Below are 47712 nucleotides of genomic sequence, written 5' to 3'. Positions count from 1 at the left end.
GCAGGATGTGCTCGACGATTTGTGGCACCGACTGGTGCTGGTAGATACGGTATTGCTGGCCGCGGCCCAGCAGCGCCAGGCGCGGCTGCAGGGTCAGCTGATAGCGGGCTTCGTCCCGCGAGCTGGACAGGCGCTCAAAGCCGGTGACCACGCCATGCACGGTGCGCAGCGGTTTGATCTGGGGCGCGGGCAGGCCCAGCAGAGGCAGCTTGCTGGGCGGTGGGTGCAGGCTGAAGGTGGCGCGCTTGCCGAGCATGAGCTCGACGGCGATGTCCTGTTCTGCCGAGGTGAATTCCACGCGGTAGAGGAAGGGTTCGCTGAGCTGTTCCCTGCCTTCGAAGGACAACACGTCGAGTGCTGCGGCCAAACCCTCCACTGCCAGTTTGTGCTGGCTGTGATCAAAGACGCCTTGCGACATTTTTCGAAACTCCACTGCAGTGAAGTTCCGAACCCTGGCGCACATTCTTTGGTGGGGCCACCCTTCCAGGGAAATATAGACAGCTCCTACATCCGGCTGGAAATTGTCCTACATAAAGGTTACATCCTGCGCCGAAAACCAGGGCCCAGTTCTGGCCCTTCCCACACTTACTGCGCCAGGGCAACCACCACGTTTTGGGCCCGGAAAGCATTCAACAAAGCCAGCCCCTGCTGCTCGACCTGCGCCAGTTCAACGCCAGCCCTGTGCGCCAAGGCAGCAAGATGCTCACGCCCACTGCAGCGCTGCTGCTGCAACGACACCAGTAGCGCATGGGCCAACGGCGCCAAACGCGAGAAGTGCACCTGAAAGTCGGCGCCCCGGTACGCCAGCAGCAGTGTCGGCGCCTGTGGCACCTGCCGTGGAATGCTCCCAGGGCCGATCTGGCTGACCGGCCAGGCATAGGCCAGCGGCATGGCCAGCCCGGACAGCACCGGCACGTCATCGAGCAGGTCGGCACTGGCATCATCCTTAGGCTCGCAAACATCGCTCAGCAGCAACGCGGTCTCGACCCATTCGTAATGGGCCAACTCCGCCACCCACCCCGGTAGATCCGCGCGAGCTTGCAGATAGTCCAGCAACTCCCCCGCCACCTCCGTGAACAAGGGCGTGGTGCAACGATGGTCGGCGTAGAAGCCTTCAATCAGCGCTCGCCACCGCTCAGGCCCCAGGCTCGCCTGCAGCACCGGAAAACTCCCCGTCAGCAACGTCAGCACGTTGCCGAAGAACAGTCGCCGATACACCGCCAGGCGCCGGGCTTCGATCCCCGGCGGCGGCGGGTTGGCCTGGGGGTCGCGGATGTGGCGGCTCATGCACAGCTGCTGGGCTTGCAGGGTGTCAGCCATGGCGCCGCTCCCTTGCCGGAGCCTGCAAGGTGCGGATGTGCTGCACCTCGCCCAGCAATTCGGCTAGCGGCGGCAGGTTGAAGTCGCGCTCCAGCAACGTCGGCCGCGGGCCCAGGTATTGGTAGGCATCGCCGAGCAGTGCCCAGACATCGGCCTGGACGCTGGCGCCATGGGTGTCGATCTTCAGCCCCGGCGCTTCGTCGTAATGGCCTGCCACGTGCAGGCAGGCCACCCGCTCGGGCGGTAGGCGGGTGAGAAACTTCGTGGCGTCATAGCCGTGGTTGCAGGCATTGACCACCAGGTTGTTGATGTCCAGCAGCAGGTCGCAGTCGGCTTCGCCGAGCACGGCCTGAAGAAAGTCGATCTCGCTCATCGCCTGGTAGGGCGCGGCGTAGTAGGAAATGTTCTCCACGGCGATACGCCGGCCCAGGGCATCTTGCACCTCGAGGATGCGCCGGGCGGTGTGGCGCACGGCTTCGTCGGTGAATGGCAGCGGGATCAGGTCGTAGAGGTGGCCGTCATCGGCGCAGTAACTCAGGTGTTCGCTGAACAGCGGCACGCGATAGTGATCGAGAAACTGACGAATCCGGCGTAGGAAAACGTGGTCGAGCGGCGCCGGGCCACCGAGCGAAAGCGACAGGCCGTGGCAGGCCAGCGGGAAGCGTTCGGCCAGTTGCGCCAGGCCTTGGCCATAGGCGCCACCGACACCGATCCAGTTGTCTGGCGCACATTCGAGAAAGTCCACGGCCCCGGCGTCCAAGGTCAGCAGTTCGGGCAGCAGGGCACGACGCAAGCCGAGGCCTGCACCCTGCAAGGCAGAAGGTGTGTTCATGGGGCAAGCTCCTGGAGGGTGGAGTGCCCTCCCCGGCATGGGCCCGGGGAGGACGCCAGCGAAAGTCAGTCGCGGGCCTGGCTCAGCTTGCTGTAGAGGTCGCTGGGGAACGGCTTGCCGTTGGCGTCGAACTGATGCTTGCGAAACTGATAGACCTCGGCTTCGGACAAGTAGCCGTCGTGATTGGCGTCGATCGCGTCGAATTCGGCATTGGCGCCCGGGGCCTTGGCCAGCAGTTCGGCACGCGAGACGCGGCCATCGTGGTCAGTGTCGGTGCGTGCGAACGAGGCGTCGCCGCACTTGCCTTCGCCACACTTGCCCTCGGCCTGGGTGACTTTTGCCGAGGCGCCGCTGGCCCCGCATTTGCCCTCGCCGCATTTGCCCTCCCCGGCCTTTTCTGCGGCGGCCAGCTGATAGCCCTGGGGCAGTGGCTCGACGGCAAAGGCCGAGGGCGTGAGGTTGATGCCGCCAAGCAAGGCGATGCTCAGCAGGCCGAGGCGGGTCTTGGTGGGGCGTTGGATACGGGACATAGGCTGCTCCTGAATGGTTCGGTCATGCCGCAAGGGCGAAATGGGCCTGGCAACGCAGCCGTCTGGCTGGGCGTTGGGGCTGGCTCATTTGGCCTCAGGCCTGTGTCCGGGGCGTATCAGGATGCAGCGGGTTTTGTAAGCGAACGGCTCATGCACGGGGCGTGATACACGGTGATACACCGGCTCAGCCGAGGGTCACCGCCTGGCTCACTTCCATCAGCAGCGGCACCAGCTCCTGCTGCACCTTCTCAACCGGCCAGGCACTGAGCTGGGCGGTGATGTTGATGGCCGCCACCACCTGGAAGTGCACGTTGCGGATCGGCGCGGCGATGCCCACCTGGCCGACCAGCACCTGCTCACGGGTCATGGCATAGCCGTTGCGGCCGGCTTCCTGCACCCGTTCCAGCAGCACCTGGCGGTCGGTTTCGGTGTGGGCGGTGTAGGCCACCGGCGCCACCTCGGCCAGGCTCGCCTGCACCCGCGCGGGCGGCAGGTCGGCGAGCAGCACGCGCCCGGCCGACGTGCACCAGGCCGGCATGCGGCGGCCGGGCAGCATTTCTGCGTGGGTCTGGTTGGGGCCTGGAATGCGCATGACGTAGACGATGTCGTGGCCGCTGAGCACGGACAGGTTGACGGTCAGGTTGCAGCGCTCGCGGATCAGTTTCAGCGCCGGCAGTGCGCGGCTGATCAGCGGCGAGGCATTGAGGTACAGAAAGCCCAGCTCCAGCGCCTTGTGGGTGAGGCTGTAGCGCCGCGAGCGTTCGTCCTTGGCCAGGTAGCCCAGCTCGCACCAGGTGTGGGTGAACCGCTGGGCCGCGCTCTTGGTCATGTCGCAGGCCTCGGCCAGCTCGGTCAGGCCCAGCGAGGGCTGGCCGTCGCGGAAGATCTCCAGCACGCGAATGCCTTTTTCCAAGGTCTCGATGAACTGCGGGTGCTGCTGGCGCGGGTCTTTCTCGCTCACGTGGCGGTGCCTCCATTCGGGTGGCCAAGCATAGGCCATCTTGACCGCTGGGCGCGACCTGGCATATACATAGTATCACCAATCAATAATTAGTATTGCATAGCGATACTTTAAGGAGATTCGAATGCCTGGTCAACCCTCCTCCAACCTGGCCACCCGGCCCGCCTGGGAGCTGGCGGCGCAGATACGCGCAGGGCATTTGTCGGCGCGAGAGCTGACCGAGGCGTGCCTGGCGCAAGTCGAGCGGCACAACACGGCGCTCAATGCCCTGGTCACCGTCGATGCCGAAGGCGCCTTGGCCAAGGCCGCGGCTGCCGACGAGCACCAGGCCAAGGGCGGTGCGCTTGGCCCGTTGCACGGCCTGCCGGTGGCGCACAAGGATTCGTTCCTCACCGCCGGCATGCGCACTACCTGGGGTTCGCTGGTGTATGCCGAGCACGTGCCCAGCCAAGACTCGCTGATCGTCAGCCGCCAGGCCGCAGCCGGCTCTATCCTGGTGGGCAAGAGCAACCTGCCGGAGTTCGGCGCCGGCTCGCAGACGTTCAACCAGCTCTTCGGCGCCACCCGCAACCCCTACGCCCCGGCCCTGACCTGCGGCGGCAGCAGCGGCGGCGCGGCGGTGGCCCTGGCCACGGGCATGGTGGCCCTGGCCGACGGCAGCGACATGGGCGGCTCGCTGCGCAACCCGGCGAGCTTCTGCAACATCGTCGGCCTGCGCCCCTCCATCGGCCGTGTGCCGAACTGGCCGAACAACAACAGCTTCGGCCAATTGACGGTGGCCGGCCCCATGGGCCGCTGCGTGGCGGACGTGGCCCTGCTGCTGAGCGTGATTGCCGGCGAAGACCGCCGTGACCCGCTGTCCCTGCAATCAACAACGCTGCCCCTGGACGCGCAGCTGCAAGGCGACTGGCGCGGCGCACGCATCGCCTACAGCCCGGACCTCGGCGGCCTGCCCGTGGAGCCTGAAGTACGCGCCGTGACCGAAGCCGGCGTGCGCCGCCTGGCCGACCTGGGCTGCAGTGTGGAGCTGGCCGAGCCGGACTTCAGCGGCGGCGCCCGCGCCTTCCAGGTGCTGCGCGCGCTGACCTACGCCAGCGGCTACGGCCACCTGCTCGCCAGCCACCGCGCGCAGCTCAAGGACACCGTGGTGTGGAACATCGAGCAGGCCGGCCAGTTCACCGCCCAGGACGTGATCGATGCCGAAGCGGTGCGCGCGCGCCTGTTCCGCGACACCCAGGCGCTGCTGGAGCGGTACGATTTCCTGGTGGCGCCGGTCAGCCAGGTGTTGCCGTTCCCGGTGGAACAACCCTTCGTCCAGCAGATCGGCGAGCAGCCCATGCACACCTACATCGACTGGATGAACAGCTGCTCGCTGATCACCCTGAGCGGCCACCCCTGCCTTTCGCTGCCCTGCGGCTTCAGCGAGCAAGGCCTGCCGGTGGGGCTGCAGATCGTCGGCCGCTACCGCGACGAACAGCGCCTGCTGGCTTTTGCCCAGGCACTGGAAACGCTCAACCGCCCCTATGTAGACCGCCCGCTGGCGGGCTGACCCGCAACGCTGGCAAGGCGCGACAGACGCACACACAACGCCGGCTTGATGCCTTTTGAACAATGCCAATAACAGTCAAAGGAAGCCCCATGTCCACTTCACCCCACGCATCGCCCACCCGCGCGCGGCAACCCATCCGCGCCGCCGCCGGGTCGTTTCTCGGCACCCTGATCGAATGGTTCGACTTCTATATCTACGCCACCGCCTCGGCGCTGATCTTCAGCCATGTGTTCTTCCCCGGCAGCAGCCAGCTGGTGGGCACCTTGTCGTCGTTCGCCACCCTGGCGGTGGGCTTTCTCGCCCGGCCGCTGGGTGGGGTGATCTTCGGCCACCTGGGCGACCGCTTCGGGCGCAAGTATTCGCTGATTCTTACCCTGGTGCTGATGGGGGTTTCCACAGTGGGCATCGGCCTGCTGCCTTCATTCGAGCAGGTCGGCTTGCTGGCGCCGGTGCTGCTGGTGGCCCTGCGCATCCTGCAAGGCATCGCCGTGGGTGGCGAATGGGGCGGTGCGGTGCTGCTGGCCAGTGAGCATGCGCCCGAGGGCAAGAAGAGCTTCTACGCCTCGTTCGCCCAGCTGGGCAGCCCGGCGGGCCTGGTGCTGTCGCTGATGGTGTTTCGCCTGATCACCGAACTGCCCGATGCCGACCTCTACAGCTGGGGCTGGCGCCTGCCGTTCCTGGGCAGTGTGCTGCTATTGCTGCTGGCGTTCGTGATCCGCCGCGGCGTGCACGAATCGCCCGAGTTCGAAGCCCAGGCCAAGCAGGAAAAGCCCGAGCAGTCGCCGGTCAAGAGCGTGGTTCGCGATGCCTGGCCGTTGATCCTGCTGGTGATGGGTGCCTGCTCCATCGGCATTTCCTCGGCCTACTTCACCAACACCTTCATGATCGCCTACGCCACCCAGTACCTGGGCATCAAGAGCTCGGTGATCCTCGAGTGCCTGTCGGTGGTGGCCATCGTGCAGCTGATCAACCAGCCCATCGCCGCGTGGCTGGCGGACAAGGTCGGCGCCGGCCGCTTCCTGCTGCTGACCTCCGCCGCCAGCATGCTGGTGCCCTATGCCATGTTCAGCCTGGTGGCCAGCGGGCAGAACAGCATGATCATCCTCGGCATTTCGCTGGCCAAGGTGTTCTCCTCGGCGTTCTACGCGGTGATCGCCGGCTATATCGTCAACGTGTTCCCGGTGTACCAGCGCTATTCGGGGATCTCGCTGGCGTACCAGGCCTGCGGCGCACTGATCGGCGGCACCACGCCGATGGTCGGCACGCTGATCGCCGGCCAGGCCGCGGGCCAGTGGTGGCCGCTGGCGCTGTTCTACTCGCTGCTGGCGTTCATCTCGTTCGCCTGCGTGCTGCTGCTGATGCGCCGCCGCAGCCCGCTGCTGCAGCCCAGCTACGCCTGAGGCACGGCCTAGCGCCGGTCCAGCAGGCGCGCCAACAGGAAGGTCGCCGCCACCGCCAGCACCACGGCGGTGGCGATCGATGGCAGCGTGCCCCAGGTTTCGATCGAGGCCTTCACGGCCAGGTAGAAGCCCAGCACGCCCACCGCACCAATGGCATTGCCGCGCACGATCGCCCCCAGCTCCTGGTGCCCGCCCTGAACGTGGGCGAACACCGCCAGCGGCCAGGCAATCACCGGGATCGGCGCCAGCAAGCCGCTGGCCACCGGCCCCAGCCACTCGGCACTGGCCGTGATCGCCACCAGCAGCAAGGTGGCCGTGAGCATGCGCATGGGGATGACCCAACGCGGCAACGCCACCACCTTGGGCGGGGCACTGTCAGCCTTGGGCCGGGTGACCACGATGATCACGCTGAGCAGCGCCAGGGTCACTGCAACAGAAGCCGCCAGCACCCCCAGCCGGCTCATCAGCCAGGCGCTGACCGCGTACACCGCCAACGCCGCCAGGCAACCGATGAGCGCCGAAACCCGCCGCGTTACCAGGAAGTAGAACAGGTAGGTGGCCTGAACCGCAGCCAGCCCCGCCAAGGCCCCGGGCACAGCCTGCAAGGCGAACCCCGCGCCCTGCTCCAGGCTCAGAAACAGGATCACCAGCGCCGAGGTGACCGGCAGGCCCGAGAGCAGGCCGCCAATCTTGGTGCCCCAGCGCTTGGACGCCAAGGAGATGGCCAGCATGAGCGTGGGGGTGATGAGAAATTTCAGGTAGAAGGCAGTCATGAAAGGCACGGCAGGCTCTGGGACACGGACCGGCATCATACCTCAGCGAAGCAGCGGCACCGATGCCGACAGCCTGCTCAGCCATGCCACAAATGGCTGAGCGTCAGCCCGCCATCTGCGCCTGCAGAAACTCGCGCAGCGCCTGCGCGGCCGGCGACAGGCTGCGCCCCTTGCGTGTCAGCAGGCCGATCTGCCGTTCGACCTTGGGCGCCGCCAGGGGCAGGAAGGCAAGCTTCTCGTTCTCCTGGGGGAAGGCCAGGTAAGGCAAGGTGCTGATGCCCACGCCCTGCTCCAGCATGGCGATCAGCGAAATCATGTTGGACACGAACAAGCGGCTGTGCGCCAGCAGCGCCTCGGCCTCGCTGCCCTCCAGCAGCCGCGAGGTGCCGTTGCGCACCATCGCCAGCCCTTGCAGCTGCGACCAGTGCAAGGGCGCGCCGGCCTGCGCCAACGGGTGATCGGCGCGGCACACCACGCCCACTTGGTCGTGCAGCAGCGGCGCGAAGTCGAGCTGCTCGTCCTGCGCCCACAGGCTGCTGATGCCGAAATCCACCTGCCCCTGGGCCAGCAGCTGTTGCACCCGCTCGGCCGTGGCGTCCTGGATGCTCACCTGCACGTTCGGGTGCTCGGCCACGAAGCGCGCCAACGGCCCCGGCAGCAGGCGGCTGGCCACCGAGGGCACGGTGGCGATGCTGACCTGGCCGATTTCGTGGTGGGCCAGCAGGGTCACCTCGCGGGCGATGCGGTCGTGGTGTTCGAGCAGGCCGCGAAACAGTGGCAGGCAGTGTTCGCCGAAGGGCGTCAGCTCCACCCGGCCACCGCCCTTCTCGACCAGGGCCTGGTCGAGCTTCTGCTCGAGCTCACGCACCGCCAGCGAGATTGCCGGCTGAGTGCGGCAAGCCTGGCGGGCGGCGGCATGGAAGCTCTTGAGTTCGGCGACCAGCACGAAGTAGCGCAGCTGGGCGATCTTCAGCTCGGGCAACATGGTTAGCGTTCCTTATCAAAGCATTTTTTTTATTAATTTTTATTTGCCCCATATTGCTCGCAAGATGAACGCCAGGCAAACAGAGGCTTTCATCCATGTCACACAACACCTACAAGAACTACATCGATGGCCAGTGGTGCGAGGGCCAGGGCTGCATCGCCAACCACAGCCCCTCCGACACCGGCGACCTGATCGGCGAGTACCACCAGGCCACCACCGAGCAGGCCCTGCAAGCCATCCAGGCCGCCCGCGCCGCACAACCGCTGTGGGCCGCCAGCGGCCTGGAAGCCCGCCAGCAGGTGCTGATGGCCATCGGCGACGAGCTGATCGCGCGCAAGGCCGAGCTCGGCGAGCTGCTCTCGCGTGAAGAAGGCAAGCCGCTGGCCGAGGGCATCGGCGAAGTGCAGCGCAGCGGCCAGTTCTTCCACTACTACGCCGCCGAAGTGCTGCGCCAGATGGGCGAAACCGCCAGCTCCGTGCGCCCCGGCATCGACATCGAAGTGCACCGCGAGCCGGTGGGCGTGGTCGGCGTCATCACCCCGTGGAACTTCCCCATGGCCACCGCCGCCTGGAAGATCGCCCCGGCCCTGGCCTTCGGCAACGCCGTGGTGTTCAAGCCGGCCAACCTGGTGCCGGCCAGCGCCTGGGCGCTGAGCGAGATCATCAGCCGCCAGGGCCTGCCCCATGGCACCTTCAACCTGGTCATGGGCAGTGGCGCCAGCGTCGGCGAAACCCTGGTGCAATCGCCCGATATCGACGCCCTGACCTTCACCGGCTCGCTGCAGACCGGCCGCCGCGTGGCCGTCGCCACCGCCGCCAACCTGGTGCGTTGCCAGCTGGAAATGGGCAGCAAGAATGCCCTGGTGGTGATGGATGATGCCGACCTCGAGCTGGCGGTGGAATGCGCGCTCAATGGCGCGTTCTTCGGCACCGGGCAAAAGTGCACGGCCTCCTCGCGGCTGATCGTCTGCGACGCCATCCACGACCGCTTCGTCGACGCGCTGCGCCTGCGCATGCGCCAGCTCAAGGTCGGCCACGCCCTGCATGCCGGGGTGCAGATCGGCCCGGTGGCCGAGGCCCGGCAACTGGAGCAGAACCTGGAATACCTGCGCCTGGCCCAGGCCGAAGGCGCCACCTTGATCGAAGGCGGCGAACGCCTGCAGCTGGAGAGCGACGGCTACTACATGCGCCCGGCGTTGTTCGTCGATACCCGCAACGACATGCGCATCAACCGCGAAGAAGTGTTCGGCCCGATCGCCTGCGTGATCCGCGTCAGCGGCTTCGAACAAGCCCTGGCCACGCTCAACGACACCGCCTACGGCCTGACCGCCGGCATCATCACCCAGTCCCTGCGCCATGCCAGCGAGTTCAAGCGCCGCGCCCAGACCGGCTGCGTGATGGTCAACCTGCCCACTGCCGGCACCGACTACCACGTGCCGTTCGGCGGGCGCAAAGCCTCGAGCTTCGGCCCGCGCGAGCAGGGCCAGTACGCCCGCGACTTCTACACCGTGGTCAAGACCACCTACCTGCGGCCCTGAAGGATGACCAGCATGAACGACCTCCTGATGATCGACGGCCTGCAGTACTCCAACTGGAGCCCGGAAATATTCCAGCAGATGCAGGCCGGTGGCCTGAGCGCGGTGCACGCCACCATCGCCTACCACGAGAACGCCCGCGAAACCCTGTCACGCCTGGGCGAGTGGAACCGCCGCTTCGAGACCTGGCCCGAGCTGATTCGCCCGGTGCGCAGCGCCGGCGACATCCGCCTGGCCCAGCAAGAAGGCCGGGTGGGCATCTTCTTCGGCTTCCAGAACTGCTCGCCGATCGAGGACGACATTGCCCTGGTCGAGGTGTTTCGCCAGCTCGGCGTGTTCGTCATGCAGCTCACCTACAACAACCAGAGCCTGCTCGCCAGCGGCTGCTACGAAAGCGAAGACAACGGCATCAGCCGCTTTGGCCGCCAGGTGATCGCCGAGATGAACCGGGTCGGCATGCTCATCGACATGTCCCACAGCGCCGAACGCAGCACCCTGCAGGCCATCGAGCTGTCCAGCCGGCCGGTGATCGTGTCGCACGCCAACCCGGCAAGTTTCCATGCCGCCAAGCGCAACAAGTCTGACGCGGTGCTGCGCGGCATCGCCGAATCCGGCGGGCTGCTGGGCTTCAGCACCTACCCCTTCCACCTCAAGGACGCCTCGGCGTGCAGCCTGGAGAGCTTCTGCGACATGGTCGCGCGCACGGCCGACCTGATGGGCGTGGAGCACATCGGCATCGGCACCGACCTGTGCCAGGCGCAGCCGCTGGCGGTGCTGGAATGGATGCGCAACGGGCGCTGGAGCAAGGACAAGGACTACGGCGAGGGCTCCAAGGACAACGCCAACTGGCCGGCGCCGCTGCAGTGGTTCCGCGACAGCCGCGATTTCCCCAACATCGCCCGGGGCCTGCGCGCCCGGGGCTTTGCCGAAGACGATGTACGCAGGATCATGGGGCTCAACTGGCTGCGCCTGCTGGAAACCGCCAGCACGCCGCACGCCTGAGCCGCGCACGGACAGCATCGACAATAACAACAAAGCAGCTTCCGGAGGCTTCATGAAAAACCCCACCACCCTGCCGGCCGAAGGCCAGGCCCTGGGCCTGCCGCTGGCGCGGGACATCGACTGGCCGCTGTTTCTGATCAGCGGCGGTTTTTTGGCCGCGTTCCTGGTCGCGGCGCTGGTCGACATCGACGCGGTGTCGGCGCTGGTCAACACCCTGTTCGCCTGGTCGACGCGGTTCTTTGGCCTGTACTGGCAGGTGCTGATGCTGGCGACCTTCGCGGTCAGCCTGGTGATCGGCTTCTCGCGCTGCGGGCGGGTGCGCCTGGGCGGCGTCGACCAGCGCCCGGACATCAGCACCTTCAACTGGATCGCGGTGATCATGTGCGCCCTGCTCGCCGGTGGCGGCGCGTTCTGGGCGGCGGCCGAGCCGCTGATGCACTTTGCCAGCCCACCGCCGCTGTTCGCCGGCGTGCAGCCGCACAGCGAAGCAGCAGCCACCGCGGCGCTGGCGCAGTCGTTCGTGCACTGGGGCTTTCTTGCCTGGGCCGTGCTCGGCAGCCTGCTGGCGATCGTGCTGATGCACCTGCACTACGACAAGGGCCTGCCGCTGGCCCCGCGCACCCTGCTCTACCCGCTGTTCGGCGAGCGTGCGCTGAAAGGGCCGATCGGCACCCTGGCCGACGCCACCTCGATCATCGCCGTGGTCGCCGGCACCATCGGCCCGATCGGCTTTCTGGGCCTGCAGATCAGCAGCGCCATGCACGCGGTGTGGGGCGTGCCCAATGGCATCGTCACCCAGTCGCTGACCATCGTCCTGGTCACGGCGATGTACACCGTGTCGTGCCTGGTGGGGCTCAAGGGCATCCGTTTCGTCAGCGAGATCAACGTGTGGCTGATGATCGGCCTGGCGCTGTTCATGGTGCTGTGCGGGCCGACGCTGTTCATCCTCGGCGGCTTCCCGGCGGCCTTTGCCCTGCACGTCGAGCAGTTCATCCCGATGACGCTGTTTCGCGCCGACCCCAAGTGGCTGGACTGGTGGACGGTGTTCTACTGGGGCTGGTTCATCGGCTATGCCCCCATGGTGGCGCTGTACGTCGCGCGGATCTCGCGAGGCCGCACCATTCGCGAGATCATCATGACCTTGTCGATCATCGCCCCGCTGGTGACCATGTTCTGGTTCACCGTGGTCGGCGGCACCGGCATCGGCCTGGAACTGCAGACCCCCGGCATCGTCACCGCCCATGGCACCCAGGCCGAGGACCTGCTGCTGGGGGTGACCCAGAACCTGCCGTGGGGCGGCCTGATCAGCGCGCTGTTCCTGTTCCTGAGCTTCATTTCGGTGGCCACCAATGGTGATGCCATGGCCTTCACCGTGGCCCTGGCGATGTCCAGCAACGACAAACCGAAGAAATGGCTGTGCGGCTTCTGGGCCATCGGCATGGGCCTGGCGGCGGTGGTGCTGATCACCATCGGCGCAGGCGGTGTCACGGCCTTGCAATCCTTTATCGTCATCACCGCGGTGCCGGTGTCGCTGGTGATCCTGCCAGCGTTGTGGGATGCCGTGCGCATCGCCCGGCACATGGCCCGCGAACAAGGCGTCTGAACCATGATGCATGCAGGTACAACAACAATGAGCAACCCCGCGTTCGCACCCACAGGGCTGCGCCCGGCCAGCCAGGTCATGGACCTGGCCCGCCTGGGCAGCCACTTCCAGAGCCCCTTGAGCTTCGTGCGCAGCAGCCTGCGGCGGATGATGAACCAGCGCTGGCAGATCAGCCGCAGCCGCTTCGACCTCGACGGCAACGGCTTCGGCACCGCCATCTACCGCATCGACACGCCCAACGCGCACTACCACTGCGTGATCTTCTCAGCCTACCTGCCGCCGGAAAAGCGCAGCGACCGGGTGATCGCCGACCAGTGGGACGTCGCCTTCGTGCTGCTGGCAGGTGACGTCGACGCGGCGCAACTGGCCGACCTGCAGCGCAATGTGCCGCTGCAGGAAGCCGGCCGTTTCGATGCCCGGGTGCTGGTGCTGTCGCGGGCCAACCGCAGCCTGCGCAACTTCGACCGCTTCCTTGCGGCGCTGGCCGAAGGCAACCAGCCCGACCCGCGCCAGCTGGCCGAAGTCGGCTACCTGTACCGCACCACCGCGGTGTACGGCAATGGCAAGTTCGGCATCGCCGACTTCGCCTGCCTGCAGGGCAACCCGGACTTCGACCAGCCGTTCAGCGCGCAGATGTTCACGGTGTACCTGCTGCGCCATTTCAGCATCGAGCAGATCGAGCACATGGCCCGCGCCCTCGCCCCACAACGGGCGGTGCCGTTGGCGCCGGCGCTGCAGCGTTACCTGGGGGTCGGCAATGCCACGGGGTTGGGGATGGCGCCGTTTCTGATCAACCACCCGCAGCTCGTCGAGCGCTGGATCGCCACACGGGAACGCGCATTGGCCCTGGTGCTGGCACAAGCTCCGAGCCCTGAAAGGCTGGCCCGCCTGCACGCGCTGCTGGCCAGGGCCCAGGCGCACCTTGCGCAGACCTGCACCGAAGACCAGCGCCAGCACGAGCAAGACCAGCGCACCCTCGCCGAGCTCGCCCGCCTCGGCGACTGGCTCGACACCCAAGCCTGCAGCGCCGGCCTCTGGCAGCGCCTGCAGGGCTGGAGCGAAGCCCATGCCGGGGTCGGTTGCCAGGAGCTGCTGGTCAGCCTGCTGCTGGAGCTGTACCCCGAGCAGGTCACGCCGCTGGCCGAGCAGATGGGCGTGGTCGAAGGCTGCCAGCTGGATGCGCAGATGCCACTTGCGCAGCTGCGCGAGCTGATCGAACAGCACTATGCCTGGGCCTTGGCCTACGACTTCAGCGACGTGCAGGCCGAGCACTTCTTCTGGTACCGCTCTGCGGAAAAAGAAGAACCCCGCCTAGGCATGCGCCACCAGGAGCCGGGCGCCGAGAAGGAAATGCAGCTGGGCATCGCGCGCAATATCCAGCGCTGCCACAGCGCCCTGCTCGCCCACCTGGGCACCCAGCCCCAGGCGCTGACGGCGCATTTCCTGATCGCCCAACCCGGCTTCAAGGGCACGGTCCGCCGCCTGCAAGGCATGGCGCGCACCGCCTATGGCGAGATCCGCGCCAACCTGCTGGCCGAGGGCATGCTGCCGATCCACCTGCTGCGCTGCAAGCTGGCGTTCTTCGGCGCTGGCAAGTTCGACCCGAAATCCAGCCGCTGGGTGCGCATCACGCTGTTCCAGGGCGCGCCCCTGGTTGCCGACATCGGCCAGCCGTTCACCGATGACTGGAATTTCGCGGTCATGCCGCAGGAGGGTGTGTGACCATGCGCGTATCGCTCAACGAGATCCAGGTGATGTGCCGCAAGGCCTTCGAAGGCATGGGCTTTGCGCCCGGTGACTGCGAGGATGCCGCCGAGCTGGTCGGCTGGCTGCACCTGCAAGGGCTGGACGGCGTCGGCACGCTGGCCAAGGCGCTGGATTACCTGCACAGCGAAGCCGCACGGCCCTACAGCCTGTGCCATGAAGACAGCGCCCTGCTGGTGATCGACGCCCAGGGCCAGAGCGTGCTGCGCTGCGCCGCCACCGTGGTGGAGCTGGCACTGGGCAAGGCCCTGCGCGACGGCCAGGCCGTGCTGCGCATCCAGCAGTGCCACAACCGCCTGCTGTTGCTGGGCTACCTGAGCCGGGCCGCCGAACGCGGCCTTGCGGTGCGCGCCCAGTGGGGCGATGCACGCCAGCGGCATGTGGCGACGTTCGCCGCTGGCGCCAGCTGCCCCGCCCTGCACAGCGAAGCCGCCGAACCTTGCGCAGAACAAAGCATCACGGTGCTGTTCAGCCGGCCGACGCAAGCCGCTACAGCGGCGGTCACCCGCGTTGGCACGCTGAGCCAGGGCTTCGTGGTGAGCGAGCAGACCTGGCAGCGGCTGCAGCAGTTCGCCGAACAGATCCTGGTCGAGAGCACCGAAGCCTCGCGCCGTCATGGCGCTGGCGGTGGTAGCGATGCCGACTGATTGCCAACCTTCAGGAACCCTTCAATGAAACATGCGATCAAGACCGACCTGTATGCCTCCAAGGCGCCGCTGGAATGGGCGGTGGTGGGCAATGGCACGCTGTACACCGCACAGATCCCGATCGACGCCCAGGGCCAGGTGGTGCCCGGCGGCATCGAGGCCCAGACCCGCCAGACCCTGGACAACCTGCGCCACACCCTGGAGGCGGCGGGCGCCTCGCTGGACGATGTGACGCAGGTGCTGATCTATGTGACCGACCGCAGCTACCTGGCGACGGTCAACAGCCTCTATGGCCAGTACTTCCAGCCCCCCTACCCCAACCGCGCTGCTGTGGTAGTGGCTGGGCTCGCCCGCGAAGAAATGCTGGTGGAGTTGGTTGTCTATGCCTGTGTGCCGTAGCCCACAAGCCAAGGGTCGCGCACTTCTCCTGTGGGAGCCGGCTTGCCGGCGATGAGGCCAGGGCAGGCAACCCTGAGCGTCTGCTCCGGCCCTATCGCCGGCAAGCCGGCTCCCACAGGAAGAGCAACGCACACGCTTTTGGATAGTACTGCCAACCCGCCGCAGCGTTCTCGATCGGGAGCCCACAAGCCAAGGGTCGCGTACTTCTCCTGTGGGAGCCGGCTTGCCGGCGATGAGGCCAGGGCAGGCAACCCTGAGCGTCTGCTCGGGCCCCATCGCCGGCAAGCCGGCTCCCACAGGAGGAGCAGCGCACACGCTTTTGGATAGTACTGCCCCGCCCAGCTATCGTTACTGTCGCACTGCCAACCCGCCGCAGCGTTCCCTTTCGAGGAGCCCGACATGCCACTGGTACGCATCGACATCAGACGCCAGCCCAACCCCACCCACCTGCAGGCCCTTGGCAAGGTGGTCTACGCCGCCATGCGCCAGACCATCAACGTGCCGGAGCACGACAACTTCCAGGTGCTGACCGAACACGACAGCGACAACCTGGTGAACGACCCGCACTACCTGGGCATCCAGCGCACCGAGGCCCAGGTATTCATCCAGATCACCCTCAACGAGGGCCGCACCCTGGAGCAGAAGAAAGCGCTGTACCTGGCCATCGCGCAAGGGCTCGAGCGCGAAGCCGGCGTGCGCCCGGAGGATGTGTTCATCAACCTGGTCGAGGTGCGCAAGGAGAACTGGTCGTTCGGCAACGGCATCGCTCAGTACGCGAACTGACCGCCGCAGGCGTCACTCTTGAACGACAGCGTTGCCATCGAGGGCGGCCTGTTCGGCCATTTTCAGGCGCTCGGCCTTGCAGATGTACTTGGGCTTGCTGCGCGGGGCCAGCTTGGCACTGGCTTTCTTGGCGTGGGCTTGCATCAGCTGTTTGATTTTCTTGCGGCGGTTCATACGGAGCTCGGTAAAAAAGAGATACGCTTGCAGCCTACACTGTTAACGCTGGCTGTTGGAGCGCCCGCCGTGACTTATGCAAATGCCGCCCTGTTCCTGCAGGGCCTGGACGACGAATGGGCGCGCCACATCAGCGCCATCGGCCCCTGCCGCCATGAAACCAAACCGGCCCGCGAGCCCTACGAGGCGCTGATTCGCGCCATCGCCTACCAGCAACTGCACGTCAAGGCCGGCGATGCGATCCTGGGGCGGTTTCTTGCGCTCTATCCAGGCCAAGCATTCCCCGCTGCCGACGCCTTGCTGGCCACGGACGCCGAACAGCAAAGGGTCTGCGGTTTTTCCGCGAACAAGCTGGCGACTGTCCGCGCAATTGCCCAGGCGCGCCTGGATGGTGTGGTACCGACACTGGCCGAGGCCCAGGCGATGAGCGACGCCGAGCTGGTCGAGCGCCTGGTGTCGTTGCGTGGGGTCGGCCGCTGGACGGTGGAAATGTTCCTGATCTACAGCCTGGAGCGGGCCGACATCCTGCCGGTCGACGACTTTGGCGTGCGCGAGGGTTACCGGCGCCTCAAAGGCCTGGAAAAAGCCCCGACGCCGCGCCAGATGCGCGAAATCGGCGAACCCTGGAGCCCCCACCGCACCACCGCGGCCTGGTACCTGTGGCGCGTGCCCCAGGCCAGGTGAATTCAAGCGCAAGAACCGGAGTGCTTGCGCGGCGAGGGGTTCATAGACTGGCCCCACTCCCCCTTAGCGAGATTGCGCCATGAACCTGCCCAAGCCGTCGAGCGCCCCTTTCGGCACGGATGAACAACGCTGGGCCGCCGTGCAGGCCCGCGACCCCGCCGCGGACGAGCATTTCGTGTATGCCGTGCGCACCACCGGCGTGTACTGCCGGCCCAGCTCCAGCGCGCGCCGCCCCAAGCGCGAAAACGTCGTGTTCTTCAACGACGCAGCGCAGGCCGAGGCCGCCGGTTTTCGGCCAAGCCTGCGCGCCTCGCGCGACCAGACCGGCGCCCGCGAACAGCGCGCCGCGCTGGTGGCCAAGGCCTGCCGGCTGATGGACGCCTCGCCCACGCCACCCACGCTCGACGAACTGGCGGCGCAACTGGGCCTGAGTGCCTTTCACTTCCACCGCCTGTTCAAGGCCGAAACCGGCCTGACGCCAAAGGCGTATGCCTCGGCCACCCGCGCCCGCAAGCTGCGCGAAGAACTGGGCCAGGGCGAAACCTCGGTGACCGACGCCATCTACGGCGCCGGCTTCAATTCCAACAGCCGCTTCTACGCCACCTCCGAGCAACTGCTGGGCATGCGCGTGAAGGCCTACCGGGATGGCGGCGTGGGCACGGCAATTCGCTTTGCCATCGGTGCCTGTTCGCTTGGGGCGATCCTGGTCGCCCAGAGCCAGCGCGGCATCTGCGCGATCCTCCTGGGCGAAGACCCGGAGGCGCTGCTGACCGATCTGCAGGACCAGTTTCCCAAGGCCCAGCTGATTGGCGCCGACCCGCAGTTCGAAGCCCTGGTCGCCCAGGTGGTGGGCTTCATCGAAGCGCCCTCGCTGGGCCTGAACCTGCCCCTGGACATCCAGGGCACGGCGTTTCAGCAGCGCGTCTGGCAAGCGCTGCGCGAGATCCCGCCAGGTGCGACGGCCAGCTACAGCGACATCGCCGAACGCATCGGCGCGCCCAAGGCCGTGCGGGCGGTGGCCCAGGCCTGCGCGGCCAACCACATCGCGGTGGCGATCCCCTGCCACCGGGTGGTGCGCCGTGATGGCGACATCTCGGGGTATCGCTGGGGCGTGGAGCGCAAGCGCGAGCTGCTCGATCGTGAGTCCGGCCATTGACTGCGCCACGGCTGTGGCGGCTGCCGGGCAGTGACGGCAAGCCCCTCAATCCGCCGCCTGCAGTGCCTTGAACTGCTCCCCAAGCTCCAGCGCCACACGGCCGCTGGCCGGCGTGGGCATCAGGTGGGTGAACGGGATGTCGATCATGCGCTGCTCGCGCACGGCGCGCAGGCGCGACAGCACCGGGTCACGCAGCAGCAGTTGGCGCTTGCGGCTGGCGGGCGACCACACGGCGTCGGCCAGCAGGATCACGTCCGGGTCACTGAGCAACAAGGTCTCGCGGCTGGCGTTGACGCGATACAGGTCGATGTCGGCAAACACATTTCGTGCCCCGGCAGCCGCCAGCAACTGGGTGACGAAGCCGCGCTTGCCCTGGCTGTCGAGGCCTTTGATTTCGCTGTCCAGGTAGAACACCGACAGCGGTTTGCTGGCGCTGCCCAGCGCCCGGGCGCGGGCCAGGTCGCGGTCCATGGCGCCGATCAGTTCGCCGGCCTTCCGTTGCCGGCCCAGCAACGCCCCCAGGGTGGCCAGGTCGTGACGCACATGGCCGAAGTAATCCAGCGAATGGCCGTCGCATGCTGACTCCAGCAGGTAGGAGGCAATGCCATTGGCGCCCAGTGCGCTTCTCGAGGTGATGCCGGCGCCGAACGCCGAAGCGAAACCGCCCACCACCAAGTCGGGCCTTTGCGCGTACAGCACTTCGCTGGCGGGGTACTCGCGGGCGATCACCGGCACGCCGGCGTACTGCCCCTGGCGCCAACCCGCGCCATTGTCATCGAGGTAGGCCACGCCGACCAGCGCAGGGCCGGCGTCTAGTGCCAGCAGCAGATCGGCCGCATGCTGGTTGAGGGCGACGATGCGCGAAGGTGGCGACGGGGGCAGGCTCCATTGCTGCGCGCAGTTGCGGTAAGTGCCGGCCACGGCCGGCACGGTGAAAAGGGCTGCAAGCAACAGCCCCCCAACTTTACTGATCAAATGTGCAGCCACCGGCGCCCTCTGAAACGATGATCTGGCGATCGCTCATGCCCTGGGAAAGCCAGGAAACGAGCGGATGCCAAACCTACGCTAGTCCTCGGACGCCGTCCATGCTCAAGGCCCTGAGCCCTTGCAGCAGGCCAGCGCTCAACTGGGCCAGCACGACTGGCGGATCACGCTGCAGAAGTTGCCAGGCCGAAAGCCCGGCTCCTTGTCCGCGATCACATCGGCCTTGACGTTGCCGAAGGTGGTCTGCGGCTTGTGCCGAATGCCTTCGTAGAACGCCTGGATGATCGCTTCCTTGAACTGCTCGCCACGTGGGTGCGCCTGCACCACGGCCTCTCGCGCCGCACTGCCGAGCCCTTCGTGGTGCAGGCCGAGCACGTCGGTTTCGACACCTGCGGTCACCAGCGCAATCAGCGGGTGCATGTGTTCGGGGATGCCGGGCGTGGTGTGCAGGGCAATGGCCGTCCAGACCCGCTCGACATCGCGCTCGTCGACGCCGTGGCGCTGCAGGAAATCGCGCGCGGCGTTGGCCCCGTCGACCTCGAAGCGGCAGCAATCGCTGCTGTGCGAGTGGGTCAGGCCCATGTCATGGAACATGCAGCCGGCGTACAGCAGCTCGCTGTCGTATTTGAGCCCCAGGCGCTGGCCGGCCAGGGCGGCGAAATAGAAGACCCGGCTGGAGTGGTGGTAGAGCAGCGGCGATGCCGTGTCGCGCACCAGCTCGGTGATTTCTCGCGCCATGGCGCTGTCGGGGATGTGGATGCCGGCAATGGATGTGGACATGTGCGTACCTCGGAGGGGTGGATGACCCGTCCAGTCTGCTGGCCGCTGCCTATGCCCTCAATTGACTTGACCAGTCAGATACTGCCATTGTCGGCGCCATACAGCCTTGCCCGCGCCCCTTGAGAAACCGCCATGCCCAAACAGCCGATCACCCTTGCCATCCTGGCGTTGCCGGGCGTTCAACTGCTCGATGCCTGCGGCCCGCTCGATGTGTTCGCCGAGGCCAACCGGCAGCTCGGCCACCAGGCCTACCGCCTGCTGTTGCTGGCCTGCGAACCGGGGCCGCTGGTGAGTTCATCGGGCACGCGGCTGCTGGCCGATGGCTGGATAGGCGATGAACTGCCAGCGCTCGACACCTTGCTGGTGGCAGGCACGCCGCAGGCGGCCGAGCAGTACCTGCGCCCCGGCATTCTCGATTGGCTGCGCCAGCGCGCAGGCGCCTGCCGGCGCTACGGCTCGGTGTGCACCGGGGCCTTTGCCCTGGCGGCTGCGGGGCTGCTGGATGGGCGGCGGGTGACCACCCACTGGTCGGTGGCGGCGCCGCTGGCTGCGCGCTATCCCGCGGTACAGGTCGATGCCGATGCCATCCAGGTGCACGACGGCAAGCTGCGCACCGCAGCCGGGGTAACCGCCGGGCTTGACCTGGCCCTGGCCCTGGTCGAAGAAGACCTGGGCCACGAAATGGCCAAACAGGTTGCGGGGCATCTGGTGATGTACTTCAAGCGCCCGGGCGGGCAATTGCAGTTCAGCCGCCAAGGCGCCAGTTCGCCGGCCGGGCGTTCGGCGCTGCAGGGCCTGCAGCGCTATATCGCCGCCAACCCGGTCGAGGACCATGGCATTGCCGCCCTCGCCGCCCGTGTCGGCCTGAGCCCGCGGCATTTTGCCCGGGTGTTCCACAGCGAGGTGGGCATGACCCCGGCGGCCTGGGTCGAACTGGCCCGGGTCAACGCCGCGCGGGCGCGCCTGGAGGCAGGCCGCGAAGCGCCCAAGCAGGTGGCGGCCGCCTGCGGCTTTGCCAATGCCGACACCTTGCGCCGCGCGTTCGTCCGCCACGTGGGGGTAACGCCTGCGGAGTACCGCAAGCGCTACGGGCGCGTGGGCTGAACGTTCCCCGGCTACTGGCTTGGCGGGGTGCCTTCAGCGTTTGCCAGCACCACATCGACTTGTACCCGCGCGTTCTCGGGCAGCGCGGACACGCCAACCACCCTGCGTGCAGGCACGCCATCGGGGAAGAACGCCGTGTACACCTCGTCCACGGCGGCAAGGTCCTGGATATCGGCAAGGAAGACGTTGACCTTGACCACATCGCTCAGGGCGTGGCCGATGCTTTCGACAATCGCCTTGACGTTGATCAGGCATTGCTGCGCCTGCTCTTTCACACCCCCGCTCACCAACTTCCCGGTACTGGGGTTCAAAGGCAGTTGCGCAGAGAGGTGGTTGTAGTGCGAGAAGGCGACCGTTTGCGTGGACAGCGGGTGCAGGGGCGCATGGGGCGTGTTGTTTGCCTTGATGACAATCCCGTGGCGGTCTTCGACAACTTGCGGTGGCGTGCCATCGCCGTGGGAGATGACGGCTTCTATCTGCACCAGCGCATCCATGGGCAAACCTGAGGCCACCACGACCGTGCGCGCGGGGAAGTAACCGACTGCCCTGGCAATGGCCGAGTCGGGGAAGAAGGTTTTGTACACCTGGTCGACCTGCGCAAGGTCCGAGAGGTTTTTCACGAAGAGGGTGATCTTGACGATGTCATCGAAAGGCACGTCCATGCCTTCGAGGATCGCCTTGATGTTTTTCAGGCACTGCGCGGCCTGCTCCTTGGCACCGCCTGCCACCAACTTGCCGGTTTGCGGGTCGATCGGCAGTTGCGCAGACAAGTTGTTGTAGTGCGAAAAAGCCACGGCCTGCGCGGACAGTGCGCTTGCCGGCGCACGCTCGGTATTGCACACCGTCTTGACCAGGTCGCCGGCCTGGGGGGCGTTGGGGATCGTGCCTACGCCATTGGAAAGCAAGGCTTCCACTTGCACCAGGGCATCCATCGGCAATGCGGCAACCGCGACAGTCGTCACCACCGGCACATAGCCTGGGAAATAGGCCGAATAGACGCTGTTGACGACTTCGGCATCGGCCATGTTGCGCAGGAAGATGCTGAGCCTGACCACATCCTCCAGTGTGTGGTCGACGCTTTGCACCACGGCCTTGATGTTCTTGAAACACTGCTCCGCCTGCGCCTTCACACCCCCTGCCACCACGGCACCGGATGCGGGGTCGATGGGTAACTGGGCGCTAAGGTTGTTGTAGTGCGAGAACGCGACACTTTGCGAATAAGGGCCAATGCCTTCTGGAGCATTGCCGGTATTTCTTGCCAATACGGCGTTGTAGCCACTCATGCTAGTACTCCCATCTTTCTGGATTTCACAGATTGAGTGGCAAGCAGATAATCCATTGCGCGATCGAAGGCTGCCACTGTGGGGCCGGGCGACTGGTTCACTGCCTTGAGGGCGAATGAGCGAGTGTCAGGAGGGATGAAGCAGGGCAATTGTAGTGAGCGCTGGGTATCGCGCCATTGACCGGGCGCAATAATCGAAGCGAAGTGGCTGGCTGACAGATTGATTTGGAATAACTGCAATAGCGCGGGGGTGGGATTAGTTGGCAAAACTGCCCTGATTTGCCGGATAACGAAGGTTGCGATTAAGCTGCGCGCATGGCGCCATGAGGATGGAATCGATGTTGCGTATATCGCTAGGAATGGCTTTGTTACTTGCCGGCGCACTGGCCACGGCAGCCCCACTGAAGGTGCCCAGCCCGGCCCAGCTCAGGAGCCAGCTCGACAGCCTCAAGCCGGGCCAGTTTCTCTGGTACCCGCAGGTTTCGCCGGTGGGCCCGGTCACGGTGGTGATCAGCCTCACCGAGCAGCGTGCCTACGTCTATCGCAATGGCATCGCCATCGGCGTCAGTACCGTGAGCAGCGGCAAGGCCGGGCGCGAAACCCCCACCGGGGTGTTCAGCATTCTGCAGAAGAAGGTCGAGCACAAATCCAGCCTCTACAACAGCGCCCCCATGCCCTACATGGAGCGCCTGACCTGGGACGGCATTGCCCTGCACGCGGGCCATCTGCCGGGCTACCCCGCCTCCCATGGCTGCGTGCGGCTGCCGATGGAATTTGCCAAGAAGCTGTACGAGGTCACCGGGTTCAGCTCGACTACCGTGATCGTCTCCGACACCCACAGTGCCCCGGTGGAGGTCTACCACCCGGGCGTGCTGGCGCCGACGGTCAGCGATGGCAAGGCCCAGGGCCCGCTGGTGTTGAACAACCAGCAGTTCTGGAACGACCCCGACCCTGCCGCCGGGCCGCTGTCGATCCTGATCAGCCGCGCCGACCTTCGCGCCTACGTGTTTCGCGGCGGCCAGCTGATCGGCTCGGCGCCGGCCCTAACCCTGGAAAGCAGCCGCCATCGCAGCGGCATGGCGGTGTATTCGCTGCTGCAAAAACCTTCCGCCCTGGCACTCGACGGCGCGCTGCCGTTGCGCTGGTCGGTGGTGGGCCTGAGCAACCCGGAGTACGGGGACACGCCCTACGAGCAATTGGGGCAGTTGAACATGAGCCCGGAATTTCGCCATCACCTGCGTGCGGCGATGGACGTCGGCACCATGCTGGTGATCACCGACTGGGCCTCCACCCGCGATACCCGCAGCAACGGCCAATTCACCGTGATCAGCACCGACGACGGCGAGGATGCTAAGCCATTGGTCAAGAAATGATCGGCAAACCTGTGAATTTCAAGCAAAGTAGCGGCCTTTGGCCTTCAATCAAGCTGAATCTTCGCTTGATCTTGCTTGCGACCCCAGACAGGTCTTCAACAGGATAATCCATGTCGATGTTCGAACCTTTGCGGGGAGCCCTGCGGCTCTCAGCGGCCAGTATTGGCCTGTTTTTCCTCGGCGCCTGGCTGCCCGCCCAGGCGCAATCACTGCCCAGCGCCGCCGAACTGCAGCAACTGGCGCCGAACGCCAGCCTTGCGACCCTGGCCCTGGCACTCACCGCCTACACCTGCGCCAGCCACAACGACCCGGGCAAGCTGCTGACGGTGATCGACTACTCCAAGGCCTCGCGTGACAAACGCCTGTGGGTGTTCGACCTGAACGCCCGCAAGCTGTTGTTCGAAGAGTGGGTGGCCCACGGCAAGAACAGCGGCGCCGATGTGCCGAGCACGTTCTCCAACGCGCCGAACAGCTACCAATCCTCCATCGGCCTGTATGAAACCGGCCAGACCTACAGCGGCAAGCACGGCCGCTCGTTGCGCCTGCAGGGGCTGGAGCCTGGGTTCAACGACAACAGCATGTCGCGGGCGATCGTCATGCATGCCGCCGCCTATGCCGACCCCAAGGTGGTGCCCGGGCTCGGCCGCCTGGGCCGCAGCCAGGGCTGCCCTGCGGTGCGCCCGGCAATCGCCGGCAAGCTGATCGACACGCTGCAGCGTGGCAGCTACGTGTTCGCCTATTACCCGCAGCAGGACTGGCTGAAGAAATCGCACTTTCTCAACGATCAAAGCTGCCCGTTGCCGAACCAGTCGATTGCCAGCAAGTAGGCCCGCGCCCTTGTCCATCGCCTGGCAGATGGTCTAGGATGCCGCCCGCCGGTTTCCATCACGGAACTAATAGGGAATCCGTCGCTCGCCCGCATGCGAGCCAAACGGAACTGCCCCCGCAACTGTAGGTGCCGAGCCCGCTCCTGAAACGCCACTGGACACTGTCCGGGAAGGCAGGAGCCGGGCCATGACGCACCAGTCAGGAGACCTGCCGGCACACATTCACCAACCGGCGGGGTGTCCGGGATGGCCATCCTCTGCCCTGCCCTGGGCCTGCCCCGTGCCTGCACGGGGCAAGGTGATGCCTGTCCGTGCGCCTGTACCGCGCAACGTTCGACAGGAGATCGCCCCATGCTGCCCCGCATCGCTGCCTTGCTCGGCGCATTGAGCCTGCCAGGCCTGGCCCAGGCTGGCGCCACGCACTACCCCCTGACGATCGACAACTGCGCTGCGCCGCAGACCTTTGCCCAGGCCCCGGCACGCGCCGTCAGCATTGGCCAGGCCGGCACCGAGATGCTCTATGCCCTGGGCCTTGGCAGCAAGCTCGCAGGCTCCTCGCTGTGGTTCAACAACGTGCTGCCCGAGTTCCAGGCGCAGGACGCCAAGGTCGAGCGCCTGGCCAACAACGAACCGAGCTTCGAGGCCGTGGTCGGCAAGCGCCCGCAGCTGGTGACGGTGCAGTTCGAGTGGATGGTCGGCCCCCAGGGCGCAGTCGCCACCCGCGAGCAGTTCGCCGAGCTGAAGATCCCGACCTACCTGCTGCCTTCGGACTGCGAGGGCAAGGACAACCTGGTCGGCGCCGACGGCACCCGTACCCAGCCCTTCCGGATCGAGACCATCTACAAAAGTGTCAGCCAGCTGGCGGCGATCTTCGATGTGCAGGCCCGTGGCGAGGCGCTGAACCAACAGCTGCAGGGGCAGCTGGAACATGCCCGGCAACGGCTCGCCGGCAAGGACTTGTCGAACACCTCGGCGCTGTTCTGGTTCTCCAGCGCCGACCTTGCCCTCGACCCTTACGTGGCCGGCCGCCAAGGGGTGGCCGACTTCATGCTGCAGACCCTTGGCGTGCGCAATGTCGTGCAGTCCCACGAGGAATGGCCAACGGTCGGCTGGGAAACCCTGGCAAAAGCCAACCCCACGTGGATCATCATCGCCCGCATGGACCGCCGCCGCTTCCCGGCGGACGACCACCAGAAGAAGCTCGAATTCCTGCGCAACGACCCGGTGACCCGGCAGATGGAGGCAGTCAGGCAGGGGCGCATCATCATCCTCGACGCCGACGCCATGCAGGCGGGCATCCGCCTGTTCCGCGGCCTGGAAACCCTGTCGAACGCATTCGCAACCGGTGATGCCGGGCAATAAATACGTTTGCGCAGCGTGCGTCATGAACAGGGCTAAAGGTTTTGTGAATTCGTTTCAGTTCCACTCACTCAATACCTCAACCTAAAATGCGCCTCAATTAAGCGATTATAAATATTCGAGTGGGACCGCCAATCATGACGCAGGACATTTGCAACTTCGCGATCAACAGCATTCGTTTCGACGAACATTATCAGCCTGCTGAAAATACTCGCCTCACCACCAACTTTGCCAATTTGGCCAGGGGCGCGAGCCGCCAGCAGAACTTGCGCAATACCTTGCGCATGATCGATAACCGTTTCAATGCACTGGCCCATTGGGACAATCCCAAAGGCGACCGCTACAGCGTCGAGCTTGAAATCATTTCGGTGGCAATGACCCTGGATGCCGCACGCAGCGATAACGCCCTGCCGTTGATCGAAATACTGAAAACCTGCATCGTCGACCGACACACCGGCACGCGCATCGAAGGCGTGGTGGGCAACAATTTTTCGTCCTACGTGCGCGATTACGACTTCAGTGTCCTGCTGCTGGGGCACAACCAAGGCGCGTCGGCGTTCAGCACACCGGCACATTTTGGCGAGCTGCACGGCAAGCTGTTCAAGGCCTTCGTCAATTCCAGCGCCTATAAAGCGCATTTTGCCAAGCCGCCGGTCATCTGCCTGAGTGTGTCCAGCAGCAAGACCTACCAGCGCATTGAAAACCAGCACCCGGTGCTCGGCCAGGAATACCAGCAAGATGAATATTCCCTGACCGATGAGTACTTCCAGAAGATGGGCCTGAGCGTGCGTTACTTCATGCCGGCAAACAGCGTTGCGCCCCTGGCATTCTATTTTGCCGGTGATTTGCTCAGCGATTACACCGCCCTTGAATTGATCAGCACCATCAGCACCATGGATACCTTCCAGAAGATCTACCGCCCGGAGATCTACAACGCCAACTCTGCCGCCGGCACGTCTTATCAGCCGAGTTTGCAGCATGAGGATTATTCGCTGACGCGTATTGTTTATGACCGGGAAGAACGCAGCCGCTTGGCCATCGAACAAGGGCGGTTTGTCGAAGAACACTTCATCAAACCTTACGGCGCGGTACTTGAGCAGTGGTCCAGCCACTGCGCTGCCTGACTTTCAGATACTACAAGGTCTTTTCTCGTGAATAAGCTGTTACCTACTTCGACTGCCGGCAGCCTGCCCAAACCCTCCTGGCTCGCGGAGCCCGAAACCCTCTGGTCGCCCTGGAAACTGCAGGATCAGGCCTTGCTCGACGGCAAGCAGGACGCCCTGCGCCTGGCGTTGCAAGAACAGCAACAGGCAGGCATCGACATCGTCAGCGATGGCGAACAGACCCGCCAGCACTTCGTCACCACTTTCATCGAACACCTGGACGGCGTTGACTTCGAGCAACGTGAAACCGTCAGGATCCGCGACCGCTACGATGCCAGCGTGCCTACCGTGGTGGGTGCCGTCGCGCGGCGCAAGCCGGTGTTCGTCGAAGACGCCAAGTTCCTTCGCCAGCAGACCGGGCAACCCATCAAGTGGGCGCTGCCAGGCCCCATGACCATGATCGACACGCTGTACGACAGCCACTACAAGAGCCGCGAGAAACTGGCCTGGGAGTTTGCCAAGATCCTCAACCAGGAAGCCCGCGAGCTGGAAGCTGCCGGCGTCGACATCATCCAGTTCGATGAGCCTGCGTTCAACGTGTTCTTCGACGAGGTGAACGACTGGGGGGTGGCGACCCTGGAGCGGGCCATCGAAGGCCTCAAGTGCGAAACCGCCGTGCATATCTGCTACGGCTACGGCATCAAGGCCAACACCGACTGGAAGAAGACCTTGGGCTGCGAATGGCGCCAGTACGAAGAGGCCTTCCCCAAGCTTCAGCAATCGAGCATCGATATCGTCTCGCTGGAGTGCCACAACTCGCACGTGCCGATGGACCTGATCGAACTCATTCGCGGCAAGAAAGTGATGGTCGGCGCCATCGACGTGGCCAGCCACACCATCGAGACCCCCGAGGAAGTCGCCAACACCCTGCGCAAGGCGCTGCAATTCGTCGATGCCGACAAGCTCTACCCGTGCACCAACTGCGGCATGGCCCCGCTGCCGCGCCAGGTCGCGCGCGGCAAGCTCAATGCCCTGAGCGCCGGGGCAGCCATCGTTCGCAGCGAACTCTCGGGCCGTTGAAGGCCGCCAAACTTCAGGACTTGCCATGTCACGTTCCAGTACTGCCATCGAGCCATTGAGCTTTCGCAAGGCGCTCGGGCATTACGCCTCCGGCATCACGGTGATCACCTCACTGGTCGATGAGCAGCCGGTCGGCTTCACCTGCCAGTCGTTCCACAGCGTGTCGGTGAGCCCGCCGCTGGTGTCGTTCAGCGTGATGCGCGAATCGGCCAGCTACCCCGGCATGCGCAAGGCGGGCCGGTTCGCGGTGAACATCCTTGCCGGCGAACAGGTGGGCATTTGCAACCAGTTCGCCCGCAAGGGCAGCGACAAGTGGCAGGGCGTGCAATGGCAGCCCTCGCCGCTGGGCAACCCGCTGCTCGCCGGCAGCCTGCACTGGCTCGATTGTGAAATCCACGCCGAACACGCCGCCGGCGATCACCTGATCGTGATTGGCGAAGTCAAAGCGCTGAACCTGCACGACACGGGCGCCACTCAACCCTTGCTGTACTACAAAGGACAATATTGCAACCTCGCCGCGCCTGGCGCGGCCTGAGCGCTTGCCTTCGCCCATGATCGACTTGAGATACCTGCGCACCCTGCATGCCCTGCGCGAAACCGACAGCCTGCCCGAGGCCGCCGAACGCCTGCACCTGACCCAGTCGGCGCTGTCCCACCAGTTCCGCGAGCTGGAAAACCGCATCGGCATGCCGGTGTTCGTGCGCAAGTCCAAACCGGTGCGTTTCACCACCGCCGGCCTCAAGCTGCTGCAGCTGGCCGACCAGGTACTGCCATTGATCCGCAGCACGGAGCGCAACCTGACCCGGCTGGCGGGCGGCACGGCGGAGCGGCTGCACATCGCCATCGAGTGCCACAGCTGCTACCAGTGGCTGATGCCCTCGCTCGACGAATTTCGCGGCGCCTGGCCTGAAGTCGAACTGGACCTGGCCTCGGGCCTTGCCTTCGCGCCCCTGCCGGCCCTGGAGCGCGGCGACCTCGACCTGGTGGTGACCTCCGACCCGCTGCCCCTGCCCGGGATCACCTACGTGCCGCTGTTCGAGTACGAGGCGATGCTGGCCATCGACAAGCACCATGCCCTGCGCGAAAAGCCCTACCTGGAAGCTGCCGACATCGCCGGCCAGACCCTGATCACCTACCCGATCGAGCGAAACCGGCTGGACATCTTCACCCGCTTCTTCGACCCGGCCGACCTTGAACCGGCCCAGGTGCGCACCGCCGAAATGACCGTGATGATGATGCAGCTGGTGGCCAGCGGCCGGGGCGTGTGCTGCCTGCCGAACTGGGCGCTGCACGAATACACCACACGCGGCTATGTCATCGCCAAGCGCCTGGGCGCCAAAGGCTTGCAGGCCACGCTGTTCGCGGCGGTGCGCAGCGACATGCTCGAGGTGCCCTACATGAGTGATTTCTTGCTCACGGCAAAAGACATCTCCTTTGCAACGCTGGAGGGCGTCAACGCCGTTACCAGCAACCTGCACTGAGCGTCACGCGCTCAGAACCCCACCGAACGGCGAGGTTCGCAGGTGGCCACCACCCGGCCGCGCTTGAGCACCATCAGCCGCGCCGGCAGGTCGAGCACCACATCACTGACCGCACGGGTGTCCAGCAGCACCAGGTCGGCGTGCTTGCCCACGGCCAGCCCGTAGTCCTGTAGCCCCAGCGCCTTGGCCGGCGCCGTCGTCAGCATCGACAGCAAGGTGGCCTGGTCGTCCGCACCGCCCAGGTGGCAGGCCGGCAAGGCCAGTTGCGCGATGTTCAGCAGGTCGCCGGTGCCATAGGGGGTGAAGGCATTGCGGATGTTGTTGGTCGCCAGGCACACGTTCACCCCGCCATCGCGCAGTGCCCGCACGGGGGTCAAGGTGCGGCGCACGTTGTGGCTGTCGCCGCGGGCGCCCAGGTGCAAGTCGGTGGCGGGCAGGCACATGACACTGATGCCCGCCTCGCGCAGCAGCGCGATGATCGGTGCCTGGCGCTCGGGGGCGACCGCGCCGAGGCTGGTCAGGTGGCCCACGCTGACACGCCCTTGGTAGCCCTCGGCGATCGTCTTGCGGGCCACGTATTCGATGCTCATGCGCTCGGCGTCGTCGGCAAAGTCCTGGTGCAGGTCGATGCCCTTGCCAAAGCGCTTGGCCAGGTCGAAGACGAAGTCGATGTGCTCATGGGGCGAGCTGTCGTTGTAAGGGATGCCGCCGACGACATCGGCGCCCTTTTCCATCGCCTGGACCATCATGTCTTGCATGCCAGGCAGCTTGAGAATCCCTTCCTGGGGGAAGGCGACCACCTGGATATCGATGAAATCGCGGAAGGTTTCGCGCAGTTCCAGCACCACGTCCAGGCCGGTGAAGCCCTGCGCCGGGTCGAACTCGGCGTGGGCGCGAACATGGGTGCTGCCCGCCTGCACCAGTGCGCGCAGCACCTGGGTGGAACGCGCGAGGATGTCGTCACGGGTAAGGCTTGGCTTGAGCGCGGCGGTCACGGCGATGGCCTCTTGCAAGGTGCCGGAACGGTTGGCCTTGCGGTGCATGACGTGGGCTTTTTCCAGGTGCAGGTGGCCCTCGACGAAGCCTGGGATCAGCACCTTGCCGTTGCCCTGCACTTCTTGCCTGGCCTGGCCGGCAATGGCCGGGGCGATCGCTGCGATCCTGCCGCCCTGCACGGCGACATCCTGCAGCGGTTGCGCATCATCGATGCGCACACTTCGAAAGATCAGGTCCATGCGCTTCACTCCTACAGGCCCGGCGCCGTGGGGCGCCAGGCCGTCAGCGGGGTATCAGAAAGGTTTGGTCGGCAGGTACTTGCCATCCAGCGTGATCACCGCGCGGGAGCCGCCTTCGGGGTCTTCGACCTTCTTGATGTCGAGCTTGAAGTTGATGGCACTGATGATGCCGTCACCGAACTTCTCGTGGACCAGCGCTTTCAGCGTGGTGCCATAGACCTGCAGCATCTCGTAGAAGCGGTAGATCGTCGGGTCGGTCGGCACACCGCGCTCCATACAGCCACGCACTGGCACGGTCTGCAGCAGGGCAATGCCATCGACGTCGAGGCCAAGCTTGTCACCGACCACCTGGGCGGCGCTGGCCGGCAGCGGGTGCTGGCCGAGCAAGGCGGCGGTGACGAAGGCTTCGGACAGGCCGGTGCCCTCGGTGATCTGCGCATACGACAGGTCCTTGCGGGCCTTGGCCATGAGGATGACTTCGGTCAGGGCCTGGCGAACGCTCTGGGTGGCTTGGGACTGGATCATGGGGTGTCTCCTTGGGGTAATGGTTCAGGCAACGTGCTTGGGTTGATGGGATACGGCGTGTACTTGCGGGTTGGCGGCCAGCGGCAGGAACCGGCCAGTGCGGCCATCGAAGGCGTCGATGCGCCCGCTCTCGATGTCGTAGACCCAGCCGTGCAAGGTGACGCGGCCTTCTTCAAGGGCCAGGCGTACCGAAGGGTGGGTCTGGATGTTGGCCAGCTGGGCGATGACGTTCTCGCGCACCATGGCCTCGACCTTGCTGTGCCGGTCCTGATGCTGGCGGGCTTCGTTGACTACCCGGGCGGAGTCGGCGTAGCGCAGCCAGCCGGCCACGGCGGGCATGTGATCCAGGCACTTGCAGGTGGCGATGGCGGTCATGGCGCCGCAGTCCGAGTGCCCGCAGATGACGATGTCGGCGACCTGCAGCGCGGCCACCGCATACTCGACCGAGGCCGACACGCCGCCAGGCTCGGGGCCGTAGGACGGCACGATGTTGCCGGCGTTGCGGATGACGAACAGCTCGCCCGGTTCGCGCTGGGTGACCAGCTCTGGTACCAGGCGGCTGTCGGAGCAGGAGATGAACAGCGCCCGTGGGCTTTGCTGGGTGGCCAGGTCCTTGAACAGCTTGACCCGCTCGGGGAAGGCGTCTTGCTGGAATTTCAGGAAGCCGTCGATGATCTCTTTCATGGCTGTTGCCTCTGTCTGGCGTTGTGTGAGGCAAAGGTTACGCAGCGCATGGCATAAGGTAAAAGTCTCATTTATGATTAGGTACATCAGATAATCTTATGTGAGTAGCCATGCTTGCCCGCCACATCCAGTACTTCCTCGCGGTAGCCGAACACCTGAGCTTTACCCGCGCCGCCGCGGCCTTGCACGTGTCCCAGCCGGCCTTGTCGCAGCAGGTCCGGCAGTTGGAGGAAAGCCTGGGCGCGCAGTTGTTCGACCGCAGTGGGCGCACCACGCGCCTGACCGATGCCGGTGAGGTGTACCTGCGCTATGCCCGGCGGGCGGCGCAGGAGCTGGAGGAAGCCAAGCGCGCCATCCACGATGTCGGCGACCTCAGCCGCGGTGCGCTGCGCATTGCCGTGACGCCGACCTTCACCACCTACCTGGTTGGCCCGTTGGTGGAAGCCTTTCACAGCCGTTACCCGAACATCACCCTGGATGTGCGTGAGCTGTCCCAGGAGCGCATGGAGGCGCTGCTGCTCGCCGATGGGCTGGATGTGGGGATCGCCTTCGAGCAGGTGCAGGCCCAGGACATCGAAGCCACCCCGCTGTTGGTGGAAACCCTGGCCCTGGTGGTCAACGACCGCCACCCCTTGGCCACGGCGCAGTCCGTCGGGCTGCAGGCGCTGAGCGCGCAATCGCTGATTCTGCTGGGCACCGAGTTCGCCACCCGCGAGCAGATCGACCGCTTCTGCCAGCAGCACGGCATTCGCCCGCAGGTGCGGATGGAGGCCAACGCCATCAGCGCGGTGATCGAAATCGTGCGCAGGACGGCCCTGGCCACCCTGCTGCCCGCAACCATCGCGCTGGCCCATGAAGACCTGCTGGCCATTGCGCTGGACCCGGTGCGCCTGCAGCGCACCGCCGTGCTGATGCAGCGCCGGGGGGCTTACCAGAGCGCTGCAGCACGGGCCTTCATCGAACTGGCCAACGAGGTGGTGGGGGAACGCCTGTTCAGCAAGCGGCCTTGCCGCGCAGCGCCTTCGGCCCCGCGCCCAGGCAGGTGACGGCAAACGCGATCACCAGCGCCGCCGTGCCCAGCACGAAGATCAGCTGCTGGTTGGAGCCTTCCACCAGCATGGCGATCAGCGCAGGCGTCACCGCCGCGGCGCCCATCAGGGTGATGCTGACCAGCGGCGTGAGCTTGCCGGTCGGGTCGTTGGTGGTGATCAGCGCCATGTAGTACGACAGCGACAGCACCCAGCCGAAGTTGATCAGCAGCAGCGCAACGCACAGCTGCGTCGGCGTGCGGGTATGGCCGGTGAGCATGGCGATGGAGATGAACACCGCCACCAGGCCCACGGCGATCATCACCTGGCGGTTGACCCGCGCACCCAGAAGGCTCGGCAGCCCGGCCCCGGGCAAGCCGCCCAGCGCCGACAGGCCGAAGGCCCAGCCGATGTCCACGCCGTCGATGCCCTGGTCGCGTGCCAGCTGGTCGATGAAGCCCCACACGCAGTAGATGGCAATCTGCATGAACAGCATGCCCACCAGCGCCGTGCGCCCGGTACGCGCCGAGCCGCCCTGGGCTGGCGAGCCTTCGCCGCTGGCCAGCAGCGCTGCCGGGCGGCGCGGCAAGGCCAGGGCGGCGGCGCAGATCAACAGGTACCACAGGCCGAACGAGCACAAGGCCGTGACCGCCCCGCTCTGCGCGGCGAGCACCGGCAAGGCGGCGGAAAACAGCGAGTACTCCGGGGTTTGCAGCAACAGCATCAGGCCGAACGAGCGGTCCTGGTTGGGCAGCCGGCCAAGGGTCGACACCGCGTAGGCATACACCAGTCCGGCGCAGGTGCCGGCCGCCAGGCGCACGGCCAGCAGCACGGTGTGGGTTTCGGCGAAGGCAGTGGCGATGCTCAAGGCCACGCACAGCAAGCCGACCAGCAGGCACAGGCTGCGCCCGCCATGGCGCTTCATCATGAGCGGGCACAACAAGGTGCCCAGGGTCATGCCGATCATCTCGACCGACACCACCCAGCCCTGCAGGTCCAGTGACAGGTTCAATCGTTCCGTCAGCAAGCCCATGAAGATGGGCTGCACGCCACAGACGATGAATGAAGTACAGGCAATGAAGATTAGGGCGGCGCGCAGGCGCCTGGAATCATTGATCATGAACAGATCCCCGAACACGGCTGTTGTTTTTATTGTGTGTACCGACCGCGACGCCAGTGCCGTAATAGACAGCTTGCAGGCCGGCTCGCGGTCAATCCTGGGGCCTGTTCGAAAGCTTGGAAAGTTAAATATCGAAATCGACTGCAGTGGGCTTTTTAATGCAGGCGAAGTTTGCCGGGCTGTATCCAGAAACGCACTGCAATCGATCCTGATAATTAATTTGTGAGGCACGGGCATCTTCCCTACCGTGTACCGCTACTGACAACCAAAGGGGCCAGCTCGCCTGGTGCGTACTGCCGAGCCGGCCCTGCTGCACAAGGGCCTCCCATGAACGACCGTGAGTTCATCAACGCCATCGACGCCGATGGCCTGCCACTGCACATCGCCGTGAAGAACGGGCGCATCAGCCACCTCGGCGCGCAGCGCGCCGCCGAGCCGGCCCGCGAAACCATCGACCTCGAAGGCCTGCTGGCACTGCCAGGGTTCGTCGACGGCCATATCCACCTGGACAAGAGCTTCGTCGGCGACCGCTGGCACCCCCACCAGGTGGTCGCCAGCCTGCGCGAGCGCCTGGCCGTGGAAAAGCGCGAACTGGCCAGCGCCCCGCCGATCGTCGAGCGCGCCGAGGCGCTGATTCGCCAGGCCGCCTCGTTCGGCACCCTGGCCATGCGCTGCCATGTGGACGTGGACGCCACCACCGGCCTGGATAACCTGCGGGCCATTCTCCAGGCCCGTGAAACCTGCAAGGACCTGGTCGACATCGAGCTGGTGGCCTTCCCCCAGGCCGGCGTAGTGAGCTGCCCCGGCACCGCCGAGGTGATGGAGGCAGCCGTGCGTGAAGGGGTCCAGGTGGTCGGCGGCATCGACCCGACGACCCTGGACGGCGACGCCGAGGGCCAGCTCGACATCGTCTTCGGCATCGCCGAGCGCCATGGCGTGAAGGTCGACATCCACCTGCACGAGCCCGGCGACATCTGCATCGCCCAGCTCGAACGCATCGCCGCACGCACCCAGGCACTGGGCATGCAAGGGCTGGTCGCGGTCAGCCATGCCTATGGCCTGGGCGACGTCAGCGACAGCGTGGTCGACCGCACCGCCCAGGTGCTGGCCAAGGCCGGTGTGTCGATCATGACCAACGCACCGGGCGAGCACGCCTTCCCACCGGTGCTGCGCCTGCGCGCCGGTGGCGTGCGGGTGTTCACCGGCAACGACAACATCCAGGACGCCTGGTGGCCCTACGGCAACGGCGACATGCTGCAGCGGGCCATGCTGGTGAGCTACCGCTCGGGCTTCAACACCGACGAGGAACTGCGCGTGGCGCTGCACATGGCGACCGAGGCCAGTGCCGGGGTGATGGGCAAGCAGGACTACGGGCTGAAGGTCGGCAACGAGGCGAATTTCGTGCTGTTCAAGGCGCCGAATGCAGCCGCGGCGGTGGCGGCGGCGCTGCATGAACGGGTGATCGTGCGCCGTGGCGCGTTCTGGGGCGGGCCTGCGGTGCTGCAGTTGCAGGCAGCGCAATTCGCCCAGGAACTGCGCCGCTGAAAACGGCCAGCGGGGGGCGCCTGCCGCCCCCCGGCACTACTCAGCCTCGGCCCTGAGAATCCCTATCAGGATATCGGCCAGCTCCTTGACCACAGGGTCCGCCGTGGGCCCATGGAAGATCGCCGCCTCGAACACCTTGATCGGCTTGAACCCTTCCTTTGCCCCCAGAATTCGATGCTCCGGCGTGACCACGCGCAGCGGCAGCAGGCTCACGCCCAGGCCATTGGCCACCGCCTCCTGGATGCCGGCCAGGCTCGAGCTGGTAAAGCCGATGCGCCAGCTGCGGCCCATGGCCTCGATGGCGTTGATCATGTCGTCGCGGTACAGCCCGCGCGGCGGGAAGGTCACCAGCGGGATCGGGTCCTGGGCGAAACACGGGTACTGGGCGCTGTCGAACCACTCGATGCGCTCCGGCTGGCAGGCATTGGCCTCGCGGCTGTGGCGCCGTTGCTTGACCAGCACCAGGTCCAGTTCGCCCCGGTCGTAGGCGCTCATCAGGTCACGGCTCAGGCCGCCGGTGATCTCCAGCTTGACCTTGGGGTTGCGCCGGTTGAAAGCCGCCAGCGCCTGCATGGTCTTGCCGGCGACGAAGTCGTCGGGCAGGCCGATGCGCACGGTGACCGTCACCCCACCGGACAAGGCTTCGCTCAACTGGTTGCTCACCGCCAAAAGGTGCCGCGCGTAGCCCAGCAGGGTCTCGCCGGCATCGGTGGGGTGCACTTCGCGGTTGCTGCGGTCGAGCAGCTGGTGCCCGACCATTTCTTCCAGGCGCCGCACCTTCTGGCTGACCGTCGACTGGGTGGAATGCAGGCGGGCGGCGGCGGTGGTGAAGCTGCCGCAGTCGGCCACCATCACCACGGCGCGGAGCATGTCCAGGTCGTAGATGGCGCGGTTGGGTTTTGCACTGTCGGTCATGGCTCAGGCCGTCTGCCGGCGCATGGCGAGGATTCCGGCCGCAAAGCCGATGAAGGTCACCCCCACGCCGCGGCTGACCCAGCGCGACCATTCGGGGCGCTGCAGCACGCCCTTGGCGCGCGAGGCCAGCGCGGCGTACAGGCTCAGCGACGACACCGAGAGCGTCATGAAAATCGCCGTCAGGATCAGAAACTGCGGGAACAAGGCGGCGCCCTGGTCGATGAACTGCGGGAACAGCGCCGTGAAGAACAGCGTCGCCTTGGGGTTGGACAGCGCAGTGAAGAATGCCGAGCGGTACAACTTGCGGCGCGTCGGCCTGCGGGCCTCCCCTGCGTGGATGTCGCCTGCCAGCAGCGGGCGTTTGTTCAGCAGCTGCTTTACGCCCAGGTACAACAGGTAACCGGCGCCGGCGATCTTCACCAGGTTGAACAGCCATTCGGAGCTGGCCAGCAAGGCGCCCAGGCCCAGCATCGCGGCTGCCGACAGGCAGAACAGGCCACTGGCGTTGCCCAGCGAGGACCAGATCGTGCTGCGTTGGCCATGGGCCAGGCTGTTGTTGATCGCCATCAGTGTCGCAGGGCCTGGGCTGGCGATGGCAATCGCGGCGACCAGGGTGAAGGCCAGTAAGGTATGCGGGTCCATGGTTTGAGGCTCGTTCAGCGTTCGGAAAGGGCCGGTGCATGATGCCAGAAACTCACCGCCAGGGAGGACTGGCGGTTTCAGCCACGCACGTAGCGCAGGTGCGTGGCGTCTGGCGTGTGCAGGGCCTTGTCGATGCGAAACTGCGGGGCGGGGCCGTGCAGGTGCTCGAACAGGCGCCGGCCGCTGCCGAAGATGACCGGCGCCAGGGCAATTTCCAGTTCGTCGATGGCGTCGAGGTTCAGGTACTGCTGTATCACATCGGCGCCGCCCGAGATGCGGATGTCGCGGCCGCCCGCCAGTGCCCGGGCTTGCTCCAGCGCCTTGGCCGGGCCGTGGTTGAAGAAGTGGAAGGTGGTGCCGCCCGGCCGCACCCACGGCTCGCGCTGCTGGTGAGTGAGGACCAGCACCGGAGCGTGGAATGGCGCCTCTTCTGGCCAGCTGCGCTCGCCGGCATCGAACATGCGCTTGCCCATGATGTAGGCGCCGGCACGCTCCATGGTGCTGCGCAGCATGTCGTTGACCGGGCCGGTTTCGCCGCCTTTGGCGAACAGCAGGTGTTCGCGAAAGTACTGCTGCTTGAGAATCCAGCTCATGAGCGCGCCCCACTTGGCGCCCCAGCCCTTGTACTCGGGGTGGTCCCAGTGCTCGATGCTCATGCCTTCCGGTGCCATGTAGCCGTCAAGGCTCAGGCCGATGTTGACGAATACCTTGCTCATGGTTTGCCTCTTGTGTGGTGGGCATTGTGGGAGCGCTTTAGAGTGCCTTCATTTCGGCAATATCACGGGCCACCTGATCGGCCGAGTGGTCGAACATCGCCTGCTCCTGCGCATCCAGCGGCATTTCGATCACCCGGGCAATCCCTTGCCTGGCCAGCACGCAGGGCACACCCATGGCGATATCCGTGCGCCCGTATTCGCCCTCGAGGATCGCCACCGTCGGCAAGATGCGGTTGCGCCCATGGGCGATGGCATCGACCATCTGGGCAATCGCCACACCCGGTGCATCGCAGGCGCTGCCGACCTTCTTCAAGTTCAGGATCTCACCGCCACCCTGGCGGGTGCGCTGCACGATCCGCTCGATCTGCTCGCTGGACAGAAACTGCGCCAGCGGCACCGAACCGACCGCGCAGTAGCGCATCAGCGGCACCATGCTGTCGCCATGCCCGCCCAGCACCAGCGCGGTGATATCGCGTGCGGAAAAGCCGGTTTCCTCGGCGATGAAGCACTTCATGCGCGCGGTATCCAGCACCCCGGCCTGGCCGAACACCTTGTCGCGCCCCAGCCCGCTGACCGACCAGGCGCGGTAGGTCAGCACATCCACCGGGTTGGACACCACCAACAGCGTCGCAGCCGGCGCATGGCGCCTGATATCCGCCAGGATACCGTCGAGAATCGGCAGGTTGATGCTCAACACATCCTGGCGCGACTGGCCGGGCTTGCGTGGCACGCCCGCGGTGATCACCACCACGTCGGCACCTTGCAGCATCTGCGCATCGGCCCCGCCCACAACCCGGGTATCGGAGCCCGACTCGATGGCCGCCTGCCAGATATCCAGCGCCTTGCCCTTGGCCAGCTCGCCCTGCACATCGAGCAACACCAGTTCATGGCACAACTCTTCCCGGGCGATGATCTGCGCCGCCGCCTCGCCCACCAGCCCGGCACCCACAATTGCTAGCTTGTTCATCGGTAACCTCCCGCGGCGCGCGAAACCCGCAACACGCCCGCCTGTACAGGGAAGTATTGACCGCGCAAGCCAAAAGGCCACCCGCAGGTGACCTGAGGTCTTGTCGGCCGTGGTGCGTCAGGCCTGTTGCCGGGTCGCGCAGACCACGATCTCGCGCACGCACACCGACTGCGGCTGGCCGTAGGCAAAGTCGATCACCTCGGCGATGTGCTCGGCGCTGAGCACCCCGCCCATCTCCTGCTTCCAGTCGTCGTAGCCGGCCTTGATGGCGTCGTCGGTGGTGTGGCTGAGCAGCTCGGTATCCACCGCCCCCGGCTCGATGGTGATCACCCGCACGTTGCTTGGCGCCAGCTCTTCGCGCAGGTTCTCGGACAACCCGGTGACCGCGAACTTGGTGCCGACGTAGGCCACGTGGTTGGGGAACGCCTTGCGCCCGGCCACGGAGCTGACGTTGATGATGGTGCCGCGCTTGCGCGCGACCATGCCGCCGGCCACCGCGTGGATGCCGTTGAGCAGCCCGCGCACGTTGACGTCGAGCATGCGGTCCCATTCGCTTGGGTCTTGCGTGGCGATGCTGCCCAGCAGCATCACCCCGGCATTGTTGATGATCGCGTCCACCGGGCCGAACTGCGCCTCGGCCTCGGCCACGGCAGCCAGCACCGCCGCCCGGTCGGTGATGTCCACGGCCAGGGCCAGGCTGTTGGGCAGTTGCAGCTGCTGCATCGGCGCCAGCCGACGGGCCAGCAGCAACAGCGCGTGGCCGCGGCCGGAGAGCAGCCTGGCGGTGGCCAGGCCGATACCGGAGCTGGCACCGGTGATGACGACCAGGGGTTTGTGGTTAGCGGTCATGGCAAGCGTCCTGTTATCCGAAATGTCTATGGGTAGGTAGCGCTGGCAGTATAGGAGCCAGTTCCAGGCACGAAAAATGGGATATTCTTTTGGCAGCCATCGGCAACACTTATGGGTAAACCATGGATTATCGTCAGCTTCGCGCCTTCATCGCAGTCTTCGAAGCGCGCAACATCACCACCGCCGCGCGCACCGTTCACCTTAGCCAACCGGCCCTGTCCGGCAGCATCAAGGCGCTTGAGCAAGCCCTGGGCACCACGCTGTTCGTGCGCCAGGCCAGGGGCGTGGAGGTGACCGAGGATGCCCGCGCGCTGTACCCCGAGGCGCAGCGCATGGTGGCCGATGCCGGCCGGTTGCTGACCCGCTTCAAGCACGACCGGGAACAGGCGCCGCTGCAGATCGGCGTCGAACAGGACGTGGGCGCTGCGGTGCTGCGCCAGGTGGTGCAGGCCGCGGCGACCCTCAGCCCTGCGCTGCAGCTGCAACTGGTTACCGGCTGCGCGGGCGCGGCGCGCCTGGCCAGCGAAGAACTGCGCTGCGAGGACGAACTGTTCCTGCCCCTGCACAGCGACCCTTTCGTACTGGCGTCGCCGCCGGCGGGCGAGGCAAGGCGCTGGGTCACCTGCCCCGCGCAACCCAGCCACCAGCGCCTGCTGCCGTTCTACGACAGCCGCCCGGTGGCCGAAGCCGAGACCTTCGGCCTGGCCCTGGAGATGGTCGCCGCCGGCCTGGGCAACGCCATCGTGCCGGCCCCGCTTGCCGCCGAACACCGCGAAGTGCGCAGCGAAGCGTTGCCGCAGCTGGACCTGCGCCGGCGCATCGGCCTGTGTTACTCAGCCCAGGCGCTGGCGCTCGAAGGGGTGATCCAGCTGCGTGACGCCCTGCAGGAGAAAATTGTACAAAACAGTTCTGCTGTATAGATTTATCCAGGCACCTGCACTATACCTTGTACAGAACCTTACTTTTGTACAGGTATTGTGCATGTCCGCCTTCCTGCAACGCTTCGTCGAACGCTTTGCCACGCTGGATACACACAATCTCGACGTACTGGGCGACCTGTACAGCGCGGAGGTAGCCTTCCGCGACCCCTTGCACCAGATCGACGGCCTCCCTGCCCTGCGCGCCTACTTCGCGCAGCTGTACGCCAACGTGTCCGAGGTGCAGTACCACTTCGAAGGCACCGACGAACTGGAGCCCGGCCACGGCTACATCCGCTGGACCCTTCACTACCGCCACCCACGCCTGGCCGGCGGCAGGCGGATCAGCCTGCAGGGCTGCAGCCACCTGCGCTGGCACGAGCGGGTGCATTTTCATCAGGACTACTTCGACGCAGGCGCCCTGCTCTACGAGCATCTCCCGCTGATGGGCGGCGCGATCCGCTGGCTCAAGGGCCGGCTGGCATGAGCCGTTGCTGGCTGACCGGTGCCAGCAGCGGCATCGGCGCGGCCCTGGCGCTGCGCTTGCTGGAGCAAGGCCACCAGGTCGCCCTGGGTGCTCGCCAGGCACACAGCCTGGCAGCATTGGCCACGCGCTTTCCGGGCCAGGTACTGCTGGCGGTGGGTGACCTCGACCAGCCCGAGCAAGTGGCGCAGATTGCCGCACAGATCGAACAGGCATGGGGCGCGCTGGACCTGGTGATACTCAACGCCGGCACCTGCGAGTACCTGGAGCCGGGGCAGTTCGACCCGGCCCTGGTCGAGCGGGTGATGCGCACCAACGTCAACGGCACCAGCCATTGCCTGGCCGCTGCCCTGCCCCTGCTGCGCCGTGGCCAGCAGCCGCACCTGGTGGTGATGGGCAGCTCGGTCAGTTGGCTGGCGCTGCCGCGCGCGGGCGCCTATGGTGCCTCCAAGGCGGCGCTGCGCTACCTGGTGGAATCGCTGCGCATCGACCTGGTCGGCGAAGGCATCGACGTTACCCTGGTCAGCCCTGGTTTCGTCGACACCCCGCTGACCCGCCGCAACGACTTCCCCATGCCGCAGCTGTGGAGCGCCGAACGCGCCGCCGCGCATATCCTCGCGCGCCTGCCCCGGCGGCCGCTGGAAATCGCCTTCCCCGGCGGCTTCACCCGCCTCCTGCGCCTGCTCGGCGCCCTGCCGCCGGCCTGGCGCCTGGCACTGGGCCGGCGCATCGCGCGCAAGCCCCAGGGTTAGCCCAGCATGCACATCGCCATCATCGGCACGGGCATCGCCGGCCTGACCTGCGCCCACCTCCTGTCACGCCGCCACCTGGTCACGGTGTACGAGGCCGAGCCGCGTCTGGGCGGGCATACCCATACCGTCGACGTGCAATGGCAAGGGCAGGCCTACGCGGTGGACACCGGCTTCATCGTCTACAACGACTGGACCTACCCGCATTTCATCCGCCTGCTGCAACAGCTGGGCGTGGCCAGCCGGCCGACCGAAATGAGCTTCTCGGTGCATGACCCGGCCACGGGCCTTGAGTACAACGGCCACAACCTGGACACCCTGTTCGCCCAGCGCCGCAACCTGCTGCGCCCTGGCTTCTGGGGGATGCTGCGCGACGTGCTGCGCTTTAACCGCCAGGCCCTGGCCGACCTCGACCAGCAGCGGATCGCCAGCGACACCACGCTGGGCGCCTACCTGCACCAGCAGCGCTACGGGCAGCGCTTCATCGACCAGTACATCGTGCCCATGGGCTCGGCGATCTGGTCGATGCCACGGGCCGACATGCTCGCGTTCCCCTTGCAGTTCTTCGTGCGCTTCTGCCGCAACCATGGCCTGCTGTCGGTCAGCCAGCGCCCGCAATGGCGGGTGATCGAAGGCGGCTCGCGGGCTTACCTGGCGCCGCTGTGCCAGCCGTTCGCCGAACGCATCCGGCTGGGCTGCCCGGTGCAGCGGGTGGAGCGCGACGCACAAGGGGTGCGGGTCAGCAGCGCAGCCGGCAGCGAGCGTTTCGACAAGGTGGTGTTCGCCTGCCACAGCGACCAGGCCCTGGCCCTGCTGGCGGCGCCCAGCGATGCGGAACGGGCGATCCTCGGTGCCATCCGCTACGCCGCCAACGAGGTGCTGCTGCACACCGACCAGCGCCTGCTGCCACGCCGGCGCAAGGCCTGGGCCAGCTGGAACTATCGCCTGGGCAGCAGCCCGCAGGCGCCTGCCGCGCTCACCTACAACATGAACATCCTGCAGGGCATCGAGGCGCCGGTGACCTTCTGCGTCAGCCTCAACCAGAGCGCCCTGGTGGACCCGCAGCAGGTGCTGGCCCGCTTCCAGTACGCGCACCCGCAGTACAGCCTCGCCGCCGTTGCCGCCCAGGCCCGCCACGCCGAGCTGCAAGGCCCGCTGCACAGCTACTACTGCGGCGCCTACTGGGCCAACGGCTTTCATGAAGATGGCGTGCTCAGTGCGCTGAAGGTGGCCGAACACTTTGGAGAACAGCTGTGAACAGCAGCCTTTGCCACGGCTGGGTCAGCCACCGGCGCCTGGCCCCCAGGCCCCATGCGTTTGGCTACCGCATCGGCATGTTCTACCTGGACCTCGCCGAGCAAGCGCAACTGCCAGGCCTGAGTCGCTGGCTCGGGCGCTCGCGGTTGGCGCCGCTGTGCTGGCGGCAGACCGACTACCTGCCGGCCCTCACCCGCCAGGGCATGCCGCTGGCCGAGGCCGCGCGCCTGCTGGTCGGCCAGGCCACCGGGCAGGTGCCCGAAGGCGCCGTGCACCTGCTGACCCAGCCGCGCAGCTGGGGCCTGTCGTTCAACCCGGTGAGCGTGTTCTTCTGCCATGACCGCCACGGCCAGGTCGCCGCCGTGCTGCTGGAGGTGCGCAACACGCCCTGGCGCGAGCGCTTCCACTATGTGCTGCCGGTGCAGGGCGAGCTGGGCCAGCCCTTGAGCGTGGCCAAGGCCTTCCACGTCTCGCCGTTCCTGCCAGCGGACATGGACTACCACCTGCGCTTCGCCCTCGATGCCCAGCACGTGCGCATCCACATGGAAAACTGGCGCGCCGGGCAAAAATGCTTCGAAGCCGACCTGGCCCTGCAGCGCCAGCCACTTTCGCGTGCCAGCCTGCAGCGCTACCTGCTGACGTTCCCGTGGATGAGCCTGCGCACCGTCAGCGCCATCTACTGGCAGGCCCTGCGCCTGCTGCTCAAGCGCACCCCCGTACACGACCACTTCACCAGCCGGCACGACCTGGCGCTCGGCCAACCTGCCCGCGAGGAGCACGACCATGCCCGCACCGACCTTGAGCATTAGCAAATCGGCCGGCCTCGCGCCCCTGCTCGGCGGCCTGGCCCGGCACGCCGTGCTGGCGCAGCTGCGCCGCTTGCGCCACGGCCACCTGCGCTTGATCAGCCAGGGCCAGCAATGGACCTTCGGCGACGTCGCAAGCCCGCTGTACGCGGAAGTGGAGATCCTCGACAACGCCGCTTGGGGGCTGGTCGCCGGCAACGGCTCGATCGGCGCCGGCGAAGGCTACATCCACGGCTACTGGCGCAGCCCCGACCTTGCCGCCGTCACGCGCCTGTTCGTCGCCAACCTGGAGGTGCTCGACGCCATGGAGGGCGGCCTGGCCCGCCTGGCGCGCCCGCCGCTGCGCCTGCTGCACCGGCTCAACCGCAACAGCCGGCACGGCGCGCGGCGCAATATCCTGGCCCACTACGACCTGGGCAATGCGCTGTTCGAACGCCTGCTCGACCCCAGCATGATGTACTCCGCCGCACGCTTCGACAGCCCCGGGCAAACCTTGGAGCAGGCCCAGCGGCGCAAGCTTGAGCGCATCTGCCAGCATCTCGAACTCAAGCCTGACGAGCACCTGCTGGAAATCGGCAGCGGCTGGGGCAGCCTGGCCATCCACGCCGCCCTGGAATACGGTTGCCGGGTCACCACCACCACCCTTTCCGCCGCACAACACACCTACACCTTGCAGCGAGTCAAGGCCCTGGGCCTGGAGCAGCGGGTCACGGTGCTGCTGGAGGACTACCGCGACCTGCGCGGGCGCTTCGACAAGCTGGTGTCGATCGAGATGATCGAAGCCGTCGGCCACCGCTACCTGCCGGCCTTCTTCCGCCAGTGCGCGGCGCTGCTCAAGGACGACGGCCTGATGCTGCTGCAGGCCATCACCATCCGCGACCAGCGCTACGCCCAGGCCCGCCGCTCGGTCGACTTCATCCAGCGCTACATCTTCCCCGGCGGCGCCCTGCCCTCGCTGAGCGTGCTGCTCGACACCGCCAGCCGCCAGACCGCGCTGAACCTGGTGCACCTGGAAGATTTCGGCCAGGACTACAGCCGCACCCTGCGCCACTGGCGCGACAACCTGCGCCTGGCGCGCTCGGAGCTCACGGCGCTGGGCTATGACGAAACCTTCCAGCGCTTGTGGGAGTTCTACCTGTGCTACTGCCAGGGCGGTTTCGAGGAGCGCACCATCGGCGTGGCGCAGATGCTCTGGGCCGCGCCCCTGGCGCGCCGGGCGCCCCTTTCAGGGGCCTGAACATGGCCCGCGGCTGGCTGCTGGGCAATGCCCTGTGGCTGCAGGCCGGCTGGTGGGCCTGCGTGCTGGGCGCGCGGCAGCCGTGGCTGCTGTGGCTGGTACCGGCGGGGCTGGTGGTGCACTTGTGCCTGTGCCCACGCTTGCGCAGTGAGGTGCGGGTTTTGCTGTGGGTGGCCCTGGCCGGCTGCCTGCTCGACAGCGTGCTGGGCCTATTGGGGGTGTTTCGCTTCGCACACGGGCCCTTGCCGTTGTGGCTGGCATTGCTGTGGCTGGTGCTGGCCAGCGGCTTGCGCCACAGCCTGGCCTGGGCCGGCCGCCCGCTCTGGCGCGCCGCGTTGCTGGGCCTGCTGGGCGGCCCCTTGGCCTACCTGGCCGGGGCCAGGGTGGCGGGCATCGAGTTGCCGTTAGGGCCTTTGCTTACCGGGCTCATCCTCGCGCCAATCTGGATGCTGGTACTGCCACTGGCCTTGCGCTTCGCGGCGAGAAGCTAGCCCAACCCCCAAAAGCTGGCACTCTCTACTTTCTTTCTTGTGGGAGCGGGCTTGCCCCGCGAACACCGGCGCAGCCGGTGCCATCCACTGGGATCGCCCCTAGGCGTCATCTTCCGCCTCAGGCGCACGAAACGCCTTGCTGTAATAGCCCGACGAGTCAAAACAGCAAACGTGCTTCTTGCCGGATGCAAGCATGTCGCATGCATCCGCAATGCGCTTTGCGCGCGTCGCGGATTGCTTGGCCGACGTCATCCAGTGAATCCAGTCCACCCGTGCGAGGGTGGTCGTACTGTCCCAAACCCGATGGGCCTCAGGCGTGGCTGCCAGGGCCTTTTGAAAATCCGCCGGGATATCAGGTTCGAGCTCCTGCTTCGCAGGCGCCAACTCCACTGTGACGGTATCTCCGATGGCCGCCTGTGCCGCTTCGAGCAACGCCGCACTGATCCGCAGCCAATGGCTCAGTTGACCATCCGGCTCCAGGGTCGCCTGGAACGGCCGCCCGTTGATCGTGCCTTCAACGCTCGTCCTTCCACGCCTCGGCAGTTTTGCACTGGCCTCTTTTGGCAGTATCACGAACGCCCACGAGGAATCGTCGCCGGGCTTTGCCGGGCGACGAAGCGTTGCTTCGAAGCGGGATGTCGCATCGGTTGCTGGCATTGCAACGCCTCCTATCACGACGCTACGTTCAGGGGTTTGCCCGCCATGGCGAGGAACCTGAAGTAAAGGTTAAACTGCTTCGCTAGTCACTCCCTCTCACCAGGAAAAAACAGTGCCCCAACCTGACGATCGTGCATCTTTGGCCGCATTTGCCCTAGAAAGCCCCGCCCCGCTTTATGCAAGAGTCAAAGACATCATCCTTCAACAGATCCGCACCGGCGTCTGGGGCCCCAACTTCAAGCTGCCCTCCGAGAGTGAGCTCTTCAACCAGCTGGGCGTCAGCCGGATGACCATCAACCGGGCCTTGCGCGAACTCACCATCGAAGGCGTGCTGGTGCGCCTGCAAGGCGTAGGCACTTTCGTGGCAGAGGTCAAAGGGCATGCCGCACTGTTTCAGATTCACGACATCGCCGAGGAAATCACCAAGCGTGGACACCTGCATCGCAGCGAAGTGGTCCGGCTCGAGGCGCTTGCAGAGCCGCTCCCCGCTTCGCTGCTGTTCTCCCTGGATGAGGTCGAGAATCTGTTCCACTCGGTGCTGGTGCACTACGAAAACGAAATTCCAGTGCAAATCGAGGAACGCTTCGTCAATGCCGACATCGCACCCGATTATCTCAAGCAGGATTTCACCCGTATCACGCCGTTTGCCTACCTGATCCAACTCGCGCCGCTGACCGAAGCCGAGCACATGGTGGAGGCCATCCAGGCAACACCCGCGGAGTGCAAACTGCTGCACATCAAACGCACCGACCCTTGTCTTCTCATCCGGCGCCGCAGCTGGTCGGGTAAAAGGCAAGTTGGCTGCGCTCGGCTGATCTATCCAGGCTCGCGCTACCGCTTGGAAGGCCGTTTCGGCCAGTAACCGCGCTTTCCTCCGGCAGGGTCATCGACTGAGCTTGGTCGATGACCGCGTGCGCATCGCGCTAGGCATCGATCAAAATTTTTTTTGACCTTCCGTCGTCAAACCCCGCTTTTCGCTCCTCTTTGACCGCGCTCTATTCAGTCGCAAGCTGCTGAAAACAAAGCCAATTCTTTTTTCTCCCGACGCAGATGAAACCTTTCACCTGGCATCAGACACGTTGGTGCGCCTCATGTTGTATATACAGGTTGATATATGCTTGTATGTATAAGACTTAACAACACCCACCTCTGCACTGCATTCATAAGAAGGAAACCGCCATGAAAGCTTCCCGATTCCGTGACACCGAAATCCGCGCCCCGCGTGGCAACAAGCTGACGGCCAAAAGCTGGCTGACCGAAGCGCCGCTGCGCATGCTGATGAACAACCTCGACCCGCAGGTCGCCGAAAACCCCAAAGAACTGGTGGTGTACGGCGGCATCGGCCGCGCCGCGCGCAACTGGGCCTGCTACGACAAGATCGTCGAGAGCCTGACCCACCTCAACGACGACGAAACCCT

Annotated in this window: 50 protein-coding genes, 1 pseudogene and 1 riboswitch; of the genes and pseudogenes, 30 read left to right on the top strand and 21 right to left on the bottom strand. The window is 65.8% G+C overall.

The annotated features are described in order from the left end of the window. The 5 genes from B3E94_RS00575 to B3E94_RS00555 form a co-directional block, all read right to left on the bottom strand. On the bottom strand, window positions 1–418 hold a 418-nt coding region (locus tag B3E94_RS00575), incomplete at its 3' end, for a contractile injection system protein, VgrG/Pvc8 family (protein WP_286911939.1). Between the two features lie 167 nt (window positions 419–585). Further along, window positions 586–1320 (bottom strand): DNA-binding domain-containing protein, encoded by a 735-nt coding sequence (locus tag B3E94_RS00570; protein ID WP_286911938.1) that lies wholly within the window; start codon window positions 1318–1320, stop codon window positions 586–588. After that, entirely contained in the window at window positions 1313–2152 is an 840-nt protein-coding gene (locus B3E94_RS00565; protein ID WP_286911936.1) for a DUF692 domain-containing protein, read from the bottom strand. Before B3E94_RS00565 ends, B3E94_RS00570 begins: the two co-directional genes overlap by 8 nt. Window positions 2153–2217: 65 nt before the next feature. After that, entirely contained in the window at window positions 2218–2682 is a 465-nt protein-coding gene (locus B3E94_RS00560; RefSeq protein ID WP_286911935.1) for a hypothetical protein, read from the bottom strand. A 184-nt stretch (window positions 2683–2866) separates the two neighbouring features. Further along, window positions 2867–3643, bottom strand: a complete 777-nt coding sequence (locus B3E94_RS00555; RefSeq protein WP_176517598.1) for an IclR family transcriptional regulator — start codon at window positions 3641–3643, stop codon at window positions 2867–2869. A 124-nt stretch (window positions 3644–3767) separates the two neighbouring features. On the opposite strand from B3E94_RS00555, the gene B3E94_RS00550 reads away from it, so the two are divergent. Together B3E94_RS00550 and B3E94_RS00545 are read left to right on the top strand one after the other, a co-directional pair. Further along, window positions 3768–5192 carry an amidase gene (locus tag B3E94_RS00550; RefSeq protein WP_286911933.1) on the top strand — a complete coding sequence of 475 codons (1425 nt, stop codon included), beginning with the start codon at window positions 3768–3770 and terminating at the stop codon, window positions 5190–5192. 89 nt (window positions 5193–5281) lie between these two features. Beyond that, complete coding sequence (locus B3E94_RS00545) at window positions 5282–6592, top strand: MFS transporter (protein WP_176517596.1); 1311 nt, start codon at window positions 5282–5284, stop codon at window positions 6590–6592. An 8-nt stretch (window positions 6593–6600) separates the two neighbouring features. On the opposite strand, the gene B3E94_RS00540 is transcribed toward B3E94_RS00545, so the two are convergent. Both B3E94_RS00540 and B3E94_RS00535 read right to left on the bottom strand, forming a co-directional pair. After that, window positions 6601–7365 (bottom strand): hypothetical protein, encoded by a 765-nt coding sequence (locus B3E94_RS00540; protein ID WP_286911932.1) that lies wholly within the window; start codon window positions 7363–7365, stop codon window positions 6601–6603. Between the two features lie 103 nt (window positions 7366–7468). Continuing rightward, window positions 7469–8350, bottom strand: a complete 882-nt coding sequence (locus tag B3E94_RS00535) for a LysR family transcriptional regulator (protein WP_176517594.1) — start codon at window positions 8348–8350, stop codon at window positions 7469–7471. 95 nt (window positions 8351–8445) lie between these two features. On the opposite strand from B3E94_RS00535, the gene B3E94_RS00530 reads away from it, so the two are divergent. From B3E94_RS00530 to B3E94_RS00500, 7 genes are all read left to right on the top strand, one after another. Beyond that, window positions 8446–9888 carry an aldehyde dehydrogenase family protein gene (locus tag B3E94_RS00530; protein WP_286911930.1) on the top strand — a complete coding sequence of 481 codons (1443 nt, stop codon included), beginning with the start codon at window positions 8446–8448 and terminating at the stop codon, window positions 9886–9888. A 12-nt stretch (window positions 9889–9900) separates the two neighbouring features. After that, window positions 9901–10887: a dipeptidase gene (locus B3E94_RS00525; RefSeq protein WP_176517592.1), complete on the top strand. Its 987-nt coding sequence runs from the start codon at window positions 9901–9903 to the stop codon at window positions 10885–10887. Between the two features lie 52 nt (window positions 10888–10939). Next, the gene (locus B3E94_RS00520; RefSeq protein ID WP_176517591.1) at window positions 10940–12490 is read left to right on the top strand and encodes a BCCT family transporter; all 1551 of its coding nucleotides are present in this window, start codon (window positions 10940–10942) and stop codon (window positions 12488–12490) included. Window positions 12491–12517: 27 nt separating this feature from the next. Beyond that, entirely contained in the window at window positions 12518–14212 is a 1695-nt protein-coding gene (locus tag B3E94_RS00515) for a hypothetical protein (RefSeq protein ID WP_286911929.1), read from the top strand. 2 nt (window positions 14213–14214) lie between these two features. Next, window positions 14215–14901, top strand: coding sequence for a DUF3726 domain-containing protein (locus B3E94_RS00510; RefSeq protein WP_176517623.1), 687 nt, complete (start codon window positions 14215–14217; stop codon window positions 14899–14901). A gap of 24 nt (window positions 14902–14925) precedes the next feature. Then, window positions 14926–15300 (top strand): RidA family protein, encoded by a 375-nt coding sequence (locus B3E94_RS00505; protein WP_176517589.1) that lies wholly within the window; start codon window positions 14926–14928, stop codon window positions 15298–15300. Window positions 15301–15699: 399 nt separating this feature from the next. After that, window positions 15700–16083, top strand: coding sequence for a tautomerase family protein (locus B3E94_RS00500; protein ID WP_286911928.1), 384 nt, complete (start codon window positions 15700–15702; stop codon window positions 16081–16083). 12 nt (window positions 16084–16095) lie between these two features. Here the strand turns inward: B3E94_RS00500 and B3E94_RS00495 are convergent, their stop codons facing one another. Further along, a complete protein-coding gene (locus tag B3E94_RS00495) occupies window positions 16096–16257 on the bottom strand; it encodes a DUF2986 domain-containing protein (RefSeq protein WP_286911926.1) in 162 nt (53 codons plus the stop codon). 69 nt (window positions 16258–16326) lie between these two features. On the opposite strand from B3E94_RS00495, the gene B3E94_RS00490 reads away from it, so the two are divergent. Then, window positions 16327–16941 carry a DNA-3-methyladenine glycosylase family protein gene (locus tag B3E94_RS00490; protein WP_286911924.1) on the top strand — a complete coding sequence of 205 codons (615 nt, stop codon included), beginning with the start codon at window positions 16327–16329 and terminating at the stop codon, window positions 16939–16941. A gap of 79 nt (window positions 16942–17020) precedes the next feature. Next, entirely contained in the window at window positions 17021–18097 is a 1077-nt protein-coding gene (gene ada / locus B3E94_RS00485) for a bifunctional DNA-binding transcriptional regulator/O6-methylguanine-DNA methyltransferase Ada (RefSeq protein WP_286911922.1), read from the top strand. Window positions 18098–18142: 45 nt separating this feature from the next. Here ada and B3E94_RS00480 read toward each other — a convergent pair whose 3' ends face one another. Both B3E94_RS00480 and B3E94_RS00475 read right to left on the bottom strand, forming a co-directional pair. After that, window positions 18143–19072 (bottom strand): ABC transporter substrate-binding protein, encoded by a 930-nt coding sequence (locus B3E94_RS00480; protein WP_286911920.1) that lies wholly within the window; start codon window positions 19070–19072, stop codon window positions 18143–18145. A 147-nt stretch (window positions 19073–19219) separates the two neighbouring features. Next, window positions 19220–19861, bottom strand: coding sequence for an HD domain-containing protein (locus B3E94_RS00475; RefSeq protein WP_176517582.1), 642 nt, complete (start codon window positions 19859–19861; stop codon window positions 19220–19222). Between the two features lie 132 nt (window positions 19862–19993). Between B3E94_RS00475 and B3E94_RS00470 the strand changes: the two genes are divergently transcribed. After that, window positions 19994–20965: a GlxA family transcriptional regulator gene (locus B3E94_RS00470; protein WP_286911918.1), complete on the top strand. Its 972-nt coding sequence runs from the start codon at window positions 19994–19996 to the stop codon at window positions 20963–20965. 11 nt (window positions 20966–20976) lie between these two features. Here B3E94_RS00470 and B3E94_RS00465 read toward each other — a convergent pair whose 3' ends face one another. Next, window positions 20977–22248 (bottom strand): RidA family protein, encoded by a 1272-nt coding sequence (locus tag B3E94_RS00465; protein ID WP_286911917.1) that lies wholly within the window; start codon window positions 22246–22248, stop codon window positions 20977–20979. A 337-nt stretch (window positions 22249–22585) separates the two neighbouring features. On the opposite strand from B3E94_RS00465, the gene B3E94_RS00460 reads away from it, so the two are divergent. The 7 genes from B3E94_RS00460 to B3E94_RS00430 all read left to right on the top strand — a co-directional run bounded on the left by B3E94_RS00460 (window position 22586) and on the right by B3E94_RS00430 (window position 29470). Continuing rightward, window positions 22586–23620, top strand: a complete 1035-nt coding sequence (locus tag B3E94_RS00460; RefSeq protein WP_236237506.1) for a L,D-transpeptidase — start codon at window positions 22586–22588, stop codon at window positions 23618–23620. A 110-nt stretch (window positions 23621–23730) separates the two neighbouring features. Next, on the top strand, window positions 23731–24447 hold the full coding sequence (locus B3E94_RS00455) for a murein L,D-transpeptidase catalytic domain family protein (protein ID WP_236237505.1): 717 nt from the start codon (window positions 23731–23733) through the stop codon (window positions 24445–24447). Between the two features lie 32 nt (window positions 24448–24479). Next, a riboswitch (cobalamin riboswitch) is annotated at window positions 24480–24677 on the top strand. A 121-nt stretch (window positions 24678–24798) separates the two neighbouring features. After that, window positions 24799–25809 (top strand): ABC transporter substrate-binding protein, encoded by a 1011-nt coding sequence (locus B3E94_RS00450; protein WP_286911915.1) that lies wholly within the window; start codon window positions 24799–24801, stop codon window positions 25807–25809. Between the two features lie 134 nt (window positions 25810–25943). Continuing rightward, on the top strand, window positions 25944–26930 hold the full coding sequence (locus tag B3E94_RS00445; protein ID WP_286911914.1) for a DUF1852 domain-containing protein: 987 nt from the start codon (window positions 25944–25946) through the stop codon (window positions 26928–26930). A 27-nt stretch (window positions 26931–26957) separates the two neighbouring features. Further along, window positions 26958–27989, top strand: coding sequence for a methionine synthase (locus B3E94_RS00440; protein ID WP_286911913.1), 1032 nt, complete (start codon window positions 26958–26960; stop codon window positions 27987–27989). Window positions 27990–28014: 25 nt separating this feature from the next. Next, window positions 28015–28524 (top strand): flavin reductase family protein, encoded by a 510-nt coding sequence (locus B3E94_RS00435; protein WP_286911912.1) that lies wholly within the window; start codon window positions 28015–28017, stop codon window positions 28522–28524. A 16-nt stretch (window positions 28525–28540) separates the two neighbouring features. Beyond that, on the top strand, window positions 28541–29470 hold the full coding sequence (locus B3E94_RS00430) for a LysR family transcriptional regulator (protein ID WP_286911911.1): 930 nt from the start codon (window positions 28541–28543) through the stop codon (window positions 29468–29470). A gap of 11 nt (window positions 29471–29481) precedes the next feature. Here the strand turns inward: B3E94_RS00430 and B3E94_RS00425 are convergent, their stop codons facing one another. From B3E94_RS00425 to B3E94_RS00415, 3 genes are read right to left on the bottom strand one after another with little or no spacing between them, the layout of a single operon-like run. Beyond that, window positions 29482–30705 (bottom strand): amidohydrolase family protein, encoded by a 1224-nt coding sequence (locus B3E94_RS00425; RefSeq protein ID WP_286911909.1) that lies wholly within the window; start codon window positions 30703–30705, stop codon window positions 29482–29484. Between the two features lie 54 nt (window positions 30706–30759). Next, window positions 30760–31230, bottom strand: a complete 471-nt coding sequence (gene cynS, locus B3E94_RS00420; RefSeq protein ID WP_176517572.1) for a cyanase — start codon at window positions 31228–31230, stop codon at window positions 30760–30762. A gap of 24 nt (window positions 31231–31254) precedes the next feature. Next, window positions 31255–31914 carry a carbonic anhydrase gene (locus B3E94_RS00415; RefSeq protein ID WP_176517571.1) on the bottom strand — a complete coding sequence of 220 codons (660 nt, stop codon included), beginning with the start codon at window positions 31912–31914 and terminating at the stop codon, window positions 31255–31257. 110 nt (window positions 31915–32024) lie between these two features. Between B3E94_RS00415 and cynR the strand changes: the two genes are divergently transcribed. Next, entirely contained in the window at window positions 32025–32960 is a 936-nt protein-coding gene (gene cynR / locus B3E94_RS00410; protein ID WP_286911907.1) for a transcriptional regulator CynR, read from the top strand. Here cynR and B3E94_RS00405 read toward each other — a convergent pair. Continuing rightward, entirely contained in the window at window positions 32908–34062 is a 1155-nt protein-coding gene (locus B3E94_RS00405; protein WP_286911905.1) for an MFS transporter, read from the bottom strand. The two genes, cynR and B3E94_RS00405, sit on opposite strands and share 53 nt — an antisense overlap. 327 nt (window positions 34063–34389) lie before the next feature. On the opposite strand from B3E94_RS00405, the gene B3E94_RS00400 reads away from it, so the two are divergent. Continuing rightward, on the top strand, window positions 34390–35607 hold the full coding sequence (locus B3E94_RS00400) for an amidohydrolase family protein (RefSeq protein WP_286911904.1): 1218 nt from the start codon (window positions 34390–34392) through the stop codon (window positions 35605–35607). A 36-nt stretch (window positions 35608–35643) separates the two neighbouring features. On the opposite strand, the gene B3E94_RS00395 is transcribed toward B3E94_RS00400, so the two are convergent. From B3E94_RS00395 to B3E94_RS00375, 5 genes are all read right to left on the bottom strand, one after another. Continuing rightward, complete coding sequence (locus B3E94_RS00395) at window positions 35644–36522, bottom strand: LysR substrate-binding domain-containing protein (RefSeq protein WP_236237497.1); 879 nt, start codon at window positions 36520–36522, stop codon at window positions 35644–35646. A gap of 3 nt (window positions 36523–36525) precedes the next feature. Continuing rightward, window positions 36526–37164, bottom strand: a complete 639-nt coding sequence (locus B3E94_RS00390; protein ID WP_176517566.1) for a LysE family translocator — start codon at window positions 37162–37164, stop codon at window positions 36526–36528. Between the two features lie 77 nt (window positions 37165–37241). Further along, a complete protein-coding gene (locus tag B3E94_RS00385) occupies window positions 37242–37880 on the bottom strand; it encodes a dihydrofolate reductase family protein (RefSeq protein ID WP_286911902.1) in 639 nt (212 codons plus the stop codon). Between the two features lie 37 nt (window positions 37881–37917). Further along, entirely contained in the window at window positions 37918–38847 is a 930-nt protein-coding gene (locus B3E94_RS00380; RefSeq protein ID WP_286911901.1) for a malate dehydrogenase, read from the bottom strand. Between the two features lie 117 nt (window positions 38848–38964). Beyond that, window positions 38965–39696, bottom strand: a complete 732-nt coding sequence (locus B3E94_RS00375) for an SDR family oxidoreductase (protein ID WP_286911900.1) — start codon at window positions 39694–39696, stop codon at window positions 38965–38967. 122 nt (window positions 39697–39818) lie between these two features. Between B3E94_RS00375 and B3E94_RS00370 the strand changes: the two genes are divergently transcribed. The 7 genes from B3E94_RS00370 (at window position 39819) to B3E94_RS00340 (ending at window position 45637) form a co-directional block, all read left to right on the top strand. Then, window positions 39819–40616 (top strand): LysR family transcriptional regulator, encoded by a 798-nt coding sequence (locus B3E94_RS00370; RefSeq protein ID WP_286911898.1) that lies wholly within the window; start codon window positions 39819–39821, stop codon window positions 40614–40616. Window positions 40617–40677: 61 nt separating this feature from the next. Then, window positions 40678–41100 carry a nuclear transport factor 2 family protein gene (locus tag B3E94_RS00365; protein ID WP_286911897.1) on the top strand — a complete coding sequence of 141 codons (423 nt, stop codon included), beginning with the start codon at window positions 40678–40680 and terminating at the stop codon, window positions 41098–41100. Then, the gene (locus B3E94_RS00360; protein WP_286911896.1) at window positions 41097–41849 is read left to right on the top strand and encodes an SDR family NAD(P)-dependent oxidoreductase; all 753 of its coding nucleotides are present in this window, start codon (window positions 41097–41099) and stop codon (window positions 41847–41849) included. The genes B3E94_RS00365 and B3E94_RS00360 overlap by 4 nt, the downstream gene beginning before the upstream one ends. Before the next feature lie 6 nt (window positions 41850–41855). Continuing rightward, window positions 41856–43103: an NAD(P)/FAD-dependent oxidoreductase gene (locus B3E94_RS00355; RefSeq protein ID WP_286911895.1), complete on the top strand. Its 1248-nt coding sequence runs from the start codon at window positions 41856–41858 to the stop codon at window positions 43101–43103. After that, window positions 43100–43912 (top strand): DUF1365 domain-containing protein, encoded by an 813-nt coding sequence (locus tag B3E94_RS00350; protein ID WP_286911893.1) that lies wholly within the window; start codon window positions 43100–43102, stop codon window positions 43910–43912. The genes B3E94_RS00355 and B3E94_RS00350 overlap by 4 nt, the downstream gene beginning before the upstream one ends. Then, a complete protein-coding gene (locus B3E94_RS00345; protein WP_286911891.1) occupies window positions 43887–45146 on the top strand; it encodes an SAM-dependent methyltransferase in 1260 nt (419 codons plus the stop codon). Before B3E94_RS00350 ends, B3E94_RS00345 begins: the two co-directional genes overlap by 26 nt. 2 nt (window positions 45147–45148) lie before the next feature. Then, window positions 45149–45637 (top strand): DUF2878 domain-containing protein, encoded by a 489-nt coding sequence (locus B3E94_RS00340; protein WP_286911889.1) that lies wholly within the window; start codon window positions 45149–45151, stop codon window positions 45635–45637. A 99-nt stretch (window positions 45638–45736) separates the two neighbouring features. Here the strand turns inward: B3E94_RS00340 and B3E94_RS00335 are convergent, their stop codons facing one another. Next, window positions 45737–46294 carry a YdeI/OmpD-associated family protein gene (locus tag B3E94_RS00335; RefSeq protein WP_286911887.1) on the bottom strand — a complete coding sequence of 186 codons (558 nt, stop codon included), beginning with the start codon at window positions 46292–46294 and terminating at the stop codon, window positions 45737–45739. A gap of 112 nt (window positions 46295–46406) precedes the next feature. On the opposite strand from B3E94_RS00335, the gene hutC reads away from it, so the two are divergent. Both hutC and B3E94_RS00325 read left to right on the top strand, forming a co-directional pair. Then, window positions 46407–47156 carry a histidine utilization repressor gene (gene hutC / locus B3E94_RS00330; RefSeq protein WP_176517554.1) on the top strand — a complete coding sequence of 250 codons (750 nt, stop codon included), beginning with the start codon at window positions 46407–46409 and terminating at the stop codon, window positions 47154–47156. A 317-nt stretch (window positions 47157–47473) separates the two neighbouring features. Next, window positions 47474–47712 (top strand): annotated as a pseudogene (locus tag B3E94_RS00325) (urocanate hydratase); the annotation flags it as partial.

Origin of the sequence: Pseudomonas sp. UBA6315, from assembly GCF_002438125.1 — a bacterium.
Taxonomy (GTDB): domain Bacteria; phylum Pseudomonadota; class Gammaproteobacteria; order Pseudomonadales; family Pseudomonadaceae; genus Aquipseudomonas; species Aquipseudomonas faucium.
Note: the sequence above shows the minus strand (reverse complement) of the source record. Positions and strands in the feature narration are given on the sequence as shown.

Coding starts and splice junctions, on each gene's coding strand:
- B3E94_RS00460 (WP_236237506.1), top strand. CDS start 22,586: ATGTTGCGTATATCGCTAGGAATGGCTTTGTTACTTGCCGGCGCACTG.
- B3E94_RS00415 (WP_176517571.1), bottom strand. CDS start 31,914: ATGAAAGAGATCATCGACGGCTTCCTGAAATTCCAGCAAGACGCCTTC.
- B3E94_RS00385 (WP_286911902.1), bottom strand. CDS start 37,880: ATGAGCAAGGTATTCGTCAACATCGGCCTGAGCCTTGACGGCTACATG.
- B3E94_RS00525 (WP_176517592.1), top strand. CDS start 9,901: ATGAACGACCTCCTGATGATCGACGGCCTGCAGTACTCCAACTGGAGC.
- ada (WP_286911922.1), top strand. CDS start 17,021: ATGAACCTGCCCAAGCCGTCGAGCGCCCCTTTCGGCACGGATGAACAA.
- B3E94_RS00375 (WP_286911900.1), bottom strand. CDS start 39,696: ATGACCGCTAACCACAAACCCCTGGTCGTCATCACCGGTGCCAGCTCC.
- B3E94_RS00395 (WP_236237497.1), bottom strand. CDS start 36,522: ATGACCGACAGTGCAAAACCCAACCGCGCCATCTACGACCTGGACATG.
- B3E94_RS00495 (WP_286911926.1), bottom strand. CDS start 16,257: ATGAACCGCCGCAAGAAAATCAAACAGCTGATGCAAGCCCACGCCAAG.
- B3E94_RS00465 (WP_286911917.1), bottom strand. CDS start 22,248: ATGAGTGGCTACAACGCCGTATTGGCAAGAAATACCGGCAATGCTCCA.
- B3E94_RS00380 (WP_286911901.1), bottom strand. CDS start 38,847: ATGAACAAGCTAGCAATTGTGGGTGCCGGGCTGGTGGGCGAGGCGGCG.
- B3E94_RS00570 (WP_286911938.1), bottom strand. CDS start 1,320: ATGGCTGACACCCTGCAAGCCCAGCAGCTGTGCATGAGCCGCCACATC.
- B3E94_RS00400 (WP_286911904.1), top strand. CDS start 34,390: ATGAACGACCGTGAGTTCATCAACGCCATCGACGCCGATGGCCTGCCA.
- B3E94_RS00520 (WP_176517591.1), top strand. CDS start 10,940: ATGAAAAACCCCACCACCCTGCCGGCCGAAGGCCAGGCCCTGGGCCTG.
- B3E94_RS00545 (WP_176517596.1), top strand. CDS start 5,282: ATGTCCACTTCACCCCACGCATCGCCCACCCGCGCGCGGCAACCCATC.
- B3E94_RS00550 (WP_286911933.1), top strand. CDS start 3,768: ATGCCTGGTCAACCCTCCTCCAACCTGGCCACCCGGCCCGCCTGGGAG.
- B3E94_RS00445 (WP_286911914.1), top strand. CDS start 25,944: ATGACGCAGGACATTTGCAACTTCGCGATCAACAGCATTCGTTTCGAC.
- B3E94_RS00390 (WP_176517566.1), bottom strand. CDS start 37,164: ATGGACCCGCATACCTTACTGGCCTTCACCCTGGTCGCCGCGATTGCC.
- B3E94_RS00470 (WP_286911918.1), top strand. CDS start 19,994: ATGCCCAAACAGCCGATCACCCTTGCCATCCTGGCGTTGCCGGGCGTT.
- B3E94_RS00530 (WP_286911930.1), top strand. CDS start 8,446: ATGTCACACAACACCTACAAGAACTACATCGATGGCCAGTGGTGCGAG.
- B3E94_RS00430 (WP_286911911.1), top strand. CDS start 28,541: ATGATCGACTTGAGATACCTGCGCACCCTGCATGCCCTGCGCGAAACC.
- B3E94_RS00535 (WP_176517594.1), bottom strand. CDS start 8,350: ATGTTGCCCGAGCTGAAGATCGCCCAGCTGCGCTACTTCGTGCTGGTC.
- B3E94_RS00500 (WP_286911928.1), top strand. CDS start 15,700: ATGCCACTGGTACGCATCGACATCAGACGCCAGCCCAACCCCACCCAC.
- B3E94_RS00515 (WP_286911929.1), top strand. CDS start 12,518: ATGAGCAACCCCGCGTTCGCACCCACAGGGCTGCGCCCGGCCAGCCAG.
- B3E94_RS00370 (WP_286911898.1), top strand. CDS start 39,819: ATGGATTATCGTCAGCTTCGCGCCTTCATCGCAGTCTTCGAAGCGCGC.
- B3E94_RS00345 (WP_286911891.1), top strand. CDS start 43,887: ATGCCCGCACCGACCTTGAGCATTAGCAAATCGGCCGGCCTCGCGCCC.
- B3E94_RS00565 (WP_286911936.1), bottom strand. CDS start 2,152: ATGAACACACCTTCTGCCTTGCAGGGTGCAGGCCTCGGCTTGCGTCGT.
- B3E94_RS00450 (WP_286911915.1), top strand. CDS start 24,799: ATGCTGCCCCGCATCGCTGCCTTGCTCGGCGCATTGAGCCTGCCAGGC.
- B3E94_RS00455 (WP_236237505.1), top strand. CDS start 23,731: ATGTCGATGTTCGAACCTTTGCGGGGAGCCCTGCGGCTCTCAGCGGCC.
- B3E94_RS00540 (WP_286911932.1), bottom strand. CDS start 7,365: ATGACTGCCTTCTACCTGAAATTTCTCATCACCCCCACGCTCATGCTG.
- B3E94_RS00475 (WP_176517582.1), bottom strand. CDS start 19,861: ATGTCCACATCCATTGCCGGCATCCACATCCCCGACAGCGCCATGGCG.
- B3E94_RS00365 (WP_286911897.1), top strand. CDS start 40,678: ATGTCCGCCTTCCTGCAACGCTTCGTCGAACGCTTTGCCACGCTGGAT.
- B3E94_RS00435 (WP_286911912.1), top strand. CDS start 28,015: ATGTCACGTTCCAGTACTGCCATCGAGCCATTGAGCTTTCGCAAGGCG.
- cynS (WP_176517572.1), bottom strand. CDS start 31,230: ATGATCCAGTCCCAAGCCACCCAGAGCGTTCGCCAGGCCCTGACCGAA.
- B3E94_RS00360 (WP_286911896.1), top strand. CDS start 41,097: ATGAGCCGTTGCTGGCTGACCGGTGCCAGCAGCGGCATCGGCGCGGCC.
- B3E94_RS00355 (WP_286911895.1), top strand. CDS start 41,856: ATGCACATCGCCATCATCGGCACGGGCATCGCCGGCCTGACCTGCGCC.
- B3E94_RS00425 (WP_286911909.1), bottom strand. CDS start 30,705: ATGGACCTGATCTTTCGAAGTGTGCGCATCGATGATGCGCAACCGCTG.
- B3E94_RS00560 (WP_286911935.1), bottom strand. CDS start 2,682: ATGTCCCGTATCCAACGCCCCACCAAGACCCGCCTCGGCCTGCTGAGC.
- cynR (WP_286911907.1), top strand. CDS start 32,025: ATGCTTGCCCGCCACATCCAGTACTTCCTCGCGGTAGCCGAACACCTG.
- B3E94_RS00335 (WP_286911887.1), bottom strand. CDS start 46,294: ATGCCAGCAACCGATGCGACATCCCGCTTCGAAGCAACGCTTCGTCGC.
- B3E94_RS00405 (WP_286911905.1), bottom strand. CDS start 34,062: ATGATCAATGATTCCAGGCGCCTGCGCGCCGCCCTAATCTTCATTGCC.
- B3E94_RS00340 (WP_286911889.1), top strand. CDS start 45,149: ATGGCCCGCGGCTGGCTGCTGGGCAATGCCCTGTGGCTGCAGGCCGGC.
- B3E94_RS00510 (WP_176517623.1), top strand. CDS start 14,215: ATGCGCGTATCGCTCAACGAGATCCAGGTGATGTGCCGCAAGGCCTTC.
- B3E94_RS00505 (WP_176517589.1), top strand. CDS start 14,926: ATGAAACATGCGATCAAGACCGACCTGTATGCCTCCAAGGCGCCGCTG.